Origin of the sequence: Pedobacter ginsenosidimutans, from assembly GCF_001442625.1 — a bacterium.
Taxonomy (GTDB): Bacteria; Bacteroidota; Bacteroidia; order Sphingobacteriales; family Sphingobacteriaceae; genus Pedobacter; species Pedobacter ginsenosidimutans.
The window spans coordinates 57,672-115,342 of the sequence record NZ_LMZQ01000020.1; the positions used below are offsets into that span (position 1 = coordinate 57,672).

Annotated in this window: 50 protein-coding genes and 1 tRNA gene (2 of these 51 cut by a window edge); 28 read left to right on the forward strand and 23 right to left on the reverse strand. The window is 37.4% G+C overall.

The features are described from left to right. A protein-coding gene (ppk1, locus tag ASU31_RS19980; RefSeq protein ID WP_057934038.1) for a polyphosphate kinase 1 crosses the window boundary here: on the reverse strand, nt 1–483 show its 5' end (the start). It extends 1,557 nt beyond the left edge of the window; 483 of the gene's 2,040 nt are visible here — the first part of the coding sequence; it begins with the start codon at nt 481–483; its stop codon lies beyond the left edge, outside the window. Continuing rightward, nucleotides 483–1,697, reverse strand: a complete 1,215-nt coding sequence (locus ASU31_RS19985) for a Pycsar system effector family protein (RefSeq protein ID WP_057934039.1) — start codon at nt 1,695–1,697, stop codon at nt 483–485. The genes ppk1 and ASU31_RS19985 overlap by 1 nt, the downstream gene beginning before the upstream one ends. Before the next feature lie 345 nt (nt 1,698–2,042). Here ASU31_RS19985 and ASU31_RS19990 point away from each other — a divergent pair, with 345 nt between their 5' ends. Beyond that, the gene (locus ASU31_RS19990) at nt 2,043–4,229 is read left to right on the forward strand and encodes an alpha-galactosidase (RefSeq protein ID WP_057934040.1); all 2,187 of its coding nucleotides are present in this window, start codon (nt 2,043–2,045) and stop codon (nt 4,227–4,229) included. Nucleotides 4,230–4,509: 280 nt separating this feature from the next. On the opposite strand, the gene ASU31_RS19995 is transcribed toward ASU31_RS19990, so the two are convergent. From ASU31_RS19995 to ASU31_RS20025, 7 genes are all read right to left on the reverse strand, one after another. Continuing rightward, nucleotides 4,510–5,451, reverse strand: coding sequence for an ROK family protein (locus ASU31_RS19995; RefSeq protein ID WP_057934098.1), 942 nt, complete (start codon nt 5,449–5,451; stop codon nt 4,510–4,512). 369 nt (nt 5,452–5,820) lie between these two features. Beyond that, nucleotides 5,821–6,723, reverse strand: a complete 903-nt coding sequence (locus ASU31_RS20000; protein WP_057934041.1) for an alkaline phosphatase family protein — start codon at nt 6,721–6,723, stop codon at nt 5,821–5,823. Nucleotides 6,724–6,889: 166 nt separating this feature from the next. Beyond that, entirely contained in the window at nt 6,890–7,816 is a 927-nt protein-coding gene (locus tag ASU31_RS20005) for a sugar phosphate isomerase/epimerase family protein (protein ID WP_057934042.1), read from the reverse strand. Between the two features lie 216 nt (nt 7,817–8,032). Next, the gene (locus ASU31_RS20010; protein ID WP_057934043.1) at nt 8,033–9,139 is read right to left on the reverse strand and encodes an AAA family ATPase; all 1,107 of its coding nucleotides are present in this window, start codon (nt 9,137–9,139) and stop codon (nt 8,033–8,035) included. Beyond that, nucleotides 9,123–9,833 carry an RNA ligase family protein gene (locus tag ASU31_RS20015; protein WP_057934044.1) on the reverse strand — a complete coding sequence of 237 codons (711 nt, stop codon included), beginning with the start codon at nt 9,831–9,833 and terminating at the stop codon, nt 9,123–9,125. The genes ASU31_RS20010 and ASU31_RS20015 overlap by 17 nt, the downstream gene beginning before the upstream one ends. A gap of 267 nt (nt 9,834–10,100) precedes the next feature. After that, entirely contained in the window at nt 10,101–10,664 is a 564-nt protein-coding gene (locus tag ASU31_RS20020) for a porin family protein (RefSeq protein ID WP_167346215.1), read from the reverse strand. Nucleotides 10,665–10,914: 250 nt separating this feature from the next. Then, nucleotides 10,915–11,883, reverse strand: a complete 969-nt coding sequence (locus tag ASU31_RS20025) for a GlxA family transcriptional regulator (RefSeq protein WP_057934046.1) — start codon at nt 11,881–11,883, stop codon at nt 10,915–10,917. A 188-nt stretch (nt 11,884–12,071) separates the two neighbouring features. Between ASU31_RS20025 and ASU31_RS20030 the strand changes: the two genes are divergently transcribed. Beyond that, nucleotides 12,072–12,461 carry a VOC family protein gene (locus ASU31_RS20030; RefSeq protein ID WP_057934047.1) on the forward strand — a complete coding sequence of 130 codons (390 nt, stop codon included), beginning with the start codon at nt 12,072–12,074 and terminating at the stop codon, nt 12,459–12,461. Nucleotides 12,462–12,665: 204 nt separating this feature from the next. On the opposite strand, the gene ASU31_RS20035 is transcribed toward ASU31_RS20030, so the two are convergent. After that, nucleotides 12,666–13,115 (reverse strand): SRPBCC family protein, encoded by a 450-nt coding sequence (locus ASU31_RS20035; protein ID WP_029276549.1) that lies wholly within the window; start codon nt 13,113–13,115, stop codon nt 12,666–12,668. Nucleotides 13,116–13,539: 424 nt separating this feature from the next. On the opposite strand from ASU31_RS20035, the gene ASU31_RS20040 reads away from it, so the two are divergent. The 9 genes from ASU31_RS20040 to ASU31_RS20080 all read left to right on the forward strand — a co-directional run bounded on the left by ASU31_RS20040 (nt 13,540) and on the right by ASU31_RS20080 (nt 25,925). Next, on the forward strand, nt 13,540–14,403 hold the full coding sequence (locus tag ASU31_RS20040; protein ID WP_057934048.1) for a chromate resistance protein ChrB domain-containing protein: 864 nt from the start codon (nt 13,540–13,542) through the stop codon (nt 14,401–14,403). 59 nt (nt 14,404–14,462) lie between these two features. Beyond that, nucleotides 14,463–15,644 (forward strand): chromate transporter, encoded by a 1,182-nt coding sequence (locus tag ASU31_RS20045; protein WP_057934049.1) that lies wholly within the window; start codon nt 14,463–14,465, stop codon nt 15,642–15,644. A gap of 9 nt (nt 15,645–15,653) precedes the next feature. Further along, nucleotides 15,654–16,193 carry a hypothetical protein gene (locus ASU31_RS20050; RefSeq protein ID WP_057934050.1) on the forward strand — a complete coding sequence of 180 codons (540 nt, stop codon included), beginning with the start codon at nt 15,654–15,656 and terminating at the stop codon, nt 16,191–16,193. Nucleotides 16,194–16,374: 181 nt separating this feature from the next. Beyond that, nucleotides 16,375–17,208, forward strand: coding sequence for a M57 family metalloprotease (locus tag ASU31_RS20055; RefSeq protein ID WP_057934051.1), 834 nt, complete (start codon nt 16,375–16,377; stop codon nt 17,206–17,208). Between the two features lie 429 nt (nt 17,209–17,637). Next, a complete protein-coding gene (locus tag ASU31_RS20060) occupies nt 17,638–20,625 on the forward strand; it encodes a SusC/RagA family TonB-linked outer membrane protein (protein ID WP_057934052.1) in 2,988 nt (995 codons plus the stop codon). 11 nt (nt 20,626–20,636) lie between these two features. Then, the gene (locus ASU31_RS20065; protein WP_057934053.1) at nt 20,637–22,226 is read left to right on the forward strand and encodes a RagB/SusD family nutrient uptake outer membrane protein; all 1,590 of its coding nucleotides are present in this window, start codon (nt 20,637–20,639) and stop codon (nt 22,224–22,226) included. A 16-nt stretch (nt 22,227–22,242) separates the two neighbouring features. Beyond that, entirely contained in the window at nt 22,243–23,307 is a 1,065-nt protein-coding gene (locus ASU31_RS20070) for a phosphatidylinositol-specific phospholipase C1-like protein (protein ID WP_057934054.1), read from the forward strand. Between the two features lie 7 nt (nt 23,308–23,314). Continuing rightward, entirely contained in the window at nt 23,315–24,718 is a 1,404-nt protein-coding gene (locus tag ASU31_RS20075; protein WP_057934055.1) for an alkaline phosphatase, read from the forward strand. A gap of 16 nt (nt 24,719–24,734) precedes the next feature. Then, the gene (locus ASU31_RS20080; protein WP_057934056.1) at nt 24,735–25,925 is read left to right on the forward strand and encodes a CehA/McbA family metallohydrolase; all 1,191 of its coding nucleotides are present in this window, start codon (nt 24,735–24,737) and stop codon (nt 25,923–25,925) included. Here the strand turns inward: ASU31_RS20080 and ASU31_RS20085 are convergent. The 4 genes from ASU31_RS20085 to ASU31_RS20100 all read right to left on the reverse strand — a co-directional run bounded on the left by ASU31_RS20085 (nt 25,887) and on the right by ASU31_RS20100 (nt 30,470). Continuing rightward, nucleotides 25,887–26,129, reverse strand: a complete 243-nt coding sequence (locus ASU31_RS20085; protein WP_057934057.1) for a hypothetical protein — start codon at nt 26,127–26,129, stop codon at nt 25,887–25,889. The two genes, ASU31_RS20080 and ASU31_RS20085, sit on opposite strands and share 39 nt — an antisense overlap. Nucleotides 26,130–26,992: 863 nt before the next feature. Beyond that, the gene (locus tag ASU31_RS20090) at nt 26,993–27,706 is read right to left on the reverse strand and encodes a hypothetical protein (RefSeq protein ID WP_157258147.1); all 714 of its coding nucleotides are present in this window, start codon (nt 27,704–27,706) and stop codon (nt 26,993–26,995) included. A gap of 981 nt (nt 27,707–28,687) precedes the next feature. Next, nucleotides 28,688–29,446 (reverse strand): SDR family NAD(P)-dependent oxidoreductase, encoded by a 759-nt coding sequence (locus ASU31_RS20095; RefSeq protein ID WP_057934059.1) that lies wholly within the window; start codon nt 29,444–29,446, stop codon nt 28,688–28,690. A gap of 82 nt (nt 29,447–29,528) precedes the next feature. Then, a complete protein-coding gene (locus tag ASU31_RS20100) occupies nt 29,529–30,470 on the reverse strand; it encodes a helix-turn-helix domain-containing protein (protein WP_057934099.1) in 942 nt (313 codons plus the stop codon). A gap of 545 nt (nt 30,471–31,015) precedes the next feature. Between ASU31_RS20100 and ASU31_RS20105 the strand changes: the two genes are divergently transcribed. From ASU31_RS20105 to ASU31_RS27270, 3 genes are all read left to right on the forward strand, one after another. Next, complete coding sequence (locus ASU31_RS20105) at nt 31,016–31,591, forward strand: Crp/Fnr family transcriptional regulator (protein ID WP_245224570.1); 576 nt, start codon at nt 31,016–31,018, stop codon at nt 31,589–31,591. 81 nt (nt 31,592–31,672) lie between these two features. Continuing rightward, nucleotides 31,673–32,062: a RidA family protein gene (locus ASU31_RS20110; protein WP_057934060.1), complete on the forward strand. Its 390-nt coding sequence runs from the start codon at nt 31,673–31,675 to the stop codon at nt 32,060–32,062. A 108-nt stretch (nt 32,063–32,170) separates the two neighbouring features. Further along, entirely contained in the window at nt 32,171–32,380 is a 210-nt protein-coding gene (locus ASU31_RS27270) for a JAB domain-containing protein (protein ID WP_157258151.1), read from the forward strand. Between the two features lie 59 nt (nt 32,381–32,439). On the opposite strand, the gene ASU31_RS20115 is transcribed toward ASU31_RS27270, so the two are convergent. Continuing rightward, nucleotides 32,440–32,513 (reverse strand) — tRNA-Ile (locus ASU31_RS20115). A gap of 226 nt (nt 32,514–32,739) precedes the next feature. On the opposite strand from ASU31_RS20115, the gene ASU31_RS20120 reads away from it, so the two are divergent. Continuing rightward, on the forward strand, nt 32,740–34,833 hold the full coding sequence (locus tag ASU31_RS20120; protein ID WP_057934061.1) for an HRDC domain-containing protein: 2,094 nt from the start codon (nt 32,740–32,742) through the stop codon (nt 34,831–34,833). A 5-nt stretch (nt 34,834–34,838) separates the two neighbouring features. On the opposite strand, the gene ASU31_RS20125 is transcribed toward ASU31_RS20120, so the two are convergent. Next, entirely contained in the window at nt 34,839–35,807 is a 969-nt protein-coding gene (locus ASU31_RS20125; protein WP_057934062.1) for a ligand-gated ion channel, read from the reverse strand. A gap of 156 nt (nt 35,808–35,963) precedes the next feature. On the opposite strand from ASU31_RS20125, the gene ASU31_RS20130 reads away from it, so the two are divergent. After that, complete coding sequence (locus ASU31_RS20130; RefSeq protein WP_057934063.1) at nt 35,964–37,232, forward strand: Hsp70 family protein; 1,269 nt, start codon at nt 35,964–35,966, stop codon at nt 37,230–37,232. 826 nt (nt 37,233–38,058) lie between these two features. On the opposite strand, the gene ASU31_RS20140 is transcribed toward ASU31_RS20130, so the two are convergent. The 6 genes from ASU31_RS20140 to ASU31_RS20170 form a co-directional block, all read right to left on the reverse strand. Next, nucleotides 38,059–39,492 (reverse strand): arylsulfatase, encoded by a 1,434-nt coding sequence (locus ASU31_RS20140; protein WP_083505451.1) that lies wholly within the window; start codon nt 39,490–39,492, stop codon nt 38,059–38,061. 353 nt (nt 39,493–39,845) lie between these two features. Continuing rightward, nucleotides 39,846–40,622 (reverse strand): AraC family transcriptional regulator, encoded by a 777-nt coding sequence (locus ASU31_RS20145; RefSeq protein ID WP_057934065.1) that lies wholly within the window; start codon nt 40,620–40,622, stop codon nt 39,846–39,848. Between the two features lie 122 nt (nt 40,623–40,744). Continuing rightward, nucleotides 40,745–40,954 (reverse strand): S1 domain-containing protein, encoded by a 210-nt coding sequence (locus ASU31_RS20150; protein WP_057934066.1) that lies wholly within the window; start codon nt 40,952–40,954, stop codon nt 40,745–40,747. A 104-nt stretch (nt 40,955–41,058) separates the two neighbouring features. After that, nucleotides 41,059–41,256, reverse strand: a complete 198-nt coding sequence (locus ASU31_RS20155; RefSeq protein ID WP_057934067.1) for a cold-shock protein — start codon at nt 41,254–41,256, stop codon at nt 41,059–41,061. A gap of 7 nt (nt 41,257–41,263) precedes the next feature. Continuing rightward, complete coding sequence (locus tag ASU31_RS20160) at nt 41,264–41,449, reverse strand: cold-shock protein (protein WP_057934068.1); 186 nt, start codon at nt 41,447–41,449, stop codon at nt 41,264–41,266. A gap of 960 nt (nt 41,450–42,409) precedes the next feature. Continuing rightward, nucleotides 42,410–42,634, reverse strand: coding sequence for a cold shock domain-containing protein (locus ASU31_RS20170; RefSeq protein WP_057934070.1), 225 nt, complete (start codon nt 42,632–42,634; stop codon nt 42,410–42,412). A gap of 277 nt (nt 42,635–42,911) precedes the next feature. Here ASU31_RS20170 and ASU31_RS20175 point away from each other — a divergent pair, with 277 nt between their 5' ends. The 3 genes from ASU31_RS20175 (at nt 42,912) to ASU31_RS20185 (ending at nt 47,020) form a co-directional block, all read left to right on the forward strand. Next, nucleotides 42,912–45,623 carry a PQQ-dependent sugar dehydrogenase gene (locus tag ASU31_RS20175; RefSeq protein ID WP_057934071.1) on the forward strand — a complete coding sequence of 904 codons (2,712 nt, stop codon included), beginning with the start codon at nt 42,912–42,914 and terminating at the stop codon, nt 45,621–45,623. A gap of 432 nt (nt 45,624–46,055) precedes the next feature. Further along, entirely contained in the window at nt 46,056–46,691 is a 636-nt protein-coding gene (locus ASU31_RS20180) for an HAD family hydrolase (RefSeq protein ID WP_057934072.1), read from the forward strand. 8 nt (nt 46,692–46,699) lie between these two features. Continuing rightward, nucleotides 46,700–47,020: an Mpo1-like protein gene (locus ASU31_RS20185; RefSeq protein ID WP_057934073.1), complete on the forward strand. Its 321-nt coding sequence runs from the start codon at nt 46,700–46,702 to the stop codon at nt 47,018–47,020. Between the two features lie 407 nt (nt 47,021–47,427). Here ASU31_RS20185 and ASU31_RS20190 read toward each other — a convergent pair whose 3' ends face one another. Then, entirely contained in the window at nt 47,428–48,612 is a 1,185-nt protein-coding gene (locus ASU31_RS20190; protein WP_057934074.1) for a proline dehydrogenase family protein, read from the reverse strand. Nucleotides 48,613–48,705: 93 nt separating this feature from the next. On the opposite strand from ASU31_RS20190, the gene ASU31_RS20195 reads away from it, so the two are divergent. From ASU31_RS20195 to ASU31_RS20235, 9 genes are all read left to right on the forward strand, one after another. After that, nucleotides 48,706–48,912 carry an RNA-binding S4 domain-containing protein gene (locus ASU31_RS20195; protein ID WP_029275915.1) on the forward strand — a complete coding sequence of 69 codons (207 nt, stop codon included), beginning with the start codon at nt 48,706–48,708 and terminating at the stop codon, nt 48,910–48,912. Continuing rightward, nucleotides 48,912–49,970, forward strand: a complete 1,059-nt coding sequence (aroB, locus tag ASU31_RS20200; protein WP_057934075.1) for a 3-dehydroquinate synthase — start codon at nt 48,912–48,914, stop codon at nt 49,968–49,970. Before ASU31_RS20195 ends, aroB begins: the two co-directional genes overlap by 1 nt. 1 nt (nt 49,971) lies before the next feature. Continuing rightward, nucleotides 49,972–50,934, forward strand: a complete 963-nt coding sequence (locus ASU31_RS20205; RefSeq protein WP_057934076.1) for a sterol desaturase family protein — start codon at nt 49,972–49,974, stop codon at nt 50,932–50,934. Nucleotides 50,935–51,618: 684 nt separating this feature from the next. Further along, the gene (locus ASU31_RS20210; protein ID WP_057934077.1) at nt 51,619–52,452 is read left to right on the forward strand and encodes a prephenate dehydratase; all 834 of its coding nucleotides are present in this window, start codon (nt 51,619–51,621) and stop codon (nt 52,450–52,452) included. Between the two features lie 127 nt (nt 52,453–52,579). Beyond that, a complete protein-coding gene (locus tag ASU31_RS20215; protein WP_057934078.1) occupies nt 52,580–53,719 on the forward strand; it encodes a chorismate mutase in 1,140 nt (379 codons plus the stop codon). A 231-nt stretch (nt 53,720–53,950) separates the two neighbouring features. After that, on the forward strand, nt 53,951–55,219 hold the full coding sequence (aroA, locus tag ASU31_RS20220; protein ID WP_057934079.1) for a 3-phosphoshikimate 1-carboxyvinyltransferase: 1,269 nt from the start codon (nt 53,951–53,953) through the stop codon (nt 55,217–55,219). 156 nt (nt 55,220–55,375) lie between these two features. Continuing rightward, a complete protein-coding gene (aroC, locus tag ASU31_RS20225; protein WP_057934080.1) occupies nt 55,376–56,473 on the forward strand; it encodes a chorismate synthase in 1,098 nt (365 codons plus the stop codon). Nucleotides 56,474–56,482: 9 nt separating this feature from the next. Continuing rightward, nucleotides 56,483–57,091, forward strand: coding sequence for a DUF1684 domain-containing protein (locus ASU31_RS20230; protein ID WP_057934081.1), 609 nt, complete (start codon nt 56,483–56,485; stop codon nt 57,089–57,091). 125 nt (nt 57,092–57,216) lie between these two features. Then, nucleotides 57,217–57,671, forward strand: the 5' portion of a protein-coding gene (locus ASU31_RS20235) for a LytR/AlgR family response regulator transcription factor (protein ID WP_057934082.1). It continues 301 nt past the right edge of the window; the window shows 455 of its 756 coding nt (coding positions 1–455); its start codon is at nt 57,217–57,219; the stop codon falls past the right edge of the window.

Below are 57,671 nucleotides of genomic sequence, written 5' to 3' on the forward strand. Positions count from 1 at the left end.
AATCAAAAAGTACAGTTCATTATTTGAAGGAAAGAAGTTAGTATCAGCATTAATGTAAACGGGCTGCAAAAAGGCCATTACCTGACTGAGAAAATACCTGGTTACACTTTTCTGAATCTCTTTAGGAAAGGGCTGACCATAGATTAAATTAATCTTATTTTCTTTAAGATGAGGAATAAGATCTGATTTGAGTACTTTTCCATAACGCTGTTGCTGTTCTGAAATAAGCTGATTGGCTGTATCCAGCAAATTATCGTCGATCTTGATATCGTTATCTTCTTTATTACTCAATTTCTCTAAAGCGAGTAACACTGGCATCCTTACACGATAAAACTCGTCGAGGTTGGAAGAGAATATCGACAAAAACTTAATGCGCTCTAAAAGTGGAACGGTACTTCGCTCGGCTTCCATTAAAATACGCTCGTTAAACTTTAACCAGCTTAAATCTCTATTAAAAAAAGAGGTTTCTACTATCTGCTCCATTAAAGTTTACCGTAAGCTGCGTAAGCAATTACAAATGCCATTACTGCTGCAATTAAACCAAACATGAAAATATTGTAAGCCAGGCGGATCAGTTTATATTTTCTGCCCAGAACTACGCCTTGCGAATATACATCGGTGATTAAGGTACCATATAAAAAGTCTTTATCGTTCATCACCTTAATCATACCGTCGGTATAACTGGGTAGGCTCATTTTATAAAAGTTACCAAAAAACAATAGATTTACCTTTTTCTTATCCATATCTTCCTGTGTAAACTCTCCCTTAGGGATAGATGGGCGGGTTGATAAAATAGAAACCACCACACAGGTTAAGCTCACTATTAACAAAATAAATGTGGGGATAATCAGGTTGCCATGGTCTTCCAACCGCCTTAACAACAAACTCACGATCAGGGAAAGCATGATCGAATTTACGGTGATCAGGATGTGCGCTTTATTATCTGCCATATCACTTAAGCGTTGGTTGTTGGCAGAAGTAATCCTAAACATTGTTTCTATCCCTTTATCTGGCCTATCGTCTTTATCCTTTTTCTTTTTGTCCTGTATCACGTTAGGTGCGAAGTTTTTAGCTTCATCCAGCTCGGTACTGATTTCCTCCTGCGATGTTAATTTACTTTTCAGTTTACTGATATTTTTTTGTTTCTGATCGCTCAGCAGTAAATTGGCATAATCGGTATGGTAGTGATGAGATTCCATAAACTGGATATCTTTCTTACGCCAATCTAATTTACTGATATCTTTTTTATAGATGAACTCATTCTCTTTGTGCATTAATTTACCTTTTGCGCGAAAATCGGCCAGGCCTAAATGGAACAGATCTGCATCGCAAAGGATTTTATCAATTTCATTTTTAGGTTTCTGGGGAATTTTAGTCGCCAGTATTGCACTTTTAACATGGTCACGGATTTCTTGATTAACCTGATGTTTCGCTAAAAAATCATCGGCCAGTTCTGCTCCCTTTGCTTCGTGGTTTAATGCATCTTCAAAATATCCCGTATCGTGAAAATACGCCGCAACAGTTACGGAGAAAAAATCTTGTTCATTAAGCTGGTAATGATTGGCGATTTGCTGTGCAGCATTTACCACTTCTTGCGTATGTTCGAGGTTATGATAAACCAGGCGAGGATCGTTATGGGTATGGAAGTAATCGCCAACGTGCTTTTCTACATCTTCCTGCAATTTTTTATAGTTCATGAGCGTATTAGGGGTTGCGATAATTTATTATAACGAAGGAAATGCATTTCTTGAAAATGTTTAAATATGAAAACTGTAATATTTTTTTTATGATTATAAAATTACGCTAATTTTTTAAAAACAACGCTGATCTCCCCTTAACAATAATAATGCCTTGTTTATTTTACAATTAGATTTAAAAATACAAGGGTTTAGCACTATAATCTCATGCAATTGCATTAATTCTTGTTAAAAAAAGATAATAATCTGGTATAAATGGCACATTCATTAGCTTCAGAAAAATCTAATTTGCAATATTTAGCTTATGGTTGATAATACCATCTAAACTTTTTACCCAAATAAATAATGAAAAGAAAAAACACACTTTTTTTTTTACTCTCAATGGCAATAGGTCTAAATAGCTTTGCGCAGAAAACCATAGAAATTGCTACAAAAAGCAATGTACTGATCTTAGAAACAGATCGTGATAACACTTTATTATCGACTTACCTTGGCAAAAAACTAGACAATGTGAGCGAATACCCGAGCATACAAGCGTTAGATAAATACAAACCCGGCTCTGATGATCTTTTAAATAAACGTGAGGCTTATATTGCTTCTGGTTCGCTTAATTTATTAGAACCTGCATTAACCGTAACACATGCCGATGGAAACAAATCTACCGTTTTAACATTTTCGGATGTAAAAACCGAACAGTTAGATCAGAACAGAAAATTAACGAGTATTATTCTTAAAGATTTAAAATACAACTTTCAGGTTACCTTAAAATACCTGGCCTATTTTAATGAAAATGTAATTGAGCAATGGGCCGAGATTGAACATAAAGAGAAAGGTGCAGTCGTGCTTAACAAATATGCTTCAGCAAATCTTACCCTGAGTGGAAAAAAATTCTTCCTTAAAAACCAATATAGCGGAGCTACACGCGAAATGCGATCGGAAGAGCAACAATTGTTGCATGGTATAAAAACCATCGATTCGAAACTAGGAACCAGAACAAACCTGCTTCATTCTTCTTCGTTTATGGTTTCGGTAGACCAGCCTGCCACTGAGGATATGGGCGAAGTAATTGCCGGATCGTTAGCGTGGACAGGAAACTTTAAATTAGATTTTGAAACTTTTGACGAGTACTACCTTCGGGTAACTGCCGGGATTAATAATTTTTCGTCGAACTATACTTTAAAGGCTGGCGAAAATTTCGTTACTCCCCGCTTTATTTATACTTATTCATCGGCAGGAAAGGGTTTAGCCAGCAGAAATTTACATGATTGGGCCAGAAACTATCAAATATTAGACGGAAAAGGCCAAAGATCTACCATACTAAACAATTGGGAAACCACTTATTTCGATTTTAATGATGAAAAATTAAATGAATTAACAAAGGATACCAAAAAATTAGGTGTTGATGTTTTTTTATTAGATGATGGCTGGTTTGGCAACAAATACCCACGTAACGGTTCTACCTCTGGCCTGGGAGATTGGCAGTATAACAAACAAAAATTAAAAAATGGAATCAGCTCGTTAGGTAAAGAGGCCACAGCAAGCGGTGTAAAATTTGGCATCTGGATAGAACCTGAAATGGTGAATCCTAAAAGTGAGCTATATGAAAACCATCCCGATTGGATTATCAGACAGCCTGAAAGAAAAGAATATTACATGCGTAACCAGCTGGTTTTGGACTTAACCAATCCTAAGGTTCAGGATTTTATTTACAAAACCGTAGATGATATTTTTAAGGAAGTGCCAGAAGTTGCTTTCATTAAATGGGATTGTAACTCCTTAATATACAACGCCAACTCTCCTACCTTAAAAAATCAGGATCATTTTTATCTTGAATATATCAGAGGATTAAATAGCGTATTGGATAGGATTAGAAAAAAATATCCTAAAACACCAATGATGCTGTGTGCTGGAGGAGGCTCAAGGGTAGACTATGCTGCGCTACAACATTTCACCGAATTTTGGCCCAGCGATAATACCAATCCATACGACCGCATCTTTATTCAATGGGAATATTCGTATTATTTTCCTTCTATTGCTGTGGATAACCACATTACCGATATGGGTAAACAACCCATTAAATTTAAAACAGATGTAGCCATGATGGGAAAATTGGGCTATGATGTACGTGTAAATGAGCTCAGTAAAAACGATTTGCTTTTTAGCCAAAATGCAGTTAAAACTTATAATGGTTTTAAAGATATTATCTGGCATGGCCAGCAATACCGCTTGCAGGATCCTTACGAAAATAAAATAGCCTCAATTGCTTATGTAAACGAAGCAAAAGATCAGGCTATTGTTTTTAACTATCATGTGGCCACCCTTTTTACCAATGGTGTAATATTACCGATTAAACTAAAAGGATTAGACCCGGCCAAAAGGTATAAAATAGAAGAAATTAATATGTACCCTGGTACTAAATCGCCAATTGACAGTACTAAAGTTTACTCTGGCGACTTTTTAATGAAGGTAGGCTTTAATCCAGAAGCCAATGCTTACAGAACCAGTGTGGTTTTAAAGATACAGGCGATATAAACTGTAAAACATAACCTCATCATATTAAGGGTGGCTTTCGTCTCCCTTTTTTTGATTAAAAATCGATTTCAACTCACATGCTGTCATGTTGAGCCTGTCGAAACACCTTCAAGCGTATTTAAACGGGTACTTCGACAGGCTCTCTGTAGGAGTCCTTTGGACAGGATGACAAATCTATATTTATGATGCAACCTCTTTTTTAAAATTAAATACTTTTTGTTTTTGTTTATTTACCGAAAGGGATGCAGATTCAAATTAGTACTATTATTTTTCTGGAAAATTACTTCGTTGCATAATCAAATGCCTTAAACTTTTGAAAAACATTTGCTGCACAGCCTAACAAACCAGCCTTGTTGCCCAGCTTGGCCGCAACTACCAATTCATTACCGGGTGCAATAGGGACCGCCAATGTTTTTATTCTTCTTTCTATCTCCCGGACATAGAAGGCGCCAGATTCGCTTATGCCTCCGCCAATTACAATTTTTTGCGGACTAAATACATTTATAAAACTAATAATGCCTGTAGCCAGGTAATCGAAATGCGATTCCATAGCTTTAACGGCATATTCTTCTCTGGCCAGGTATTTTTCGACCATATATTTACCATCAATCTCTTCTGGCGAATTAGGATGGATAGACTGATAATGGTTAAGCAGGGCAGATACTGACGCATAAGCTTCTAAACAACCACGACCTCCGCAGGCACAGGCAACCCCACGGTGTTGTACAACAATATGCCCTAACTCTGTACCTCTATTTCTAAATCCTCCGTAAAGTTTGTTATCAATCATCACAGCACCACCTATTCCAGTGCCTACGGTAAGGAAAACCACATCACTACAATCTTTGGCCGCCCCATAAGTCATTTCTCCAAGTCCCATTAAATTGGCATCATTATCCATTACAATATTATAACGTGTTACTTCTTGCAGGATTTCACCTAAAGCCAATTGTTTAAAGCCGGGTAAATTATCAGCACCGGCAATAATCTTATTGTTGTAAATAATCCCCGGAAAACCAATGCCCACCCCAAGAATGGGGTTCTTAATTTTTTTAGCACAGGTATTGATCGCTTCTACAATGAGTGCAATAATGGCACCCTGTGTTTTCGCATTTTTTAGCGATACAATAATGGAATATAAAATTTCGCCATTTTGGTTTACTACTCCACATTTGAGTGAAGATCCACCCACATCAATTCCGATAGCATACGATTGTTCCATATTGAAATTATTTAAAGTAATCATATACCGAACCTAATTTAAATCTCATTTGCATTGCTTTATTGGACATGTTTTTTCAATATCATTTATTATTCGAATCTAATATAGGCTAAAAATAGAATTCGATAAGCCTCTACCCGTTAAATTTCAACTCAAAAACCTTCAATATTGCTAAAAAAAGAAAATAAATATTTAACAGTAATCATTTTTAGGCAACGCAGCCATAAAAGTAATGCTTTTAAGCGTAAGGGATAGTAGCGCAAAGCCCACAGCGTTGGACTTGCTGCAAATAGCGCGCTCAAAAAAATCAACAATCAAATTTAACTATGAAGCAATAAACATTATAATACCTTAGTTGGTTAAAGAAAACTATTTAAATACATTTTTTGGTACTGTTCCTGTCCAAGATTCAGGTAGTTTCGTCAGCCCAAAAATTTTAGACACGACCAAACTCGTATTTTTATTGCTGTTAAAAGAGGTAATTAATCCTCCCCTTTTAATCTGTGGGCCAGTAATTGCCCAAGGCACCTGCATTTCTGCCATCGATACGCCACCATGCCCTTTATTTATACCTCCGTGATCGGTAATCAATAAGAAATGAGTGTCTTTATAAATGCCAGCAGTCTTTAATTTTTCCAGTAAAGCACCTATGGCAATATCAGCTTGTTCAATAGCCGTTATATATTCTGGAGTCATCCAACCAAAACCATGTCCTGCATGATCGGTGTGTACGCTGTACAAAAAGGTAAGTGTAGGGTTCTGTTTGTTCTTCAGCATAAAATCAAAAGCTTTCTGGTAGTTCTCTTTATACTCATCTTTTTCTTCAAAAGATACTTCATCCAGGTATTTCTGATTAATCGGGTTAATCAGTTCTTTCCAATTGTAGTAATAAGCCGTTTTAACAGTAGGAACCCCCTCTTTTAATACTTTAAATATAGATGGATAATAGCCGTCTGCATCTGTTTCTATTGGTTGTAAAGTGTGTTTCTGCAATGTCCAATCGTTGGCTGTAATCCCATGCTCCTCCGGGCCTGAACCCGTCATATGGCTTGTCCAGTTTGGTAAGGTAACCGATGGCATTACAGGCCGTGTGGTTAACGAGAGTACACCATCAGCAAACAGCTTATCCAGATTTGGATGTTTAGCCATTTTAAACCCTTCGGCACTAAAGCCATCAAGGCCAATAATTAATACGTGCGGAGCTTTACGCTGGGCCATTGCCGATAATGATAGTAGAGATAATACTACCATTTTAAAAAAAACTGTTCTCATAAAAACCTTTAATAATCTATTGTCATAATAGACGCATAATTACTAAACATTTGTTTAATAAAATTAAACAAACAGTAAAAAAGTTGTTATCAACACAGTATCGACCAATCAATTTGAACTTAAGGCAACTAATATTATAGCTTAAGAAATTTTGTTCTTGGAAAACCTACAAATATCTTTTTCTCCAAACCTGCATCATAAATACATTTATTTCCCATTGATCGGCAACTGGAAGGTTGGTAAATGGAATGGTTGGCATATAACTGGGTGGCCCAAATTCAGTTAACATGGTCAGAATTTTACCTTGTTGTTTCTTTATGGCAACAACTTTGTCCCACCAGGCAAAATGAGCGTCAACTGCCTGCTTCCATTCCGGAGCTCTTGGATCGCTTACTTGTGGCCCTTCTGCATGGCCAACCCTGGAGTGAACATGATCGGTACGTGAAATGGCAAGTGCCACAGTTTCTGGTTGATCTTCGAGTAAACTTTCGCTCACATTGCACCAATGAGAAATATCGAGCGTTAGCCTCAAATCAGGGTTTTTCTCTAAATATTGTAATGATGCCGGAGCTGAATAAAGCATACGCGACCGATGGGTTTCATGATAAATTGGAACTCCTGTTTCTTTAGCATACTGAACAGTAAAATCAATGAATTTTTTGTTGTCCTGGTATTCAAAAAAATCCTTTCCTGAGTGAACATTTATATACAAAGGCTTTTGATACCGATGTTCAATAGCTTCTTTAAGTACTTTTTTAAAAGTTGCAAAATGCGGTACCGGAAGGGCTTCATCTCCGCGGCAAAGGAAACCAACTTCTAATTGATATTTTTTTAACGCCTTAAATAATTCCCCCGCAATTTCTGCCGACCAAAGGATTTCTATTCCATCATAACCCGAATCTTTTGCTTTTTTGCAAAAATCGGTTACCGAGCCATTAAAGCCCCAATAGGGCGCCATGATTTTTAGGGCGAAACCATTTACCCATTTTTCAGATCCCGAAGAAGGTGTACTAAATGTTTCTATTGGTGTTAAAAATAAAGCAGATGTGAGGGCCATGCTCCCACCAATAAAATCGCGACGGTTATATTTCATATGATATACATTACGAATTCAAGTTACACATTTTTAGTTTTTAAAGAATTAGCTCCTATTAAAAGATGATTTCATTTATAAATTAATGGAATAAAAATCCAAAATACTGTCAGAGGCATAAAAAAGCCCTTCAGAATACGCTGAAGGGCTGATTAAATTGGATGTTTTCCAATGATTTTTAGCTTAGCTCGCTTAATTACGAACTTAAAACAGCTATTATCGAATCCGATAAACGACCTGATGTGCTTCCCATTGTGCAGGCACTTCGAGTTTGTGCGCTAATTTATTAAGTATTCCAGCAGGTACAATAGCAGATCTATTTTTATTCTGAACGTGCAAATGTTGGTAAGGCACTTCAATATAGACAATACTTACTTTTGCCTTGTAAATACTAAACAGATCAATTAACTGCGTGCGCATCTGGCTTGTTGTATTGGTAGCATTCCAAACAAACGATTGCTGTTTACGCAAATAAACCCTGGCTTGCTCTTTTGCTTCTTGTATTACCCTTCCATTACCTGCTTTATCCGTTGGAGATATCCCCCTTTCCTTACGGATACTGTCTAAAGAGACTATTGGCCAATCTGCGTAATGTGTTTTAATATAGGTGTCTTTTCCTGCACCGGGTAAACCACTCATCAAAACAACTTCTGTTACTGGTTCATCAAATGGGATGTAATCTAAATAAGCATCATCATGTTGCATAAAATACATTTGTGCAGCGTCTGATTTAAACCTATAAGGATTTTCCCAACATTTGTTTTCCCTGCAAAATTCTTCGAAACAAGCTATTCGATATAACATTTCTTCCTGATCATCACAAATACGACCAAGCATATCTGCTTTTGCCAATAAACATAACCATTGCAGATTAACTTCCATGCTTGCTTTAACTAAAACTTTCACAGGATCGGTTTTTTCGAACAACCAAATTGGCAAACCATGATGCCTCACCAAGCCTACAATTTGCTCACGGATGGCAAAAGGCGTTGGTTCATCCTGATATAGTAATTGTCTTGCAAATTGAGCTCCTTTACGCGCATGTCCTTTTGAGGTAATGCTTCCGTCTGCTTCAAAAACAGTAGTACTGTATTTTTCAACATCATGCAATAAAGCAGCTGCCCATAAAATTCCCTGATCTTGTTCAGATAAATCTTTAAAAGCAGCTTCATTTTGTAAAGCGGTTAACACCATTTGCGTATGTATGGCCACGTTACCTTCTGCATGATAGCGTGAGTCTTGTTGAACATCTGCCATACGTTTTACCCAATAAAAACGGGCTTCAAGATCCGACCACTGCTTGTTTTCACTTAACGTCCACATACTTACCTCCTTCATTTATCAATGATGCACGTTTCCAGCTTCTGGTCCAATGCTCATCAGTTTTAACATGCCCCTTGCGTACGTATTTGAACACATTTTGGGCGAAATTATCAACGGTGTACCCATCAGCATTCCTGCTAACAATTCCCTCCATGGTAACCTGGGTCTTATCGTAAACATCATAGGTATCAAATTTACCTGTACCCTTCACCAGCTCGAGTATTTCTTTTTCGAACTGTTGTTGATTTTCTGGTTTTTGTTCTATTTTAATTACAGGAACAGTTGGCAGATCTAACATATTTGCATAAAACTGTGTTTCTTCCCAACTGAGCCAATGGCCGCCTTCTCGGATACCGAATACGTAAAAATGATGTTCCAGGTTCCGATATTCAATAGAATGGATGGCATATAAATTTTCCAGGAAGATTTCTAAATCTCCCAAATCATGTTTTGCAAGTTGCCAAAAACGCCTAAGACTTTCGGTCCATGGTGATGTTGTTGGAGCCGCATGCGAGCGGGCAAACACGCCGTATTTAGACAGGCAATTATTCTCGCCATCGAGTTTTTCGGTGTGTATAAGTGTAGGAATTTTTTGTAAATATCCCCAATAGTCGTGCTGGATCCTGTCATCGCTGGTTGTCCCCGGCGAAAACGGATAGTGATAAGTACGACCATATTTTTGTGAAATAGCCATATTGTAATAAGTAAAGTAAAAAATAAATAGTAATTACTCCCTCCCCAGGTGGGAAAGGTCATTCAACATTTATATGCAAATGATATTACATGACACAAGACTTAAATAGTTCGTTTGGCAACAAAAGTAATAAAACTAATTTAGTTTCTTTTAACTAAAGAAATGTTATTTAAGAAGTTAACAAAAAAATCCATTTTTCTTTAGCGAAAAATGGATTTATGTTCTTCCTGTATTTAAACTTATGAAATAGAGAAATAAAGACGTGTCTTAAAACAATTTAAATCCTACAGATAGATTAAACAAACCTGTTTTTTCATTCAGGCCCTTATTAATTTTTGTAAGGCCCCTGCTGTATCTGGCATCAATACTGATATTGCCAATATCTACGCCAGCATTGATCACCCCACCGAAATTAAGCTTTTTATAATCGAAGCCAACTGGCCCTTTTGCTTCGTTAAGGGTATAATTAACATCAGGTCCCGCAGAAATCCTGAAATTTAAGGCTTCTGTATCGATCAGTTTGTAGCCCACCATAAGGGGTAAATTAAGTTGGTTAAATTTTGGTGTATAAGTGTTAGCTGCATAAACATATGAACTCTTAAAGCTAACATAGTTCAATTCTGGTTGAAAATATAGTGATTTACCAACCCGCGCAAATACCCCAAAATTATAACCTACCTTTCCTTTTTTATCTGTTATAGCTTTTAAACTTGTTGGCAATGTTCCATAGTTTACACCAGCTTTTACGCCAAATACCAGGTCAGAATCTTGTGCTTTTGCCGCCCCCGCTGTAATAACCATAACAGCAACTAATAAATAAAACTTGTTCATTTTCATACTTTTTGTTTTTTAAATAATTGAATATTTATTGTGTTTTTGAAAGTATGACAACAACATTTGGATTTACCCCTACGCCATTAAAAAATATGAATTGATTTTAGGAAGAATATCCCTTAAAACCGCCTATGTAACCCAAAACAATCAGGTTCTTGTAAGCCCTGGAAAACCGATATTCGACAAATGGACTCTTAATGTTGATTATGTTTTTTTGTTCTCCCCCTATATCTCACTAATTGATGATTTAGACCCTGGCATATTTCCGTTTGTATTCCATGGGCGATAGTCCCGTAATGCGCTTAAAGATTTTCCTGAATGCTTTCAAATCGTTGTAACCTGTATCTTCCATAATAAATGGCAGATCTTTATGGTTCATTTCGATGGCTTTTTTTGCTGATTCTATCCTTACCCTTTGTAGATATTCGAAAGGTGTATTACTGGTAGCGGCCTTAAACCGACGGATAAAATTACGCTTACCCATATTAACCTGACTGGATACCTCATCCATCGCGATTTCGTTCTGGTAGTTTTCTTCAATATACTGCTGGGCTTTCAAAATATCTTTATCATCATGCTGATGCTGGCCGGTAAATACCTTAAAATGCGCCTGACTGGTTCTGTCCATTTCAATGGCAAACATTTTACTGATCCACAGAGCAGCTTCGCGACCGCAAAATTTCTCAATTAGGTAGAGAATCAATTTAAGAGAAGAGAATGCCCCACCACTGGTATAAACCCCGTCCTGATCGGTGGTTACCAAATCGCTTTTCATTCTGATTTTGGGATAACGTTTTTGCATATCCGCTGCGACAGCCCAGTGCGAGGTTACTTCTTTACCATCAAGCAAACCCGCTTCGGCCAAAAAGTAGCTGCCTACGCATAAACTGGCCACTTCGGCCCGGCTGGCGTACATTTCTTTGATCCATTTAACAGCCGCCTGGTTTCGACCTAACACGCCCTCGTTACCCACACTGAATGAAGGGATAATAATCAGGTCAGCTTGTTGTATATCCTCATAATTTAACTGCTCGATATTGACGTTGTTAAAGTGAAAGGGGATTTCGTGGTCTTTCTCTGTAACCAAACTTAGCGCAAATACAGGCTTTTTACCAGCACGCTCCATATAACGGTTGGCACCACTCAACAAATCTACCACGCCGGCAACCGATGAAGGAACAGCCTCGTCGAAAATATAAAGGCAAACTTTTAACATGCTTAAATCGTTATTTTAATGCTAACTAAATTAAGTATTTTATTTGTCACTTTCATGCCCTTAAGTTGTCATTTATGCCACCTAAATGATATCAATAATCTATAGAAATTTGTAACAGATAAAACAACAGACGTGTTATTGAGTTACGAAGCACTATAATTAAGAATCAATTTCTAAATACTATAATTATGAAAGCAAAAATCTGGGCCAACTTAGGCGTTAAAAATGTAGAGAAAAGCAGAGCCTTTTACACCAAACTGGGTTTCGAAAAAAATGCAGGGCGCGAGAGTGATGAACTGGCCAGCTTTTTATTTGGCGAGGATAATTTTGTGATACACTTTTTTAAGGAAGATAGTTTAAAAAAGGGCATGAAAGGCGAATTAGCCGATTTGAGCAAGGGCAATGAAGTTATATTTACCATTTCTGCGGAAACAAAGGAAGAGGTAGATAACTGGGCTGTAAAAGTAAAAGATGCCGGCGGTTCTGTATTCTCGCCACCAGAGGAATTTCAAGGCATGTACGGCTGCGCCTTTGCCGACCCAGATGGGCATAAGTTTAATATATTAAAGTGGAAATAAGGATATACAAGCGGCCTCTAATGCAGGCCGCTTTTTAATTGATCTGCCATACCTATCGCCGCGCTTCTACCAATAGACTTAATCATTTGGCAAAATCGCTTAATATCAGATAAGTGCATAAAAAACCCCTCCAAAATTACTTTAGAGGGGTTTAAGCCATGAGGTCAGCCGGAGTTATGTATTTCAAAAATATAATTCCCTTAATTAAGCATCTGGTATTTCCGGTTCGACCAGCTTAGCTAACTTTTCAAGCGATTCCTGCCAACCCAGGTAACACATCTCTACAGGTATAGCTGAGGGAATTCCTTCCTGAGTAATTTTAATTTCTGTACCAACTAAGGTCTTTTTCAACCAAACTGAGGTAATCATTTCACCAGGCAGATTTGGATCATCAAACTGATCGGTATACTTTAAAAACTCATTTGGTGTTACTTCAAGGTATTTTCCGCCGAATGAATGACCATTAGAGGTAGAAAAATTATGAAACGACATTTTAAAAGAACCTCCTAAGGCTACTGTCATTTCGTGAACAGTACAAAGAAAACCATATGGAGGTAACCATGAAGCGATTGCCAGAGGTTCGGTAAATGCACGATATACTTTTTCTGGCGATGCTTTTAAAACTCTGTGCAATGAAACGGTGTTGTTTGACATAAAATTATTTTTTAATCTCCTACTCTTAAGGCTTTTCGGTTTCGCCCGTTTTTGATGTGGTAGCTGCTCCACCATCTTGTCAGTATTTTTAATATCAATTCCTGACTATACAAAGATGACATGTAAATTCGAGTTTGCCAGTGGTGATATGCGACAATGTACAAGGGGCTTTACGGCCTGGCTTGTGCAAAATACACCTTCTACGATCTACTTTAAAATACCACCAAAATACAGTTAAATGAAGGTTTTTTATTTTGCTATTGTTCCTGCACCACGCTATATCGTCACTTAAAAACTTAACAGTTTATGATAGGTGAACTAAACATTTTTTTGATGAAGTAAATAAAAGTTTCACTTCACCGAATTATTATTATTAAAATCAGGTATGATAGTTAACTTTGCATACTACTCTCCTATTTTATAAATGACAAAATGGATCACCCGTGAACATCCAAAAATTGACCGGATTGCCTGCCCTTGGCTAATCAGGCGTTTTATCGATCCCGATGCAGAAATTATTTATGTACCTTCAGATGAGGTAATGATTAAGGCCAGGGAATTAGGGGCGGTACCATTCGACATGCCAGATGTAGAATATACGCATTACAATGATCAATGCACTTTTGATTATTTCATTAAAAAACACCAGTTAAAAGACACTGCTCTTGACCGCATTGCTGCTATCGTTCGTGGGGCAGATACTGATCGCCATGACTTCGCACCACAGGCAGCAGGACTAGAAGCTGTATTTTCGGGCTTAGCCTACCACAGTTCAAATGATCAGGAGTTACTGGCTTTAGGTATGCAGATTTATGATGGCCTGTATAGCTGGGCAAAACACCTTTACCACAAAAAACATACACAGGCCGGACCAGTTGAACAAATGCTGCTCGACATATACACCAGGTACCTTCGGGAAAATAAAGGAAAGAAAGCACCGGCCTGGGCGAATGAATTACGGGAAATGATACAGGATCAGATGGATACGAATATGTCTTTGAGTCTCCAGCAGGCTTCAGATGAATTGGAAATTAATCCAGCCTATTTATCCCGCGAGTTTTCCAAGTATTTTGATGATCTGTCTTTTGGAGATTATATACGGAAGATGAGGATTGAAAAGGCTATGCTGTTGATAGAAACAACAGCTTACTCATTAACCGAGATTGCTTATCTTACCGGATTTTCAGATCAGAGCCATTTTAATAGAATCTTTAAGAAACAGACTGGAGAAAACCCATCATTTTACAGAAAAAAACACAAAAAAGGTAAAACGGATACAAATAGTTAAATCCGTACAATTATAGTGCCCTGCGAATAAGCAATATTGTAGTAAAATACAATTTGCTGATGAAAGAACAAACCGATAAAGCCAAACCGCGATACTCACTAGCAGAAATTACAACGTATTTCTTAAAATTGGGCACTTGGGGTTTTGGCGGTCCTGTTGCGCTGGTAGGTTATATGCAGCGTGATCTGGTTGAGCAGAAAGGCTGGCTGAGCGAAGAAGAATATAAAGAAGGGTTAGCGCTTGCACAACTGGCTCCCGGGCCTCTTGCCGCACAGTTGGGTATCTATATCGGCTTTGTACACTATGGCTTAATTGGCGCTACTTTAACAGGGTTAGCCTTTGTACTGCCATCTTTCATCATGGTGGTTTTGCTTGGTATGGCCTACCAACAATATGGTGGGCTGGCATGGATGCAAGCGGTATTTTACGGTGTAGGCGCTGCCGTAATCGGCATCATTACCATGAGTGCCTATAAACTAACCATTAAATCAATCAGCAAACTGGAACTTGCTGCCGTCAAATCCAAATGGCTTTTATGGGTGTTCTATATCATTGGAATCGCGATCACCGTTGTTACCGAAAAAGAGGAAATTTTACTTTTTTTAGCTTGTGGCATCCTATATATGCTCATTAAGGCCCCACCGCAATGGATTAAAAAGCCTTCAACGCTCCCGGCAGGAATATTGTTCAGTACTGGTTTTTGGCACTATGACAGCAAGACCTTACAAGACATTGGCTGGTTTTTCGTTAAGGCAGGAGCATTTGTATTTGGTAGCGGACTGGCCATTGTACCTTTCCTGCATGGTGGTGTAGTAAAGGAATTTGGTTGGTTAACGGAGGTTCAGTTTGTAGATTCGGTGGCAGTTGCCATGATCACGCCCGGGCCTGTAGTAATTACAGTAGGATTTATCGGTTATCTTGTCGCAGGGTTTCCTGGGGCTAGTATTGCGGCGCTAGCTACTTTTCTGCCCTGCTACATTTTTACAGTAGCCTTAGCACCCTCTTTCAAAAAGATTGCAAAAAATAATAGCGTTAAAACATTCGTTGAAGGAATTACCGCCGCTGTGATTGGCGCACTCGTCGGTTCAGTAATTGTGATCGGCATGCGTTCTATAAAAGACATTCCAACGGCATTAATCGCGGTAGCAGCTATACTTTCACTTATCTACATCAAAAAATTACAAGAGCCCTACATCATTGGTGTAGCGGCCGCGATAGGACTACTCATTAAATTCTTCTAACTTCTCATTATGTATAAAATCTCTACAAAATCGCCTGTTAAGCACAGTATACTTTTACTTGTTTTCATTACATTATCAGGTTTATCAACAAAAGCGCAACAAACAGGTCAAAACCATGCTTATCCAAAGGTAACCGGTTATTTTAGCTTGCTTCACCCAATCGGTTCCTGGGATAAAAATGGATTCCACGATAACTTTTCGGATGTATATACGCTTGTATTTCCATTTGGAATGAACATTTTAAAGAGTGATAAATTCGGGGTCAGTTTAGAGATTGCCCCGAGTATCCGTACCGAACATAATATTTCTAAAGTAAGTTCAGTATTATTTCATCCTGGGGCAATGTTCCGGTTCAAACACGGCTTTACTTTTATAGGTCGTGCAGCATTTGAAACCAATGGCCGTTATGGCTTTACGCCGGTTTTGAACCAGGTTGTAAAAAAAGGAAAAGATGTGAGCCTGTATCTTGCCTTGCCTTTCCCCGTGAGATTTGGCAATAATCTACCTGCATCGTTATCTACAGGTTTACAGGTGGGTGTTAGTTTTTAAAATAAATTACGGTACAAATGGCATTGGATATTAAGTGCAGTAATTTAAGGTTTAAAGCAATCCACTTTGTAGTAGCAAAACATAAATATTCCGAAAAAACATTGTAACTATTTGATTACATAGAATTTGTTTATATATTAGATCTGTCTGATCAACAACATTAACCTAAACTAACTTAAACATGAAAAACACAAAATTTCTATCATTAGCCATGCTATGCGCTTTATTTCTCTGCGTATCTTCATGCAAAAAGAACAATACTTCTGAACAAACTGATAATAAAGCCGAAATATCGGCAAGTACTTTACAACAAATAAAAAGCTTAGGATTTAGCGTCGAAAATGCGCGTAAAGTGGACAACGGTTACCTGGTAGAAGGCGATATCCTGCTAACAGATGCCAATTTAAATGAAAAGTCTTTAAGTCCTAATTTAAATATTGCTGAAACCGAGCAGTACCGCACAACAAATGTTGTTAAATCACTACCACGTGTGATTACAATTTCTGTTACAAATTTACCACAGGTATATAGTGATGCTGTTGACCTAATGATTTCAAGATACAACTCATTGGGCCTGCGTATGACTTTTCAAAGGGCAAATACAGGCACTACAGGTAACATTGATGTATTTGGATTTAACGAAGGGCCAAGTGGTGGCTACATCACTTTAGGTTCATCTGGTTTTCCTACTTCAAGCGGCGAACCATTTAATCAGGTTAAAATGAATACGAATGTTAATGCCTACGGAACTAATCCTAATTTATTGTATGTAGCTTCTGTTTTACAACATGAAGTTGGACATTGTATAGGATTCCGTCATACAGACTATATGAACAGAGCATATAGCTGTGGAGGAAAACGTTCTAATGAAGGAACAGCAGGAGTTGGCGCGATACAAATCCCAGGCACACCATCAAAAGCAGATGCAGAATCATTCATGCTGGCTTGCTCTAACGGGGGCGACCGTACATTTAATGCAAATGATGTAATTGCAATGAATTACCTTTATAAATAAACCAAATACAGATCAAATAAAAAAAATAGATCAGATAAAAAAGAGGGGGCTGAAAAAGCTCCCTCTTTTTTTTGAACCTGAAAAGGCTGGAAGAATATATTTTTTTTATGTTTTTAACAAAATAGCCTTTTAAAAAAACACAAACAACAGCGAACAATATAATTCAGAAAAAAAAATCACCATTTTTCAATCAATAATATGAGGTTCACTTCATCTTTACATCATTGTGTTAAATTTAATCCTTAATTCTGAACCAATAACTTGAAAATCCTTAACATTATTTTCAATTAACCTTACAATTCTTAATAATTTCTTAATTCTAATTAACAAAATCCATAATCGGGTTAAGGCATCTTTGTGAGAAATTCACAGAGCAAGGAACAATCGTTTGTTTCTGTGAATGATCCAAACAATCATAACTAATCATTCATGAAACAAAACTACAAAAAGACCTACTTGCCCTTGATTAGCAAATGGCAATATCTTGTTGCAATCCTGCTTTTCTTTTCATTAAATACCTATGCTCAGGGCAGTAAAACAATAACAGGTAAAGTTATTGATGAAACCAGTCAGCCATTACCAGGTGTAACAGTTAAAATAAAAGGCAGCAATTTAGGAACATCAACCGATGCAAATGGCGTTTATACCATTCAGGCAAAACCGTCTGACATACTTGCATTCTCTCTACTTGGAAGTATAACCAAGGAAATTCCGGTTAATGACCAGGCTAAAATAAATATAACCCTTGTTTCGGATAATCAAAACCTGAAAGATGTTGTGGTTATTGGTTATGGTACAGCTAATAAAAAAGATTTAACTGGTGCCGTAACTTCTGTAAAATCAGAAGAATTTAACCAAGGTGTTTTGGTTAACCCAGCCCAACTTTTACAAGGTAAAGTTGCAGGTCTGAATGTTACTAAAAGCGGCGATCCGAATGCTAAACCATCCACTATTTTACGTGGTCCATCTACTTTACGTGAAGGTGCTGCACAAGAGCCGTTTTACGTTATCGATGGTGTTCCCGGAGCTTCAATTGATTTATTAGCGCCGGCAGACATAGAGAATATCGACATTTTAAAAGATGCATCTTCGACTGCCATTTATGGTTCAAGAGCCGCAAACGGCGTAATCATCGTAACCACAAAACGTTCTAAAAGCGGTCAATCCCGCCTAAATTATAGCGGTTATGCTGCCGTAGAGAAAGTTTCTAAAAAGTATGATATGCTTTCAGCTCCTGAGCTGAGACAATACCTTGCAGATAATAAGCAAACTTTAAACGCAGTAGATGATGATGGTTCGGACACAAACTGGCAATCACTTTTAGAAAGAACAGGTTATTCTCAAAATCATAACCTTTCTTACGGTGGCGCTGGTCAAACATCAGATTATGGTGCAAGTGTGAATTACCTAGATAATAAAGGGATTCTTAAAAATACCTCGCTAAAAAGAACAATTGTTCGTGCTTTCCTTAACGAGAAGTTTTTTAATGATAGGCTTAAACTGGGTTTAACCATAACTAACAGTAATTCGAAAAGTTCTGATGTATATCAATCACAAGCACTTCCCAATATGCTTTTTTATTTACCAACAGTAAATCCTTTTAATACTGATGGTAGCTATAAAGAGAACTACAACCGCACCGGAAGCGGAACAAGAAATCCATTATCAATTGTTGATAATAACGTAATCGATAACCTGAATAATAAAACGTTGATTAATGGTATGGCTCAGGTAAATATCATTGATGGGCTGAGGTTTACAGCCAGCGTTTCATCTCAAAGAGACCAAAATAACTACAGTACTTATTTAAACAGTCAATCGGGATTAGCCAGAGGCGTAAACGGACAAGCACAAAAAATCGATGTTTTAAACAAAAGCCAGGTTTTAGAGGGTTACTTTAACTATGATAAAACTTTTGGAAAACATAGTTTAAAATTGCTTGGCGGTTATTCATGGCAAGAAGATAGAACGAATGATGGTTTTGGCGTAACTACACAAAATTTTTCAAATGATAATTTAGGTTATAACAACCTGTTTTTGTCTAATCCAAGTTTGCTTTCCCAAATCGCCTTTAACAATGCCCCTATATCAACTTTAAGGTTAATTTCATATTACGGCAGGGTTCAGTACAACTATAGTGAGAAATATTTATTTCAGGCATCTTTAAGAGATGATGGTTCTTCCGCATTTGGAAAAAATAATCGTTGGGGTTTATTCCCGGCTGTTTCTGCAGGCTGGAGAATTATTGGCGAAGATTTTATGCAGTCGGTTCCTGTTATTAGTGATTTAAAACTTCGTGCTGGTTATGGCGTATCGGGTAACAGTTTAGGTTTCGACGCCTTCTCTTCATTACTAATTTATGGAACACTCTCTGGAAGTAATAAATTTTTAAACAACGGTTCTATCAGTAATGCAATTGGTCCGGTTAGAAACGAAAATCCAGATTTAAAATGGGAAAGTACAGCAACAACCAATATTGGTTTAGATTTTGGCTTATTTAGAAACAGGATTACGGGATCGTTAGATTTTTACGTGAAACAAACATCAGATTTAATTTACGATCGTTATGAAGTATCTACAACACAGTTTTTCTTACCAACCATTACAGCCAACGTTGGTAAAATCAAAAATACAGGGGTAGAATTTTCATTAAACGCTACAGTTTTCCAAACAGATAGTTTCAGATGGACAACTTCACCAAATATTGCGCACAATAAAAACGTAGTAGAAACCTTATCTGATGATTTCTACAAAATCGCAGCCATTCAAACAGCTCAGCTCGGTGGCAAAGGTCAGTCGGGCAATTTCAGTCAGTTAGTTCAGCCAGGTTATGCATTGGGTACTTTTAACCTTTGGAATTATGCAGGTAAAAATGCAGCAGGTGTAAGTACTTACATTAATGCTGCCGGTCAAACTATTGCTACACAGCCTTTAACTACTGATGCAAAAATTGCCGGCAACGCCCAGCCTAAATTAATTTACGGATGGGGAAATAGTTTCAGCTATAAAAACTGGGATTTTAACTTTTTAGTTAGAGGCGTTTTAGGCAACAAGATTTTGAATGCGACAAAGGCATCTTTAAATAATCCTGCCGATGCAAAACTTCAAAACATCCCAACGTTTACCCTGGGCGAATCTTTCAATGATATTAATGCTTACCTGATTTCAGACCGTTTCCTTGAAAGCGGCTCATACTTGCGTTTGGATAACGCTACGCTTGGCTATACGTTAAAACCTAAAACACCAGCCATCAAAGCCATTAGATTATATGTTACGGCAAATAACCTCTTTGTAATCACTAAATACAGTGGTTTAGACCCAGAAATCAACATCGGTGGATTAACGCCAGGAATTGATAACAATAATTATTATCCAAAAACAAGAACCTTCAGCTTCGGTGCAAGTGCATCATTTTAAAAAAAATAAAGATGAAAAAGATTATAATCCTATTTAATATCCTTACTTGCCTGATGGTATTAGAATCATGCAGTAAGCTCGATGTCGATGTAGAATCGCAATACGTTAAAGATAATTTTCCTTTTACCAATTCAGATTACGCGGCACTTTTTGGCACCATGTATTCTAACCTTTCTTCTCAATACGGTGTTCCATACTGGAGAATGCAAGAGCTTTCTACAGATGCTGCAATTATTCCGGCACGCGATGGAAACTTTGATGATGGCGGTCAATATCGCCAGCTCCATTACCATACCTGGACAATTGACCACCCGAATGTGAGAGATATCTGGCAGTGGGGATTTGGCGGTATTAATAACTGCAACCGCTTAATCAACCTGACCAATGAATCTTCAGTTTCAGCTGCACAAAAAAGTAGCAGTTTAGCCGAAGTAAAAGCAATGAGGGCCTTATACTATTACTTTATGATGGATTTATATGGTAATGTACCCATTATAGATACCTTTCCGGTAAGCTCGCTTCCTGGAAACCAAACCAGAGATAAAGTATTTGAATTTATTGAGAAAGAACTTTTAGCCGTAATACCGCAATTACCAATAAAAGATAATAACAACCGTGTATTGGTTTATGGCCGACCAACCCAGGCAATGGCCTATGCTTTATTAGAAAAAATGTACCTCAATTCGGAGGTCTATACTGGCAAACCGAGATATGCAGATGCTGTAATTATGGCCGATAATATTCTGAAAAACACCAACTACGCTTTGGATAACAAATATTCAGATATTTTTGATGTAAATAATGGTCCTCAGATTAATGAAACCATATTTGCTATTCCCTACGATCAGCAGATTCCGGGTAACCAGATTACAAGATTTGGTTTTTATCCTGCATTAGCAGCAGCTTATGGGATTAATGTAGGTTTCAGTATTGCAATGAGTACAACGCCAGAATATTATAACCGTTTTAATTTAAACAATGATATCCGTAACAGTTTCTGGTTAATTGGTAAACAATATGCGCCAGATGCTAATCGTAAACCTGATTTAACTAAACCTGTTTTTGTGGCAGGAACAACTACACAAATAGAAATTACACCTGATTTAATTCTGAAACCAGGCAAACCAATGGATTTAGGTAATACCGTTGCAGATCAGGCTAAAGGTGTTCGATCGGTGAAGTACTGGCCGGATGTAAACGCAATTCAGGCGACACGTTTAAATGGCAACGATATGCCCCTGCTCCGTTTGGCAGATGTAATGCTCATGAAAGCAGAAGCAATTTTAAGGGGTGCAGCCGCTACAACTGTTAATAGCGAATTACAAACACCGCTGGTACTTGTAAATAAAATAAGAGCGCGTGCTGGTGCTAGTTTAGCCAGTTCGATAGATTTGAGCACTTTACTTGATGAAAGAGCCCGTGAATTTAGCTGGGAAGCCTGGAGAAGAAATGATCTAATCCGTTTCGGACAGTTCGAAATAGAATATCCGCTACCAAATGATGTATTGACAATGAATAAGGATGTAACCAGAAGAATTTATCCTATTCCGGCAAATGAATTAAAGCTTAATACAAACCTGAAACAAAACCCCGGGTATTAACAATCAAAAAAGGCATATGAGAATCATCAGTTGCATTAGCCTATTGCTGGTATTGCCAGCAATAGCGTTTATTACCGTTAATGAAGACCCAACCATCAATCAGATTCAGGTAATTGGTTCGCACAACAGTTATAAGCAAGCCATCGATCCGGCATTATTTACCATGTTTAAGAAAAAGGATTCAGTATCTGCCAGTAAGATCGATTATGAGCACATTTCTATGCCCGAACAATTAAATATGGGATTAAGAAACCTGGAGATTGATGTTTATGCTGATTCTGCTGGTGGTCGTTATGCGCATCCAAAAGGTTTAGATTGGGCGAAAGATCAACCTGCTTTTGATGCTTCCGGAGAAATGAAAAAACCTGGTTTTAAGGTTTTACACATCCCCGACCTCGATTTTAGAAGCTCTGTACCAACTTTTGTAAGGGCTTTAAAAGTGTTGCGTACCTGGTCGGAAGCTCATGCAGATCATACCCCGGTTTTTATTACGCTTGAGGCTAAAGATGATTCGATAAAAAAACCAGGATTTACATCACCAGAATTATTTACGCCAAAGGTTTTTGATGAACTGGATAAAGTGATATTAGAGAATTTAGGTAAAGAACATATCATTCTTCCTGATGAAGTAAGAGGTAAATACAGTTCTCTTGAAGATGCAGTACTTCATCAGCATTGGCCAAAATTGAGCCAGGCGAAAGGCAAATTTATTTTTGTACTGGATGCTAGCGGCAAAAAAAGAGCGACTTATATTCTAAATCATCCATCACTAAAAGGTCGTGTAATGTTTGCGAATTCAGATCCCGGCACACCCGAGGCTGCTTTTATGATTAGAAATAACCCGCAGGATAAACAGATTCCTGAACTGGTAAAAAAAGGTTACATCATTAGAACACGGGCCGATAACGATACGCAACAGGCCCGTAAAAACGATATGGCTGATTTCAATGCGGCTTGTAATTCTGGCGCACAGGTTATCACAACAGATTATTATTTAAAAAGTACACATTTTAATTCCGATTACGCTGTCAGCTTTGCTGGTGGCAAATACTACAGAGCTAATCCCTTATTTAAAAAGTAAATAGAATATGAATAGAAGGTCATTATTAAAAGGTGGATTGTTAGCAGGTTTAACTATTCCATTTACAGGTGTAAGTGATGTTATCGCTAAACCTATTGGCGGTTCAAAGAAAGCTAAAAACATCATTATGATGGTAAGTGATGGCATGAGTATAGGAACGCTGAATATGGCTGATTTATATTCGAACAGAATACTGGGGGTTAGTAGTAAATGGTTAGGCTTGTACCGCGATAACAAGGCTGTTAGAGCATTAATGGATACGGCTTCTGCAAGCGCTATGGTTACCGATTCTGCAGCTGCAAGTTCATCCTGGGGTGGTGGTATGCGGGTTCGAAACGGTTCGCTTAATGTAGGAATGAAAGGCGAAAAACCACAACCTATCCTTCAGAAATTTAAAGAAAAAGGTAAAAAGGTAGGTTGTGTAACTACTGTTCCCATAACGCACGCAACACCTGCTGGTTTTTGCATAAACATAGATAACCGTGGGGGGCAGGATATTATTGCAGAGCTATACCTGGGCCTAAAGTTTGATGTGATGATGGGTGGCGGACATAAGTATTTTGGAGAAAAACGTGCCGGAGGAAACCTGATTCCGAAATATTTAACCCAAGGTTATAAAGTAGTTGAAAATAGAGATGAAATGCTGGCTTTGAATAATAATAAGCCCGTTTTAGGTTTATTTGCCGAAGATGGACTGCCTTATGAAGTAGATAGAAAGCACGATAAAAACCTAATGAAATCGACACCATCGTTAGCAGAAATGACGATGAAGGCTATCGATTTGATGAAAGATAATAAAGACGGGTTTGCTTTGCAGGTAGAAGGCGGAAAAGTAGATTGGGCAGCGCATTCAAATGATGTAAGTGGATTAATATTTGACCAGCTTGCTTTTGATGAAGCGGTTGGTAAGGTCATTGAATTTGCAGAAAAAGATGGAGAAACGCTGGTTATCATCACTACTGATCACGGGAATTCAAATCCTGGTTTATTTTATGCTGATGAAGCTGATAAAAAATTCGATAGTTTACAGAATTTTAAGCATAGCAACACCTGGTTGTTGGCGCAATTGAACCAATCCTTTAGCGAACAGAAAATTATCGATCTGATTAAAGAGAATCAAGGTTTTGAAATAAAACCAGATGAAGTTAAATCACTTTTAAATCATTTCAAAGATATTTCTCCCAACCAGTTATACAACGAGTCAAATCTTCCGTTTTACGAATACGGAAAAATATTGGGCAAATATACCGATGTGCAATGGGCTGGTATGAACCATACCGGAGATTATGTTGAGCTTACCATGTTTGGCCCAGGTTCAGAAAACTTAAAGCCTTTCATTAAAAATTTTGAACTGCATAATTTTATGTTAAAGGCGGCCGAAATGCCAGCGTCATTTTTAGTTAAGGCATAAATAATTTCAAACCGCAATGCAGGTAATTTTTAAAAAAATAAAAGTAAAGTGTAAAACAAGAATTCCGATTATATGTATCGCTATACTTTTGAATGTAAGTATTGTAAAAGCTCAACAAAATACAACTAAACCTGTTTTACTTTCAAAAGGATTTTGGTTAAAAGGCGACTTACATGTGCATTCACGGCATAGTACAGAATCATCGAATAATTCGATTCAAAAGATCATTAATTTTTCTAAATCTGTTAAAATGGATTATGTGTGTATTACAGATCACGATAATCATGTAGATGGCGATGTGGAACACCATACCTGGGCAGATCCAGAATTTAAATCAGACTCGCTTCTATTGCTATACGGTGCAGAATGGACGACAACCAGAGGTCATGGAAATGTATTTTCTGATAAACCCTATCATCATAAACGCTTATTTGATGTTCGTGATGAACGTGATGTTAATATTGGTAAAGTGAAGAAGTCTCTTAATATTCACTTATCAGCAAACCATCCAAGCGGAAAAGACAATTTTGGTTTTTCTTATGATTTGGTTCAATCGATTGAAGTTTGGAATTCGTCAGTTTGGCCAAAAAATGCAAATGCGATTATGATTTGGGATGATATGCTTTCATCAGGAAGAATGATGACGGGAAGAGGAGGAAGCGATGCACATCATGGTGTACCTACAGGAGCTGAAAAACCAGGTGCAAATACTTATCAGGCCGAATATAATTATGTTGGTACACCAACAACCTGGGTTTTTGCAAAGGAAAAAAATTTAACGGCAATTGTTGATGCGCTAACTCATGGAAAGGTTTCGGTGAGTTCAAATCCTTTCGCGCCGAGAGTAGAATTTTATGCTGATGCAAATGAAGACGGTAAATTTGAGCTGATGATGGGAGATAATGCCATTTCTAAAGGTAAACCTGTAAAATTTTTGGTTCAGTTAATTGGTAATACTTTACCAGATGCAGATTACACCATTACCATCATTAAAAATGGAAAGAAATTGAATACTTACCATGCTAAAGGCGAAATACCAACGGTTCAATTTGAAGATACACCAGAAACAAGAGGGAGAAGCTATTATCGTGTGACTGTCGAAGGTGTAAATACACCTTATCCACAAGTGCCAAAATCTATGGCTTTAAGTGAAAATATGGTTGCTTTATCAAATCCGATTTATTTTAACTTCGACCCAAAATTTTAGATTTTCTTTAAAATCATTTAAAAACGAAATATAAAGTCTGTCAAAAGAAGCTGTATCATAAGTTGTGATTCCATTCGAACTTGCCACGTTGATCTTGTCTAAACGCTTTGCACTGCTTTCAGGTAATCTATGTTGCGCCAGTTGTGGCCCACTGCCTACTTTGCCCGGGAATGCACCATTTGCGCCTTTTGAATACGTTGCCATAATTTTTGTTTTTTTAGGTAAAAAAATGTTTGTTCAAAAAAGGATTGCTGTTTATACCGCTATGTTTAAATCCATGCCCAAACCTAGCGGCTTAAAAGCATTGGCGCCTCATTTTGAGCTAAAATGAGCTAAATTGAGCCAAATTAACACCGATTATGAGCTAAAATGAGCCGTTACGGTTGGCCCGTGTTGCCACAGCCAGGCCACTTGTGGCAGCCTGCTTAAGGGCAGCATAACCGTAAGCGGTGTTGCCATTCTGCGAAAGCAAGCGTTGGCTTTACCTTTTAGGTAGAGAAAAGGTAACGCCGGGGTAAGCCTGGGGTAACGTTGGGGTTAACCTGGTAGCAACAAAGGGTAAACAACAAGTAAAGCAGGGGTAATTAAATACGGCCCTTTTGCTGGCTCTCCAGGTAGGCAGCCAGTAAATCTTTCAGGCAAAAACGATCGCAGCCAAGTAGTTTTATAGGCTTTAATGGCCAACAGATGTTCCGCAATCCTGTCTTTTCATGCAGAACAATAATCAAAAATATCTACAGGGAGGCTGCCGTCATCAAAACAGCCTTTAAATAACCTGTAGCATAGTTTCCCGAGCAACAAAAAACCCCTCAAAGTCTTCCTTAAAGGGGTTTAAAGCAGTGGGCCCACCTGGGCGCTTCTTGAACCATTTTCTGCCTGATTTGCATTTAATCGAAGATTTGACAAAAAACATAACATAGCATTCAATACTTATTGATTGCTCTATTTCTGCTTAATGATTTGCTGTATAGTTTCAAAATACTATAAAGTATTGTTTGATCAGGTTTGTGTGTTACTTAAATGCAAAAAGAAAGCGGCTTAGGAGATTTTCCGAGCCGCTTTCTTTGTTATTTGAATTGGGATGGTTTACTGCTAATGGTATTTCTTTCGGTAATCATAGCAGTTTTGCTATTAAAATCTGTAGGTCCAGAAGTATAATCGCCATCAAAGGCAACTCTGCCTTGTCCCTCTGCAATGGTATTAGGTCCGGTGTGAGAATCATCGATGTTTATGATACCTGCAATTCCGTTTTTAATATTATTACCATCTTTTTCTCCAGACATTAAAAAAGCGTAAAAATTATAACCACCGTTTCTGTACGCTTTTACCTTTCCGTAAACGGTAAATTTATTTCCGCTTCCACTAATAGCGGTTACAACACTGGTATCTGCTGCACCAATAAAGTTTTTGCCCAACATTTTTATGCTGAAATCGCTGGTACTTTGCTCATAAAGTTTAACTACGCCGTCAATAAGCACATAACCTGGCTGATAGCTATCGTATGGTATATTACTGCTTTTTATGGTGAAAGGCTTAAATAAATAAGAACCATCGATATTTGGGGGCGTAGTACCCTTATTTATAGTAAAACCCAGTTTGGTCAAGCTATCCACATACTGTTGCGGAATAATATCTTCTATTTTCTTACTTAAGATTTCTTCATCGCTCGGATTAATATCTTTGTTTTTAGAGCAAGCCGCAAATTGCAGCACGGCACCTACTATTAAAGCAAATGCACATCCTTTGACTAGCATAGTAAAGTTTGTTGTTGTTTTTTTCATTATGCAATTTTTAATTATAAGTTTTAAAATACCCAATTGCAACTGCAGTGCCAATATCCAATAATTTGGCTCAAATAGATTAAAAACAACTATAAACCACTATATAAATCTACCTAAAACCAGGTATTTCCATTAATTTTTAAACAAAACTGCTGTCCTTTTTTCTTACGGTCTTTTTGTAGTTGCTTATTTTTTTGAAAAGCAGACTTTATTGATTTTGATAAGTTCTGAAAATGTTATCCAAGTGGATATGGGAGGGAATATATAAGTGAGGTGCTATTAAATTTTATCGGCTGCATACAGATGGATCAATTATCTATAGAGATAAAATTATTCCTGTAAGAAGTGAAAAAGAGCAGGCTGATTATGTGGAAACACAAAGTGAAACTGTTAAGCGATAGTGATACAGACAGCGTTTTTGTATTCGTTTTTGCTTTTCCAGTTATGCTATACAGCGAAGAAAGATAAAGATAGGATTGCATTTTCTTTGGTCAAATCATTTTCCAAGGATGATCCTCGTTCGAAAAAAATTCCAAACTGGGAAGCGAAAGAGGCGTTTCATCGATTAGAAAAAGTTTATGATAAATTGTCAAATCAATAAATCTATTATGATAATAATTAGTAAACAGTCCGCCATCACTTTACAAGACAGACTGTTTTGTAATTTTATTGACCTAAAAAAAATGTTCAGGTCAAACTTATTAGTTAATAAATGAATTCCAAAACATTAGGCAAGAGATTTTGAGAAATCAATTGGTCTAATATTTTTTAGGTTTCTAAAAAATAAGTATTTTTATGTAAATCAAATTTATTGACATAATTAATTTCATGCTTCAACTCCTAACCGTATCTCTATTATAAAACTAGATCTTGTCAAAGACCCTGAAAGATGATTCAAGATATCTTTTAAATATTATCTATCAAATCCAAAAATCCCATTCAATAAATATTGGATGGGATTACTAGATTATAAATATATCCTTAAAGATTAAAACCTCCGGTAACTTCAACTCTTTGACCGTTGATCCATTTTGATTCATTCGAACACAAGAAAGCAACCACGCTTCCAATGTCATCCGGCAAACCCACTCTTCCTAAAGCTGTTTGGGAAGCCAACTGTTGATTAAATTCTGCAACATCACGAAGAACTCCACCTCCAAAATCTGTTTCAATCGCACCCGGAGCAACAGAATTCACTCTGATTTTTCTAACTCCCAATTCCAAAGCCATATATCTTGACAAAGAGTCCACTGCCGCTTTCATCGGCCCATAAGCAGAATAGCCTCCGTATGACCATCTTGCCAAACCTGAGGAAGTGTTCACGATAGAACTTCCGTCATTCAGTAATGGTAATAATTTTTGGGATAAGAAATAAGGTCCTTTGAAGTGCATATTTGTCATCGCATCCAACGTTTCTTCAGTGGTTGTTTCAAAACTTTCGTTGATTCCGATCCCTGCATTGTTTACCAATGCATCCAATTTTGCTGAACCAAGTTGTGAATCCAAGATTTCTTTCACTTCGCTCGTAAATTGGTCAAAACCTAAAGTCGTAGAAATATCCAAAGACAAAGCAAATGCCTTCTGTCCGATTGATTCAATATCTTTTACTACTTCATCCGCAAATTCCTTTTTTGTTTGATAAGTCAAGATAATATCAAATCCTTTTTTTGCCAATTGTAAAGCTGAATCTTTACCTAATCCACGACTTGCTCCAGTCACCAATGCTATTTTACTTGCCATTTTTCTTTTATTTAATTATGGTACAAAGTTCAAGAAATATCCATCAACCAGCTTGTATAAATCAAATCAAAGTTTGTACAAATCAAACAGTTTGTAGTTCACGGAAATGTTGAGGCGATTGCTGACTGTATTTCTTGAAAAACTTGGAAAAATGGGCGAGTTCCTCAAAACCTAAAGTAAAAGCGATCTCCGAAATATTCCATTGTGTTTGAGATAGCAGTATTTTTGATTCCTGATAAATCCGGCTTCCTATGATCTCGCCAGTCGTCCTTCCCGTTGTTTCCTTCAAGACTCTGTTGAGATGATTCACATGCACCCCTAATATTCCAGCAAAATCTGCCGGGGTTTTCAATTGTAGTAACTGCCTGATATTTTCAATAGGAAATTGTCTTTCCAGAAGTTCGATGAATAATGTAGTAGTTCTGGATGAAGCGCTTTTCTTATTTTCAAGAGGCAGAACTGGTTTTAATTTCTGACCAAAATGAATTAGTTCCATCAGATAATTTCTAAGTAAATCATATTTATAAATGTAATCAGAATTAATTTCTTCGTGCATTTTTTGAAATATAGCCTCAAATTGATGAAACTGTTCTGTTGTGATTTGAAAAATAAAATCACTATTGACCGAGAAAACCGAAAGATTATCAAGCTCTAGCCCAATCTTGGTAACTGGTAAAAAATCTTTTGTAAAAACACAAAAATGCCCAGCTTGCTCGGTGCGAAGATTCGTGTAACAGTGATTGGTTTTCGGGGAAGCAAACAAAATTGCGCAATCTTCGATGTCAATGGTTTTGCCATCATATTCAACCTTGTTCTTACCATCAATTAAACTTATTTTATAGTAAGTTTGCCTATTACAAGGCATTTTGGTTTTCAATTTGAAAGCTCTGTAGATTTTAGGAATATTAAAGACATTAAAATGACCAATGTCATTATGGATATTTTCAGCCAAAAATTGACTGATAACGGGACAAGAATCTCCCAAAATCTCCTGATAAAACTTTTTGATGGTAATTGAACTCATTAGCTTGTAAAAATCAAATATAATGATTTTAATTTTCGCAGCCGGAAAATTCGGCGGCCCCATAGCATACCTTTCCCACTACACGCTAAACATCATTCTTTTCTATTCTAATACATCTCTATTGCTTAGAATTTAATGATGCAAAAAAGGATTGGAGACCGTTTTTCTTATTCGTCTTTTTAAAAACCATGATTGATGCCTCACTCCTCGCACGGGTTGGCATTTTATTAACCTCCCCTATCTACTACAAACAACTTTCAGCGTCCTGTTTTTCATGGATTTATCCTGCTTCTATTTCATGTTCAATCAAGTGTTTAAGTCATGAAAATAGCGGGTTTATATATAAGGATTAGTACCGAAAAGAGAGATTATTGGTTCGATCTTTCCAGAAAAATTGAGTTTTGATGGAGAGCATGCCAAAAACCTAGAAGAATACGTTTAAATCAACATACGCCCGCTACGAAAATTTTGCAGCAGCCATTGTTGTATAACATGGTATTGGGTCTGTATCTTTATGCAAATAAGTACTACTAGTTTGCATAGGTTTGATCGATAATTCAAAGAAAATATTAAGGGACCATATTGAAAAAGTGGTGAAACTTACAGACAACGAATTTGATTTCGTCATAGGTCATTTTGCATTACAATCTTTTAAGAGAACCCAATTCATAATTCAGGCTGGAGACCACGTTAAAGATGTCTTTTTTATTTTATCAGGACTTGTAAAGCTCTTTTACATGGACGAATCTGCAAAACAGCACATTGTATCGTTTGCCATGGAAGATTGGTGGGAGACTGATTTTAATGCCTATTATGCTCAACGTAGGGCCGTTTTCTCTTTGGCGTGTCTTGAAAATACCGAGACTTACTCGCTATCATTGGAAAACTTCAACAGGCTTTGTAGTGGTCTGCAAAAAATGGAGCACTTTTTTCTTATGAAGTCTATCGCTGGCCACATTGGATCACAGGAACGCATACTGTCTTTTCTCACTTCTGATGCACGAGCGCGATATGAAAACTTGATCAATAAGAGCCCAAGTTTACTGCAACGTGTACCAAAAGCAACGTTGGCTTTATATCTCGGTGTCTCCCGGGAGACTTTAAGTCGGCTTGGTTCTTAATATTTAAAATCTGTGATGTTTGTCACGCCTACTTCCAAGTGGATATGTAGACTTTTGCATTAAATAAGCAAAAATACATATATGGAAAAGCGAGAAATTAACCCATGGACCTGGCAGGATGCCAGATCATATAGCCAGGCTGTTGAAGTAAAGAATGTAGAAAGCACATTGTATATTTCCGGACAAACCGCCATAAACGATGACGGCATTTCGAGTGATGCAGATATCAGAAGCCAGTTGGTTCAGACTATCGAAAACCTGGAGAAAGTGATTCATTGTGCTGGGTACGAGATGAAGAACATTGTTCGCCTCAATATATATACAACTGAATCTACAGCACTTTTTGAAAATTTTGATATACTGCAAGCCTGGATAATTAAAAATAAAATAAAACAGGCTAGTACGGTGTTTGAAGTTAAAAGTCTTTTTGAAACGTTGAAGGTAGAATTAGAAGCAACCGTAGTTAAGTAAATAATATTTATACAGGGAAAGTAATTCTACTTATCAGCTGTCTTCTAAGCCTGATAAAAATTAAGGCCGATTAATATTCATCTACAAAAACAAAACCCTCTTTACAGACTGTACCATCCAAGTGAGGCAGATATCAAGTTAACGAAACGGTTGGTAGAATGTGGTAAACTACTTGATATAAATGTCAGGGATCACATCATTTTGAGCACGCCAAAACGAAACAGTAAACAACGAAGTTTTGAACGCCAACTAGAATTGGCTAGATTTGAAACAGTAGCAGTTCTACTATTACAGAAACAGCCTTTAAATAACCTGTAGCATAGTTTCCCGAGCAACAAAAAACCCCTTCAAGTTATCCTTAAAGGGGTTTAAAGCAGTGGGCCCACCTGGGCTCGAACCAGGGACCAAAAGATTATGAGTCTTCTACTCTAACCAGCTGAGCTATAGGCCCGGAAAAAAGGTTATCCTTTTTTGCGAGTGCAATGTTACAAATTTGAATTCAATTTTCGAAAATGTTTTCGGCATTTTTTCATAAAAAGAAAGAATATAAACTCATTTTCAAGTGCTTAATTTTAATTTTCATTTTGTTGATCCTCGTTTCTGATTAAAAATTGTGGATAAAACGCCGATTAATCTATCCTCAAATCAATTTCGAATAGGTTAATTTTGTAATTGATATGAATACGCCCGATCCGGACAACCAACTTCTTTTAGATTTTTTAGCCACCACCAACCAGCCTGTTTTTTTAACGGGTAAAGCCGGAACGGGTAAAACTACCCTCCTGCGCAAAATTAGAGATACCACCAAAAAGAATTTTGCTATTGTTGCACCTACCGCTGTTGCGGCAATAAATGCCGGAGGCGTAACGCTTCACTCCTTTTTTCAGATTCCCTTTGGCCCTTTGGTTCCGGTTGTTGATGAAAATGCGGAAACTAATTTTAAATACTCAGATGAAAAAACAAGGTTATTACGCTGCCTCGATTTATTGATTATTGATGAGATTAGTATGGTAAGGGTAGATCTGATTGATTTTATCGACCGTACTTTAAAGCGTGTTAAAGGCTCTAACCGTCCCTTTGGTGGGGTTCAGGTATTAATGATTGGCGATCTCTACCAGCTCTCTCCTATTTTTCATGATGCCTGGCATATCCTGGGCAGCTACTATTCCAGCCCTTACTTTTTCGATAGCCTGATTTTCAGGTCTACGCCAATGCTTACGTTTACCTTAGATAAAGTTTACCGCCAATCGGACCCCATATTTCTGGATATTTTGAACGGCATGCGCGAAAACAGTCTTGATGCTGGCTTACTAGCGAAACTGAATGAGCGTTACGATCCATCTTTAGATCAGGAATGGAAAGATGATTACATTACTTTAACAACGCACAACCAGCTGGTTAACGAAATCAACCAGGGCTGTTTAGAAAAATTACCAGGAGAAATTTTCGAATTTAATGCGGAGGTAAGTGGCGATTTCCCGAAGGATGCCTATCCTACCGATGAAAAACTCCAGTTAAAACTAGGCGCGCAGGTCATCTTTATCAAAAATGATTCTTCGGGCAAAAGACAATTTTATAATGGAAAAGCGGCAAAAATAACGGCTATTAGTCAGGATTCGATAAAAGTAACCTTTACCAATGGTGGCAGGGAAATTGAAGTAGAAAAAGAAATCTGGCAAAATGTTAAATATAGCCTGAGTGCAGAAGAAAATAAAATCGACGAAACCAGTACCGGATCATTCTCACAATACCCTTTTAAACTGGCATGGGCCATTACTGTACATAAAAGCCAGGGATTAACCTTCGACCAGGCGATAGTTGATGTAAGCACCGCATTTACCCACGGCCAGGCTTATGTAGCACTCAGTCGCTGCAGAAGCTTAGAAGGACTTATTCTAAAATCGCCTGTGGTTGCCGAAAACATCATTACCGATGCCAAAGTAATCAGTTTCACAAAAGCCTCTCACCAGGATAAACCTACCACTGAACTGCTGGCACGTTACACACAACAATATGCCTGGGGATTGATCCATGAATTGCTGGATTTCTCGCTGGTTGCGAAAGACTGGGAAAAACTCGGTCGGTCTAAACTCATCGACAAAGATGAAAAGAATGCCTTTTTGTCCATTTATGAGCAAGGAAATCAGATCCTTCAGCACGAAATTTTTAAAGTGGCCAGGAATTTTATCGCCAAGGAATTTTCGAAGATAAGCACCGACGAAAATCCGGCAAATGAAAGTGCTTTTATGGAACGTTTGCAGAAGGCATCTGATTATTTCGTACCAAAACTGGAGCAGCTTATTACCTTAATGGCAAGAATTGTGGCCATCAACTTTTATAATGATACCCACTCCGATAAACTGCTTACGGTATTAAACGACTGCAAAGATGCACTCCAGATAAAACTCGCTTTATTTAAAATTTCGTGGAATCCCTTTTCGATCAAAGATTATATCCATACGTTGCACGCAGCGGGCAATAAACAACCGGAGAAAAAACCAGTTAAATCGAGCATCAAGCCAAAAGAAATTTCCAATCCACAGGTTTATAAAAACCTGGTCGAATGGCGCAAAACAATCGCACTGCAACGTGGCACCCAAGATTATGCTGTACTTTCTGACCTAGCACTACTTTCAATTGCCGAAAAAATGCCCAGAACTACCGACCAACTGGCAGCGCTTAAAAGCGTAGGGATTGGCAATGCAAAAGAACTTGGCCAGCAAATTACCCGCATTGTAAACGCTCATTTGGGTACGAGCGAGTTATTTTAAATAACCTAAGCATTTATAGCTTTTACGATAAAGAAAATATTTAAAAGAAGATAAACGGTTAAAAGCGAGATGGAGAAAAACCGATCAAACCTTTCAGCTTTTTTCTCATCCCCTCTTTTGATCATTTTTAAAGAAAAGGCTGTTAATATAATCACGATTAAAATAAACACCAAAGTAATTCCGTGCAAAGTATCTACCAGGGTAAAAGTAGTCGACTCGGGGAGCGAACCATCAATAATGTATTTATTACCGATTACGGCAAAAAGAGAGCCTACACTTAATCCAAAGCGCGAATCGATGCTATCGGCATGGATATAAAAGCACATATAAGCAATAAAAAAAGCAACATACATACCTAAAAACATTTTCCAGAACAGGCCAAAAGCATCTCTGCTAATCCCTATCCTCACCTTGTAGCTACTATATTCTGTTCTTGGCACTTTTATACCCGGATCGCCAAAAGCCGTTTCATAAATTTTATTGGCTACAGAAGTTTTTAAACTGTCGATATTCCATCCACGAAGGGTAAACCGCGGATCAAACTGCTTACCTAAAGTATCAGGAACAAATACCAAGGCTGCTGAATCAAATTGTGAATTTTCTACAGAAAGCCTTAGCAACTGATGGTCGAATGGAAAATTATTGATCGACCACGAATCTTTCATTACACATTGCAACTTCATTAACATGTATACCTCATTACCAATGCTGTCTATAGTTGAAAATGATTTGCTCACCGTTTTGGCCTGCGGTATCTCCAGGTTATCGGCAAAATTAAATTCCTTGTTTTTATATTTTAGCCATAGCCAGAAATTAATGGTGTATTCTTTGTCTTTAAAATCTATATCGTGGATGCTCGTTACATAAATTCCTGTCTTTACAGTATCAGGTATATTTTTTTGAGCAAAAGAAACAGTATTGATGCAAAAAAGCTGGAAAATTAAGCCCAGTAAAAAGAGTATAGTAGTTTTCAACTGTGATTTAATTTAAAGCGTGAATGTTTTTTAAATATAGTGAATAAGGTTTTATATACAAGGTATATTTTAAGCTTAAAAAGCTTTCAGGCCTCACTTTTTTTTAATACTTTCGCAACCCCATTTTAGTAGCCAAACACATCAGCATATCAAGCCATGAGTAAGTTTTTATACGGAATCGATTTTGGAACAACCAATTCGGCACTTTCTATTTATGATGAAGAAAAGAAAGAAATTGTAGATACGATTTCTATCCCCTCGTTAATCTATTTTACAGAAGTAAAAAGCATTATTGATGGTGAAAGTCATATTGTTGGCGAAAAAGCAATCGATGCTTACCTGAGCGATGGCATGAAAGGCCGTTTTATCAAATCCATTAAACAGATTCTTTCTAGAACTACTTTTACTGAAACCCGTATTCACAATAAACGATATACAGCCTCCGATCTGGTTACGCTCATTCTTAAAGACCTGAAAGAAAAAGCCGACCAGATTACAGGCGAAGATTGCCACAAAGCCATTATCGGCCGGCCGGTTTTCTTTGATGATGATAATACGATGAAAGATACCCTGGCGCAAACCAGATTAAAAAAAGCTGCTGAAAGCGCGGGTTTTACTGATGTGCGCTTTCAGTTTGAACCCATTGGTGCTGCTTTTGCATACGAAAAAACCATTACAAGGAAAGAACGCGTTTTAGTAGCCGATTTGGGTGGGGGAACAACAGATTTCACCTACCTGATCCTCGATCCGGATAAAGTTGGCAGCAAAGACCGTAAAAACGATATGATTGCCTCCGGTGGTATCTACATTGGTGGCGATAGTCTCGATTCTGCTTTTATGTGGGATAAAGGCACACCGTATTTCGGAAAAAACACGATGTATGAGGCTACACCGGGCAAAGTTTTAAATGTACCGAAATCTCTTTTTGCCAATATCTGCACCTGGGATAAAATGAACTTTTTTAACGGTTTAAAAATCCAGAAAGAGATTGAGGAATATTATTATTATTCAGGGAACGATCCGAAATTTAAAAACCTGATCACATTGATCGAAAACAACCTCGGTTATTCCTTGTTCAGGTCGATTGAGAAAACAAAAATTGAACTTTCAGATCAACCTGTTTCTACATTTGCCTATAACAATATGGAAATCGAGATTGATGAAAATATTTCGCTCGAACAGTACAATTCGATCATTGAAAAAGACATCAACAAAATTGATGTTTACCTGGATCAATTTATGGAAACGTATAAAATCAATTCCGAAGACATCGACTGTTTGTTTTTAACTGGAGGAACATCAATGGTTTCATCTGTACAAAATCTGTTTAAAAACAAATTCCCGCACATCCCATTAAACTCTGGAGATAACTTTAAAAGTGTAGCCAAAGGATTAGCTTATAGCGGTTATCTGTTTGAGGATTAAAGATAAATCTGCAACATACCAGCACTGTCTGCGTACGTCATAGTCCGAGGAGAAGGAAAACAAAAAAATATTGTCATCCTGAACCTGTCGAAGGACAAATGTTTTTTGTTTTCGACTAGTAAAGGTCTTCGACAGGCTCAGACTGACAGTACATATGCTTAACTTAATGACATTGGGGTAACGCTTCAACCGGGGCTAATGGGCCAAAACAGTATTTCATTTTTGGGGTTGCTCCGGCGCACCTATACCATAGTCTGTGTCCCCACAGACCATTCAATTCTAGATCTTGAACCACATAAGAAATATAAGTTCATTGAAGCTAATATGTTCTTAAATGTCTCATATGGTTAAAATTATATGTTCAGTAGCCAAATAATCACAAAAAATCATCAACATAATTCATGGTTGGTATCTTCACAAACCATTTAATTTTAGATTTCGGCATGTGAGGACACAGGCCGAGGAGAAGAAATTATCATCCTGTACAAAGGACTCCTACGGAGAGCCTGTTGAAGGACCTGCTTAAATGCCTAGAAAAGCGTTTCGGCACATGAGGACATAACATGAAAAAAAAGTCTTCGACTACGCTCAGACTGACAAAACGGGGAGGTACTGACCTTTGTTACAATGATTTTTTAACCTGTTTATCGCCAAATGGGTGAACATTACCAGTCGCTTTTATGCCAAACCTTGATGGCAGATTAGAAGAACAACAAACAGCAGGCTTATATTTCACTTTCACTTGAGTATTCTGCTTCAACGCATCATTTTTACAGGCAAAAAGCAAAGTGCAGCTTAAAACTAGAATTAGCCTGATCACTTTCATCTATTTTTCAATTTCAGACCAATCAAAACGTGGATTTTCTGCTGGCGTTTTAGCCTGTTTCATTAAAGCATAAAGTGTTTTTACCATATCAGGGTTTTTAGAAGCAACATCATTCTTTTCACCGATATCTGCTTTTAAGTTATACAACTCTAACTTTTCGGCAGTTCCTTTGGCTTTAAAACGGATCAACTTCCAATCGCCTTTGGTTACAGCTTCTTTTAGGCCATCTTCGTTAAACTGCCAGTAAAAATATTCATGTTCTTTAGCTGCTTTTTTACCGCTTAACAAGGGAGAAAAAGATAATCCATCAATATTTTTTGGTGATGCTGTTCCTGTTAGCTCTCCAAGCGTTGGCAATACATCCCAAAATGCCCATGGCGTTGGATTAACCTGACCCGCAGCGATTTTGCCCGGCGCCCTTACAATTAACGGTACACGGATTCCACCTTCGTACAGATCTCTTTTTACACCCCTAAACTCACCACTGCTGTTAAAAAACACGGGGTCGGCACCACCTTCTTTGTGCGGGCCGTTATCACTGGTAAAGAAAATATAGGTATCGTTATCCAAACCTAATTTTTTGATCAACGCTACAATAGTGCCCACATCAGTATCAAGTTTATTTACCATTGCGGCAAAAGCAGCATGTGGCTGCGCCTGGCTATCATAGTTCCCTTTTTTCTCAAAAGGTGTTTCAGGCGGGAATTTACTCGAACCATCTGCATTCTGAAACTTCTTCAACAGTTCTGCCGGTACTTTCAACTCGGCATGTGGAACCGTTAAAGGCAGATACAAAAAGAAAGGCTGATCTTTATTGGCGTTAATAAAATCAACCGCTTTATTTACAATCAGGTCTTCAGTGTATTTTGTGGTATCAACAGGCACTTCTACTGTTTTACCGCCAACAATTTCGTACAAACGATTGGTATAATAATCGTGTGCATGCGATTGATCCAGATATCCATAAAAACTATCAAAACCTTTTAAATGTGGAGCACCTTTACTGTCTTCATCTCCTAAACCCCATTTACCAAACATGCCTGTTTTATATCCGTTTCCTTTTAAACGTTCGGCCAAGGTGGTATCCTGCGCACGTAAAGCGGCAAGACCATCCTTTGCTTTTGCATTGCCTCTTACCCAGGCATGGCCCATGGTATAACCAGTCATTAAAGCACATCTTGAAGGTGCGCAAACGGTATTTCCAGAATAGAAACGGGTAAACTTAATTCCTTCTTCAGTTAACTTATCCAGATTCGGAGTTGGAATTTTAGAATTTGGGTTAAAACTGTGCACATTACCATAGCCGAGATCATCAGCCAGGATAAAAATAATATTGGGTTTCTTTTTGCTTTGGGCTTGTACAGAAGCAAAACTGGCCATAAGCGTAGAAAAAGCTATAAATTTTAAAACATTTAGTAAGGGAAAAGATTTCATAAACTCTTGTTTCACAATGATTATATTTTGGCAAATATAATTTTTTGCAAATAATCTACAAACTTACTAGACTTTTATTTTACCTGCTCGAGATTAGCGCAGACGCGTATTTGTAAATACTAAAATACAACTTCGTAACATTATTAGGAATATTTTTTTTCTTTAAGCTAAGATTTTATAATTTAGCCGATGCAAAATTGGTGCGGCTGATAAAATAGATGCAGTAAGCAAAACTTTACGCGTTAGGCGTGAAAGCAATTAATGTGGTGAGGTCTGGAAAACCTGTTCTCTAGAAGAGATGAAATCGAAGTGACGAACATTTCTTTGGCAGACGCACCAATTTTTCATTCAATTTAAGTTAGGCGGCTAAATTGAAGTACCGATATGCCTTTATGCCGTTTAAAACTCGTGCTAAAATTGGTGGTTTGTTCAAAACCCAATAGTTCGGCTATTTCATCAACCGTATAATCGCTATGAAGCAACAATTCTTCTGCTTCGCGCATAATCCGATCTTTTATAAGCACTGTTAAGCTTTTTCCAAGTACACGGTCTAAAAATTTATTTAATCTGCCACTGCTCATCCCCATGCCTTCCGCATAAAACTGAATAGACCTTTCTTGCTTATAAAATTGCTCCAAAATGGCCCTAAACCTTAATACCTGCTGTAAATCATCCAAGGTTAAAGCAGCAAGATAGCCATCTAAACCAGCCGTAAAACCCAGAAATAATGATAAGTACTGCGCTAAAAAGGGCATATCTTTTTTAATATTGATTTCTTTTTTTAGCTGATCGAGCAAACTATAAGTTTTAATTGATTCTTGCGAATCGAGATCCCTGAAAGACAAATTTAAGAAGAGATTCTTAGCCTGGGGATCTAAGTGCTGAAGTAAAAATTCGGCATACAATAAACTGCTAAAACTGAGCCAATAACCTGAGGTAATTTCTCCTTCGAGCCTAACCAGGCCTTCTTCAGGAATAAAAAATATCCTACCTTTTAACAAGGGGTAATCGCCAGAATTCATGCATAAAAAGCCATTCCCCTCACGTACAATCAACATACGCATAGGGTATGCTGCCTGCAACGCACGTTCTCTTTTAAAAAAACCGTTAATTGGCTCTAGCTGTATCATAACTTAAGGATAAACAACAGTAAGACCAAATTTATCAGATTTGGTTACAAGTTGCTAAAATAATCTATCATAATGATTAAATTCTATAATACAGGCTATAAGAATCAAAACATTAATAATCATTAATCCTTCGGATCAACAATTAGTACATTTATTGCAATTGATAATGTTTGATGCAATTCGAAAGAAACCTTTAAACCCTTTTTTAGATTAAATCCATTTATTGGGCCACTTTGATAAAACAGAACTTCTTCTCCAATATCGTTCCTGATTTTCCCAAAGCCTTCAGTTTCATTATAATAATCTATTGTTCCCATTTCTTTTGTCACCATTTCGATCCTTTTGCGTTAACTAATATATAGCTAACCCAAAAAACTGTGCCAAATAATAAATAGAACGGTAGTATGATACAAAAAGAATCTTCTGTAAGGCCTACCTACGCAGATAGCACCATCACTTTAATGGCCTCGATGCCACTTTTCGTAAATTCAATATCAAACTGAACAATATTATTAGGTTTTATCGGATCGATTACACCGCGGGCAAAAACACTCACTTCGCTCCCACCATTTGATGGTGTAATGCTGCCAACACCTTCTTTAGTATTATAAAACTTTACTGTACCTAATCTCATTGCACCATTAAATCAGTTTTACATTAACCGCATTGGGACCTTTTTTCCCTTGTGCGATTTCGAACTCTACCCGATCATTCTGGCTTATTTTATCAGTCAAGCCTGTAACATGAACAAAAACTTCTTCGCCGTCTTCTGTTATAATGAAGCCAAAACCTTTAGATTCATTATAAAATTTTACTGTCCCTTGCATTTAATTTAGATTTAATACAACAAACATACAAAAACTCAAAAAGATTTAACAATTAAATAGATTTCTATATGAAATCTATAGATCAAGCGATAATTAATGATGATTTTGATATTTGGACAAACAAAGCCCACATAAACAAAAGAAGCCGCAGACTGAATCAGCAAATTCCTATTTTATTGCGTTACACTAAGTATCAACAAAGCACATTTGAATCAAAAGTCGACGAAAACAAGCATTCTTTACCAGCATCGATATCACGATTGTTATAATATAAGGCAATAGAAGTCCTTAATGGTAGAAATTTTATAAAAACTACTCCCTATTAATAAGCACTCAGCTTATATTTACTATTGCACATTCTAAACAACCCTAAATATTACAAGGCTGTTTTGAATATCAGAAAATGAATTCTTTTTTATCCGGATACCGAATTTTGCCGCATTATCAAAATAAACCATTCGAAGAGAAAAATTTCTCTTGAAAAAAGTATTTGAAATTGAACTAACCCTTTTTTCCACTAAAAATCACAAAGAAAACACTAAAACCACCTAAAAGGAAAACTATTCCAAGAATCAAATTTACTTTATCGCCCATTCTGTAAGTTACAGATTAAAATCAGAATGACAATAGGCTGACACAAAATAATTCAAAAAACAACTTGAAGTTGTATGATTTTTAATTTTTATAGCCTTTTTACACTGATTCCGATGAGGCCGGTTGGTGATGAGATAAGCTGATAACTGACCCGATCGCCAATTTCAAGTCCTTCAGGCCTAAGAACCAGAACCCGCTTTTTTAGCTGATCGTCTTCTAAAAAACAGATAGGCTTATCCTTATGAAATGCGACTATGGTTCCCGTTGCCATGCGTGTGAAATCAATTATATTATCATAACTGATTTTAAATAGCCTAAACGGGACGCTCAAAGAAGAGATTAAGCAGAATTTTAAAATCGAAATCTTTATACTAAAGTTTTGGGTCTCACCTTAAGTTTAACTATACCCATTATGTTTTTAGCAACTACTCCTCTTTTAGTAATAGCCGTATCAAATTCGACTGTACTTCCAACATACAAACCTTTTGCTTTGCAATCTACTATATCAAAATAGATGCTTTCTAAAACCAAATATTGAGAGATTAAACCGAAACCTCTTTCTTTATTGTAAGCTGTTATTACTCCAGTCATCGTATTATTTTTCAGAGTGTATACTATATAAAATTAACATTATCAATACAATACCTATTGAACAGTAGAGATTCTCAAAGAAAAAATAGATAACCATAATAAATTTGTTGATGTATGAATTTTGACCGAAAACGTTTTATAATTTCATTTTGAATCTAAATTCAGTCATCCTATAAATAAGTTATTCTGTTTTGACATTATTCGCATAAATTTTGATACAATACCTCAGGCTATAAAACTATATCCTATATTTATTCAAAATACCTTAATCAAATAAATGAAAACAACCTTTACCCTACTGTTATCTGCCATTGCATTTGTATTAATATCGGCAACAACACTAAACAAAAACATTTACGAAAGCAGGGCTTTCGAATTTTTCCCCAAATATAAAATAGACACACCAGATCAAGACCGTTTTATAAAAGTGACGCTTGCGCAAGGAGAATTTACAGAGCCTACCGAAATGACCATCCTCCCTAACCTGGATATTTTGGTAGCACAGCGCAGAGGTGAAGTATTGATTTATAAAAACCAGACAAAAAAAATTAAAGAAGCTGTTAAACTTGATGTTTATTTTAAAACTAATACCCCTAATGTTAATGCAGAAGAAGGTTTATTGGGCATGGCTGCCGACCCAAAATTTGCCATAAACAATTATGTTTATCTTTTTTATAGCCCTTTTGATAAATCTGTAAACCGATTATCCAGGTTTAAGCTGGTAAACGATCAGATTGTAAAAGAATCAGAAAAGATCGTTTTAGAGTTCTATTCTCAGCGCGAAATCTGCTGCCATACCGGAGGATCTATTGCTTTTGGTTCAGACAATTTACTTTATGTATCTACTGGAGATAACTCTACCCCTTTTGATGCCCCAAAACAGCAATACGTAAATAAAGGCTATGCGCCGCTTGATAACAGAAAAGGTTTTGAACAATACGATGCCAGAAGATCTGCCGGAAACACCAACGATTTGAGAGGTAAAATTTTAAGGATCAAGGTAAATGAAGATGGCACTTACAGCATCCCGGAGGGTAACCTTTTCCCGAAAAATGATCCAAAATCCAAACCCGAAATTTATGTAATGGGTGATAGAAATCCTTATCGGATTTCAGTAGATCAAAAAACTAACTTTTTATATTGGGGGGAAGTTGGTCCTGATGCTTCTAATGATGACGCTTTAAGAGGCCCCAGGGGATATGATGAAGTAAACCAGGCAAGAAAGGCTGGTAACTTTGGCTGGCCGTTATTTATAGGCAATAACTACCCATATAAAGCTTACGATTATACCAATGGAGCCAATGGCAATGCTTTTGATCCTGAAAAGCCAATTAACAATTCGCCAAACAATACAGGTTTAGAACAACTTCCACCTGCGCAACCTGCTTATATCTGGTATCCGTATGGCGAATCGAAAGAATTTCCACAGGTAGGCTCAGGTGGCCGCACCGCAATGGCTGGGCCAGTTTATTATGCAACTGCAAACTCACCCTACCCCGCTTACTATAACGGAAAACTGATTATTTACGAATGGGTACGTGGATGGGTTAAAGCCGTAACCATGAATGCACAGGGTGATTATGTAAGCATGGAACCTTTTATGTCTAATGTTTCTTTAGCTGCTCCTATTGACATGGAATTGGGTCCCGATGGGAAATTATATATTCTGGAGTATGGTAAAGGTTGGTTTACCAAAAACCCTGACGCAGCAATTACGAGGATTGATTATTTAAAAGGAAATCGACCTCCATCAGTTGAAAGTTTAAATATTGCTAAAACAAGTGGATTACTTCCTTACAAATTAACCGCAACTGTTACGGCTAAAGATCCAGACGGAGATGCTTTGACTTACGTTTGGAACCTCGGAAAAGGAATTACTAAAACTACTAACACACCAAGTTTACAATATACCTTTACTAAAGCAGGCGAATATCCGGTAAGTGTTACTGTAATTGATAAAAGTAAAGCTTCTGTAAAAAGCCAGGTTGTACCAGTTTATGCAGGGAACGAGCATCCAACTGTAGCTATTGACTTAGCTGGAAACAAAAGCTTTTATTTCCCGAATAAACCAGTTGATTACAAGGTTTTAGTAAGCGATAAAGGTGCTAAAGTGAATAACAGCCGCATTTATATTTCCAACACCTATACCGAAGGAACGGATTTAGCAGGAGCAGAATTGGGCCACCAACAAGCAGCACAAACCCTTGTGGGTAAAACGCTAATGTTAAAATCTGATTGTAGCACTTGCCACAAAGAGGCTGCTGTTTCCATCGGTCCTGCATTTAATAAAATTGCAGCAAAATATAAAAACGATAGTAAAGCGGTTGATTATCTGGCTTCGAAGGTAATTGGCGGCAGTCAAGGTGTTTGGGGAGAAGTACCCATGCCTGCACACACTGCGATGAAAGAAGCTGAAGTGAAAAAAATTACGGAGTGGATTATGACTTTAGGCAATAAAGAAGCGGCTAAAGCATCCCTTCCAACTGCAGGCAAAATCATTCCACCAGCTGCCGCAGATAAGAAGAAATCAGTTTTAACTTTAAAGGCAACTTATACAGATGCAGGAGGTACAGCATTAAAAAAACCGTTAACCACGACAGAAGTGATCAACCTGAAAAGTAATGTAATTGATGCGGATGATATCAAAGATTTTGGCGGTTTTCAACGAAAAGATGTGTTTGGTGGAGAAAAACTTGTTTTAACTAAAGATAATGGCTGGTTAGCCATTAAAAATGTCGACTTAACTGGCATTTCGGGCTTTGGTTTTTCATTTTTAAATCTTGATCCTGGATCAGATGGCGAAATCGAGATCAGATTAGATGATAGCAAAGGTATTATGATAGGCAAATCTACCTTTAGAAAAAGTATTCCGATCAACATGCTTTCAGATGGAAAATTCCATTCCATTTATTTTGTGTTCAAAGAACTAAAAACAGGCGACAAAAAGAACAGACCGATTATTCAATCAATAACAGTAGAACCTAAATAGTCGGTGTTGTCGTCATTCCCGTAAAGGCGAAAATGCAATATCATGGAGTTAAGCACAGTTGTTGTCAGCCTGAGCTTGTCGAAGACCTTTTAGTAACGAAAACAAAAAAACATTTGTCCTTCGACAGGCTCTCCATAGGAGTCCTTTGGACAGGATGACAATGTTTTTTGTTTTCTCCTTAATTTAATGACATTGGGCTGGAATCTTAATGCAAATAGAAAATACCGCTAAAGCATTAAGATTATCTTCGATGAGCAATCGTGGTTCCCAATCACCCCGATACCTATCGGGGTGGGAATGGCCGCATCGTAAGATATTGTGCCCGAAACTTACTTACAATAGGTTTCGGGTTTTTTATTGTAAAAAAACACCGTTTATTACCCGCTATTAAATCAGCAATAATATCTTTGCAGCAAATGTTAAAGGATTTCCATGCAAAACATTAAAAACATTATTTTCGATTACGGAAACGTAATATTTGATATCGATTTCAGAATCGCTCAGGCATCTTTCCAAAAATTAGGTATTACCGATATAGAAAATTTCTTCGCTCACAAAGCACACAATCAACTATTTGATGATTTTGAAACCGGAGCAATTTCTCCTGCCGAATTCAGAGCAGGAATTAGAAAGGCAGCAGGCAAACCAGAATTAACCGATAAACAGATTGATGATGCCTGGAACAGCTTATTGATCGGTACCATTCAGGAAAACCACGATTTACTGCTTCGGGTAAAAGAAAAATACCGCACTTTTTTATTAAGCAACAATAACGAAATCCATTACGATTGGATTATCAATTACCTGAAAACCACTTTCGAAATCAATAATTACGATGCTTATTTTGAGAAAGCCTATTTTTCTCAGCACATGAAACTGCGCAAACCCAACACCAATATTTTCGAACAGGTATTAAAAGACAATAATTTAGACCCCACCGAAACCTTATTTATAGACGATAGTCCACAACACATTGAAGGGGCTAAAAAAGTTGGATTAAATGCATTATTAATGACCGAAAAACCAGCACAATTAGGCGCCTTTTTAAAAGAGAACGGAATTTTGTAAATTAGTATATGTCAGAAAAAAAGTTTAAGTCGCTAAAAGAGTTCTACCCTTTTTACTTGTCAGAACATACCAATACTACATCGCGTATCTTACATTTTGTCGGTACCGGACTGGTTTGCCTTGCTTTTTTCACAGGCTTTCTTTTCCACAACTGGCATTTCTTTTTGGCTATTCCTGTACTTGGATACGGCTTTGCATGGGTTGGGCATTTCTTTTTCGAAAAAAATAAACCCGCAACTTTTCAATATCCGGGTTATAGCTTGGTAAGCGATTTTATTTTGTTCTACGACCTCTTAACCGGGAAACAATCTTTTGTGGTAAAGAAATAATTCTGTGTGATTAAAAACAACCGCTCAACCTAAACTCGATCCGATAGCTATCTGATGAAGCGGCATCCTTTTTAGCTATAACCCTGAGCGAAGTCGAAGGGCAGCCAAAAAGATATATCGCAAAGCGAGGCTGCATGTCCAGAAGCACTACTGCATGCTCATTTTCAAAAAAATAATGGATTAATAAGATGCTGAAATAAATTTACTTCGTAGCTTTCCACTTCGTTACAGGTCAGCATGACGATACGAGAAGAAAAATCGTCATCTCGATCCGATAGCTATCGGATGAAGCGCAGTCCCGAACTTTCGGGAGAGAGATCTATCTGATTAGATTTCACGACTGCGTTGCACCCGATAGCTATCGGGTCCGCTCGAAATGACAATTCTAAGATTAGCCGAAAACTGAACTACAGTTTCCTTCTTTTCAATTCTCTTCCAATCAAACCCAACTCACGGCCTGTTTGCCCGGCAACTGAAGTATTTTCCTGTGCTCTTCTGAACAGATAAGGCATTACTGCTTTTATCGGCCCGTAAGGAACATATTTTGCTACATTATAATTCGAATCGGCAAGGTTAAAGCTCAAGTTATCACTCATCCCTAACAACTGGGCAAAATATACATGAGGGTGATTGTGCCTAATATTCTTTTCCTCTAAAAGGTAAGTCAATAATCTGCTGCTATCTTCATTGTGCGTTCCTGCAACTATGGCAATTTCTTCAATATGATCTACACAATATCGTAAAGATTCGTTATAATCACGGTCTGATGCTGCCTTATCCGGTTGAATTGGAGAAGGGTAACCCATTTCTGTAGCGCGTTTACGTTCTTTTTCCATATAAGCACCACGAACCATTTTCACACCCAAAATAAAGCCATCAGCTTTGGCAATTAAATGGTCGGCTTTCATATCGGCCAGTTTATCATGGCGGTACATTTGGTAGGTATTGTAAACAATAATACGTTCGCGGTTAAATTTACGCATCATATCCAAAGCCAGTTCATCAATGGTATCCTGGATCCAGGTTTCTTCTGCATCGATCATAATCGGCACACCTTTATCGAAAGCAGTTTTACAGATCATTTCGCAACGCAGTTTTACTTTTTCGTATTCTGCCTTTTCTGCATCATTTAAGGTTTCTTTAGCATCCAGTTTCTGCAATAAGGCAAAACGACCAATTCCGGTAATTTTGAAAACTGTGATCGGAATTTTGCTATCACCATCAGCACGAACAATCGTACGGATAATCTCTGCACAGGTTTCATCAAAAACCTGCTCCTCTTCTTCGCCTTCAACCGAATAATCTAAAATGGTACCCACCCCGCCTTTATCCAATTGTGCAATGGCTTTATCACACTCTGCAATGGTTTCTCCACCACAAAACTGCTGAAATATAGTGGCTTTTATTGCCCCTTGGATTGGTAAACCGATATTTAAAAAGAAATTGGTAATGGCAGGACCAACTTTAGTAAGGAAATTACTCCCAATCATTTTAAAAAGCCAATATGCTTTTTTTAGTTCGTTGTTAGATTTTTGACGGAAAGCAATTTCCGTATTGTCGAAATTTGGTTGTTTGTTGGGGGATAAATCCATTTTTATCTATTAATAAGTCAGATTGGTGCAAAATTATAAAAAGCATTGGTTGTTAAAACTAAAAAACTCCAAATAATCGTATTTTTGCACAAAATGATACAATTCAAATTAGAAGGCGAATTTATTCCATTAATCCAACTGTTAAAAGCGAGCGGGTTGGTTGGAAGTGGCGGTGATGCCCAAACCGTGGTAGAAGATGGTTTAGTAAAAACTAACGGCGAGGTCGAATTCCGCAAACGTTATAAGGTTAGGGTTGGCGATATTATTACTTTTGGCGAAAACAAAATAGAAGTTATTTAATGGAACCACTAACCAGTGCAGGTCACACCCTATATTTCGAAAGTAATTTAGCAGCGCTAAAAACACTTTTGGAAAGTAACAAATACAGCAAAGTTTTTGTACTTGCTGATGAACATACCAGCGAGATCTGCTTGCCCCTATTTCAATCGTTTTTAGATGATTATGCTGAATTTGACCTGATCGAAACTTCGGCAGGTGAAGAAAACAAAAACATCGATTTTTGTATCGGAATCTGGAAGACACTTTTGGATTTTGAAGCAGACCGCAAAAGTTTGATGATTAATTTAGGTGGCGGTGTAATTACCGATATGGGCGGATTTATTGCCTCTACCTATAAAAGAGGAATCGATTTCATTAATGTACCTACTACCCTTTTATCGCAGGTTGATGCTTCGGTAGGTGGCAAAACAGGGATCGATATCGACAATGTAAAAAACATGGTAGGTACCTTTACCTTACCGCAGATGGTTTTTATCGAAACGGCATTCTTAAAAACATTACCAGAGCGCGAGCTTTTATCGGGCTTTGCCGAAATGATTAAACATGGCTTGATTTATGATAAGCCATATTACGAAAAATTAAAAGAAAGCAATTATCTAACCCCTTCGGCACAAGATATTTACCGATCAGTAGAAATTAAAAACGAGGTGGTTACTATCGATCCGCACGAAAAAAACCTGCGGAAGATTTTAAACTTTGGGCACACCATTGGACATGCTGTAGAGGGTTATTCTTTGGCAAATGACGAAAATCCGTTAACACATGGTGAAGCCATTGCCATTGGTTTTGTTTGTGAGGCTGCATTATCGATCAAAAACAGTACGTTAACTCAGGAGGAACTGAAAGATATTAGTAAATATATTTTGTCTTTATATCCTAAATATCATATTAAAAAAGAAAGTTTCGATACACTTTTAGAACTGATGCAAAGTGATAAAAAAAATGAAGATGGAAACATTCTCTTTTCACTTTTAGAAACAACAGGTAAATGCACGTTTAACTGCCGTGTAAGTACCGCCGATATTTTGGGCAGTTTAGATTATTACAATAGTTTATAAAATGAATTTTACCGGAAGTGATATTTCTGTTGTAGGCCTATTTGGTTTTGTAATCGTTTTAACCTTGGTTGAAATGTATTTCAGCTATGCGCACGACAGAAAATTATATACCAAACGCGATACGTGGACCAATATCTACCTGATGACAGCTGCTATTGTGATTAATTTAGCAACAAAAACAGGTACTTTTTTTCTACTGCAGTACTGTTATCAATTCCGTTTGTTCCAAATACCCAATATTTGGCTGTATTGGTTTGTTTTAATTTTAGCACAAGATTTCCTGTATTGGTTTTTGCATACAGTTGGCCATTACGTACGCTTTTTCTGGGCGATGCACGTTACGCATCACTCATCTGAACATTTTAACTTAACTACTGGTTTCCGCTCAACCGTTTTCGAGCCACTCTATCGTGTTTTCTTTTATTTGCCCTTGGCATTTATGGGTTTCACCGCTGTTGATATCCTTTTTGCTTACCTGGTAACTCAAATTTACGGCAACCTGGTGCACACACAGTACAACATTAAGCTTCCAAAGTGGTACGGGTATATTTTCGTAACACCATCACACCACCGCGTACACCATGCCAGCAATGTACGTTACCTAGACAAAAATATGGGTATGGTTTTAATTCTTTGGGATAGATGGTTTGGCACTTTTCAGGAGGAGTTACCGGAAGATGTGGTGAAATACGGTTTAACCACTCAACCTGAAGATACTGGTGCGGTTAACATTATTTTCCATGAGTTTATTGCATTGAGTGCTGATGTTAAAAAAGCACCAACTTTCATAGATAAAGTGAAATACATTTTTAACCCGCCGGGATGGAGCCATGATGGCAGCACCAAAATTGCTAAAATTATGCAACAGGAATTACGTGAGGAGGAACAGAGAAGATACGAGGCATTGCAACAGGACAAAGTAAAAGGGCTTAACGATCGCGGAGAGTTAAGTTCTACAGGATAAAAAATATTAATTTGTTTAATCTAAAGGTCTGTGTCTCCACAGACCTTTTTTTGTTAACATTTCATATACTTTTTTAACCACAGATGCACACAGATAAACACTGATGAAGTTTTCATATTCTAGTATCGTCATTGCGAGAAGGCTTTTTCAGCCGACGAAGCAATCTTTAGCGCAAGGATCACTGGCATGAAAGATTGCTTCGTCGTTCCTCCTCGCAATGACGACTTTTCTTTTGGAATCTTCATACCCAATCATTTTTTGGTGACTCACCAAACAATATTTTTAATCAAGATATAATCTGCCCTTCAAAATGAAATTTATTTAAAATGAGAGATTAATCATCGAATGCTACATAAACTACCTGACACAAAAACCATGTTACAACAATCTTTTCTACTAGCTTTATCTAACCGACTCAAACATTACATACTCACTTCAAAAACAGTCCAAACCAAACAAAATTAAATTTTATTAAAAATATTTTCAATTTCCTATTGACAAATTAAATTTTGTTACTACATTTGGCTCAACAAAAAAACATGAAAAATTTCAACACATATTACTTTGGTTACTTTTACTATTTTAGTGAGAGCCGGGGCTAATATGCAAAAAGATATATAACAATATTAAAATGTATAAAAAAGTCCCGGCAAACAGCCGGGACTTTTTTGTTTTAACGCAAAAATGGAAACGACAAAACGAGTAGCAATTCAGGGTATTAAAGCATCTTTCCACGAGGAGGCCGCCTACAAATTCTTTGGTAAAGACATTGAAACTGTTGAGTGTAATTCTTTTAAAGAAACCTGCGACAAGCTAGAGAAAAACGATGCCGATTTCGTAGTAATGGCTATCGAAAACTCTATTGCAGGCAGCTTATTACCAAACTACACACTGATCAGAGATTTTGGTTTCTCGGTTGTAGGCGAGGTTTACTTACCTATCCAACTGCACTTGATGGCCCTACCAGGCGTAAAATTTGAAGATATTAAAGTGGTTACTTCACACCCTATCGCCATCCGCCAGTGTATCGATTTCTTTTACGATTATCCACACATTAAAATCGTGGAGAGTAACGACACCGCTGCTTGCGCAAAACGTATCCAGGAAGAGCAATTAACGGATACCATGGCCATTGCAAACAGTTTAGCTGCTGAACTTTACGGCTTAAATATTTTAGAACGCCGTGTAGAATCGAACAAAAAAAACTATACCCGTTTTCTGATCCTTAAAAAAGATAAAACAGACGAAGGAAAGAAAATAAACAAAGCATCAATCTGTTTTCAGGTTGGACACAAGGCAGGCTCATTGGCAACTGTGTTAAATATTTTCGCCGAACAGGATGTAAGCTTAACAAAAATACAATCTATGCCGGTTTTAGGTAAAAGAAATGAGTATTATTTTTACGTCGACTTAGAATGGCCAATTACAGAAAAATATGATAAGGCCATTAGAAAGGCATTAAAATATACATCGAACTTTAATATCCTGGGAGAGTACCAGAAGAACGATAAAGTATAAAGATCGGGAGTCCAAAGGCAGGAGTCCGAAGGCAAATAACAGAACATTCAACTAATAATATAAAATAATTAAAATATAACTCCGGACTTCCGACTAAGGACTACGGATTTTAAACACCCCCATCATCATGAAACTTAATTTAAACATCCAACCATTAAACACCTGGTTAAACGTAAACAACGAACCATTAATCATTTCTGGTCCTTGTAGCGCAGAAACTGAAGAACAATTATTAACTACAGCACACTTATTGGCTGCTACCGGCAAAGTATCGGTATTGAGAGCTGGTATCTGGAAACCACGTACCCGTCCGGGAGAATTTGAAGGTATCGGAAGTATTGGTTTAGAGTGGTTAAAACGTGCCAAAGCAGAAACTGGTTTACCAACGGCTGTAGAGGTTGCGAATGCAAAACACGTTGAAGAGGCTTTAGCAGCTGGTGTAGATATCCTTTGGATTGGTGCACGTTCTACTGTAAATCCATTCACTGTTCAGGAAATTGCTGATGCTTTAAAAGGCCATGATGTTCCGGTATTGATCAAAAATCCGGTTAACCCAGATTTACAGCTATGGATCGGTGCAATTGAGCGTATCAATGGCGCAGGAATTACTAAAATCGGTGCTATTCACCGCGGTTTCTCATCATTCGAGAAAAGTTCTTTCCGTAACGAACCAATGTGGGAACTTGCTATCCAATTAAAAACACTTTGTCCTGAATTACCGATCATCAACGATCCAAGTCATATTTGCGGTAACCGTGAGTTGATCCCTTACATTTCTCAAAAAGCATTAGATTTAGATATGCAAGGCTTGATGATCGAATCTCACGTAGATCCTTCAGTTGCCTGGACAGATGCTAAACAACAAGTTACTCCTGCTGCTTTAGCTGAATTGGTTGACCGTTTAACTGTTCGTGAACCAGAAGCACCAAATGAGGCTTTCGCAGATAAATTAGCCGACCTACGTAAATCAATCGATAAAATTGATGATATCTTATTACAGAAATTAGGTGAGCGTATGGCTATTGTAGAGAAAATTGGTGAGTTTAAACGCGATAACCAGGTAACTATTCTACAGGTTAACCGTTGGGATGCCATCATTAAAAAAGGTCATGCTTTTGCAAAAGCTTTAAAATTAGACTTAAACTTTACTGAGAAATTCTTAGAATTGATGCACGGTGAATCAATCCGTAAGCAAACTGAAATCATGAACGCTGGCAAAGCTGAACAAGGCATTGCTGCTGAGCAACATACTGAGGTTAAAGCATAATAAAGATGGAGGGTTTAAAGGTTTAGGGTGGAGGGTAAAACCGAAACGCTTAATCAAGCTTAACACTGAAAAGAGTAAAGCTTAATGCAACCTCTAATAGCGATGTCATCCTGAGCCTGTCGAAGGACTTACGATAGTTTTCGACTAACTCAATATGATATAAAAACAAATATAATGTGGTGTCAGGTGTTTACATCTGACACTTACATTTAAGAATAAAAACAGAATAAAATGTCGAAAAACGCCTTAGTTTCTTTTAAAGGAGCCAAGAATATTAATACGGAAATCCAATTAACAGGCTCGAAAAGCGAATGCAACAGGGCTTTAATTATTAGCGCTTTAAGCAAAAAACTGGTTAAAGTTGAAAACCTTTCCAATGCTGCCGATACGGTAACCTTAAATGGCATCCTTAATAATCTTGAAGAAGAATTAGAAGTAGAAATCCAGGAATCAAAAACAGTTGACGTTGGCCCTGCAGGAACCGCTATGCGTTTCTTATCGGCTTATCTTTCGGCTAAAAACGGCAATTTCTTACTTACCGGAACCGAACGGATGAAACAGCGCCCCATTGGTATCTTGGCAGAGGCTTTAAAAACCATCGGCGCTGATATTTCTTATGCAGAAGCAGAAGGTTTCCCTCCATTGAATATTGTTGGCCCTTTAAATCAAAAAACTGCTGAAGTTAAAATAAAAGGTGATATCAGCAGTCAATATATTTCGGCATTACTGATGATTGCCCCTATCCTACCTCAGGGTTTAACTTTAGAAATTGAAGGCGAGCTTACCTCTAAACCATATGTAGATATGACTTTAGATATGTTGGCTGAAGTTGGCATTGCACATTCCTGGAACGGAAATTCAATTTCCATCAAACCACAGGTATTTAAACCTGGTACTTTGGTAGTAGAGCCCGACTGGAGCGCAGCATCGTATTGGTATAGCATTGCAGCCTTAGCTGATGATGCAGAAATTAGCTTACCTGCTTTAAAAGACAAAAGTTTACAGGGCGATAGCCAGATCAAAAATATCATGAAGATTTTTGGCATTGCTACCAGTAAAACCAATAATGGGATTGCCATTAGCAACTTAGGGCTTTCTTTAGATACAAAAGAAGTTCTAGACTTAAAAACCTGTCCGGATTTAGCACAAACCATTGTAGTTATTGCAGCTGCACTAGGCAAAAACATGGCCTTTACAGGCTTAGAGACTTTAAAAATCAAAGAAACAGACCGTATTGCAGCTCTTCAGAACGAATTGGCTAAAATAGGCGTTACTTTTACAGAAGATAATCTGGTTTATACTTTAAATACAGACAACCTTCATTTTCCGGAAAAAGTTACTTTTGCAACTTACGAGGACCACCGTATGGCAATGGCTTTTGCTCCTCTTGCGCTGTTGATCAACGAAGTTGAAATTGAAGAAATGCAGGTAGTAGAAAAATCTTATCCGCATTATTGGGAAGATTTGAAAAAAGCGGGATTTGAGGTGAGAGAGATATGAGACACGAGATTTGAGATATGAGATTTGAGGCACTAGCAGTGAGACTCAAGAAATAAAACAACAATAATAATCTAACATCTAAAAACAATGAAGTTCAGATATGATAAACAGAATACTACTCAAATCTCATATCTAGCTTCTCACATCTAAACAAATATGGCAGGCAACTCATTCGGACAACTATTTCGCATCACAACCTTTGGCGAATCTCATGGCGTAGCCATTGGGGTAATTATTGATGGCTGTCCGGCGCAATTGGATATCGATATGGACTTTATCCAATCAGAACTTGATAAACGTAAACCGGGTCAATCCAAAATCACTACTCAAAGAAAAGAAAGCGATACCGTTCAGATTTTATCGGGTGTATTTGAAGGAAAAAGTACAGGTACGCCAATTGCACTTTTAATCCCGAACGAAGATCAACGTTCAAAAGATTACGGTCATAATGTTGATGTTTACCGTCCCAGCCATGCCGATTATGTTTATGATGCAAAATATGGTATCCGCGATCACCGCGGCGGAGGTCGCTCTTCTGCCCGAGAAACTGCTGCCCGTGTAGCAGCTGGTGCAATTGCCAAGCTGTTTTTAAAGCAACAGGGTATTGAAATTTTTGCACATGTAACTTCAGTAGGTACAATAGAAGCCCCTAATTTGGAAAGCAATGATTTATCAGCTTTATTGCAAATTAGAGAAGAGAATATTGTGCGTTGCGCTGATCCTGCAACTGCACACGAAATGGTTGAGTTTATCGATGCCGTTCGTAAAGATGGCGATACCGTTGGGGGAAAAATAGGTTGCGTAGTAAGAGGCTGTCCCGCGGGCTTAGGTGAGCCTGTTTTTGATAAATTACATGCCGATTTAGGTAAAGCTATGCTCAGTATTAATGCTGTTCATGGTTTCGAATATGGTTCTGGTTTTGCCGGAAGTGAATTAAGAGGATCGCAACACAACGATATTCCACAGCCAAAAGCAGCCGATTCGAAAGTTTTTAAAACCACAACCAATTATGCCGGTGGTATTTTGGGCGGCATTTCTAACGGGATGGATATTACCTTCAAAGTAGCTTTTAAGCCTGTTGCAACCATTATGCATAACCAGCAAACCATCAATGCTGCTGGAGAAGTTTCAGAGATTAAAGGTAAGGGCCGTCATGATCCTTGTGTAGTACCCAGAGCAGTAGTAATTGTTGAGGCCATGGCTGCACTGGTTTTAGCCGATCAGTTTTTAAGAAACAAAGCAAGTATTATTTAATTTCCGTTAATGAGAATCATCACCTTCTTATTTCTATTGATCAGCATGAATAGCTTTGCACAAAGTTATGCTGATCAGATCGCAAAACATCGTGAAACCTATAAACAGGATTTCATTAAAGATGAACGCTCACCACTCAAGAAAAACGACCTGCAAAACCTTCATTTTTATGAGGCAGACAGTGCTTATAAAATTTTGGCTGATGTAGAAATACTGAAGAATGAAAAAGTTTTCAAAATGCCTACTTTTAATGGCTCTAGCAGCGATTACTATAAATATGCTCATGTAAACTTCGTTCTTAATGGCAAAAAAATCCAAATGACTTTATATAGAAGTGTTTCTTTATCAACCAACCCGGTTTATAAAGATCATCTCTTTCTGCCCTTTACTGATGAAACTAACAATAAGGAAACTTATGGCGGTGGCAGGTACATTGACCTGGATGCAAAAGAAATTGTAGCTAATCACATCGAAATTGATTTTAACAAAGCCTACAATCCTTACTGTGCCTATAGCGACGGATACCGTTGCCCAGTCCCTCCAGAAGAAAACGACCTGCAATTGTCTATAAAAGTTGGCGAGAAATTATATACCGGAGAGAAGAAACACCAGAAATAAAAGTTAATGTTACGTTTATCTACAAAATGATACCTGGATTGTATTATAATCCACATTTTAACGTAAATTACAAACATTAAGTAAAAATACGTGTTCTCTAACTAAATTACATAACCCATTCCTAAATGACGTACAGCTGTTTAATTGTTGATGATAATGAAATTGAAAGAGATGCCATAGAAATGCATCTAAAAAAAATCCCATCATTAAATATTATCGCTGTCTGTAGTAACGGTATAGAAGCTTCACAAATTTTATCAGCCACTTCAGTGGATATTGTTTATTCCGATATTGATATGCCAGAGCTTTCCGGTGTGGATTTATTAAAGAGCCTTAAAAAACAACCGTTATTTATATTTATTACTTCATTTAGTGAATATGCAGCAGAAAGCTTTAATCTCGATGCTCTGGATTTCATTGTTAAGCCCGCAACATTCGAACGCATATTAAAAGCCACCAATAAAGCCATCGAGTATATTGAGTTAAGGAAACAAGTAAATAAACTTCCTGTCGAAAACTTAAACAACGACGATAAAAAAGACGACGATTATTTCTTTTTTAGGGAGACTAAAGGCATAAC

What these genes read in the sequence shown, in the direction of transcription:
- ASU31_RS19985 (WP_057934039.1), bottom strand. Translation starts at nt 1,697, where the DNA reads ATGAACTATAAAAAATTGCAGGAAGATGTAGAAAAGCACGTTGGCGAT.
- ASU31_RS19990 (WP_057934040.1), top strand. Translation starts at nt 2,043, where the DNA reads ATGAAAAGAAAAAACACACTTTTTTTTTTACTCTCAATGGCAATAGGT.
- ASU31_RS19995 (WP_057934098.1), bottom strand. Translation starts at nt 5,451, where the DNA reads ATGGAACAATCGTATGCTATCGGAATTGATGTGGGTGGATCTTCACTC.
- ASU31_RS20000 (WP_057934041.1), bottom strand. Translation starts at nt 6,723, where the DNA reads ATGAGAACAGTTTTTTTTAAAATGGTAGTATTATCTCTACTATCATTA.
- ASU31_RS20005 (WP_057934042.1), bottom strand. Translation starts at nt 7,816, where the DNA reads ATGAAATATAACCGTCGCGATTTTATTGGTGGGAGCATGGCCCTCACA.
- ASU31_RS20010 (WP_057934043.1), bottom strand. Translation starts at nt 9,139, where the DNA reads ATGTGGACGTTAAGTGAAAACAAGCAGTGGTCGGATCTTGAAGCCCGT.
- ASU31_RS20015 (WP_057934044.1), bottom strand. Translation starts at nt 9,833, where the DNA reads ATGGCTATTTCACAAAAATATGGTCGTACTTATCACTATCCGTTTTCG.
- ASU31_RS20020 (WP_167346215.1), bottom strand. Translation starts at nt 10,664, where the DNA reads ATGAACAAGTTTTATTTATTAGTTGCTGTTATGGTTATTACAGCGGGG.
- ASU31_RS20025 (WP_057934046.1), bottom strand. Translation starts at nt 11,883, where the DNA reads ATGTTAAAAGTTTGCCTTTATATTTTCGACGAGGCTGTTCCTTCATCG.
- ASU31_RS20030 (WP_057934047.1), top strand. Translation starts at nt 12,072, where the DNA reads ATGAAAGCAAAAATCTGGGCCAACTTAGGCGTTAAAAATGTAGAGAAA.
- ASU31_RS20035 (WP_029276549.1), bottom strand. Translation starts at nt 13,115, where the DNA reads ATGTCAAACAACACCGTTTCATTGCACAGAGTTTTAAAAGCATCGCCA.
- ASU31_RS20040 (WP_057934048.1), top strand. Translation starts at nt 13,540, where the DNA reads ATGACAAAATGGATCACCCGTGAACATCCAAAAATTGACCGGATTGCC.
- ASU31_RS20045 (WP_057934049.1), top strand. Translation starts at nt 14,463, where the DNA reads ATGAAAGAACAAACCGATAAAGCCAAACCGCGATACTCACTAGCAGAA.
- ASU31_RS20050 (WP_057934050.1), top strand. Translation starts at nt 15,654, where the DNA reads ATGTATAAAATCTCTACAAAATCGCCTGTTAAGCACAGTATACTTTTA.
- ASU31_RS20055 (WP_057934051.1), top strand. Translation starts at nt 16,375, where the DNA reads ATGAAAAACACAAAATTTCTATCATTAGCCATGCTATGCGCTTTATTT.
- ASU31_RS20060 (WP_057934052.1), top strand. Translation starts at nt 17,638, where the DNA reads ATGAAACAAAACTACAAAAAGACCTACTTGCCCTTGATTAGCAAATGG.
- ASU31_RS20065 (WP_057934053.1), top strand. Translation starts at nt 20,637, where the DNA reads ATGAAAAAGATTATAATCCTATTTAATATCCTTACTTGCCTGATGGTA.
- ASU31_RS20070 (WP_057934054.1), top strand. Translation starts at nt 22,243, where the DNA reads ATGAGAATCATCAGTTGCATTAGCCTATTGCTGGTATTGCCAGCAATA.
- ASU31_RS20075 (WP_057934055.1), top strand. Translation starts at nt 23,315, where the DNA reads ATGAATAGAAGGTCATTATTAAAAGGTGGATTGTTAGCAGGTTTAACT.
- ASU31_RS20080 (WP_057934056.1), top strand. Translation starts at nt 24,735, where the DNA reads ATGCAGGTAATTTTTAAAAAAATAAAAGTAAAGTGTAAAACAAGAATT.
- ASU31_RS20085 (WP_057934057.1), bottom strand. Translation starts at nt 26,129, where the DNA reads ATGGCAACGTATTCAAAAGGCGCAAATGGTGCATTCCCGGGCAAAGTA.
- ASU31_RS20090 (WP_157258147.1), bottom strand. Translation starts at nt 27,706, where the DNA reads ATGAAAAAAACAACAACAAACTTTACTATGCTAGTCAAAGGATGTGCA.
- ASU31_RS20095 (WP_057934059.1), bottom strand. Translation starts at nt 29,446, where the DNA reads ATGGCAAGTAAAATAGCATTGGTGACTGGAGCAAGTCGTGGATTAGGT.
- ASU31_RS20100 (WP_057934099.1), bottom strand. Translation starts at nt 30,470, where the DNA reads ATGAGTTCAATTACCATCAAAAAGTTTTATCAGGAGATTTTGGGAGAT.
- ASU31_RS20110 (WP_057934060.1), top strand. Translation starts at nt 31,673, where the DNA reads ATGGAAAAGCGAGAAATTAACCCATGGACCTGGCAGGATGCCAGATCA.
- ASU31_RS20120 (WP_057934061.1), top strand. Translation starts at nt 32,740, where the DNA reads ATGAATACGCCCGATCCGGACAACCAACTTCTTTTAGATTTTTTAGCC.
- ASU31_RS20130 (WP_057934063.1), top strand. Translation starts at nt 35,964, where the DNA reads ATGAGTAAGTTTTTATACGGAATCGATTTTGGAACAACCAATTCGGCA.
- ASU31_RS20140 (WP_083505451.1), bottom strand. Translation starts at nt 39,492, where the DNA reads ATGAAATCTTTTCCCTTACTAAATGTTTTAAAATTTATAGCTTTTTCT.
- ASU31_RS20145 (WP_057934065.1), bottom strand. Translation starts at nt 40,622, where the DNA reads ATGATACAGCTAGAGCCAATTAACGGTTTTTTTAAAAGAGAACGTGCG.
- ASU31_RS20150 (WP_057934066.1), bottom strand. Translation starts at nt 40,954, where the DNA reads ATGGTGACAAAAGAAATGGGAACAATAGATTATTATAATGAAACTGAA.
- ASU31_RS20155 (WP_057934067.1), bottom strand. Translation starts at nt 41,256, where the DNA reads ATGAGATTAGGTACAGTAAAGTTTTATAATACTAAAGAAGGTGTTGGC.
- ASU31_RS20160 (WP_057934068.1), bottom strand. Translation starts at nt 41,449, where the DNA reads ATGCAAGGGACAGTAAAATTTTATAATGAATCTAAAGGTTTTGGCTTC.
- ASU31_RS20170 (WP_057934070.1), bottom strand. Translation starts at nt 42,634, where the DNA reads ATGACTGGAGTAATAACAGCTTACAATAAAGAAAGAGGTTTCGGTTTA.
- ASU31_RS20175 (WP_057934071.1), top strand. Translation starts at nt 42,912, where the DNA reads ATGAAAACAACCTTTACCCTACTGTTATCTGCCATTGCATTTGTATTA.
- ASU31_RS20180 (WP_057934072.1), top strand. Translation starts at nt 46,056, where the DNA reads ATGCAAAACATTAAAAACATTATTTTCGATTACGGAAACGTAATATTT.
- ASU31_RS20185 (WP_057934073.1), top strand. Translation starts at nt 46,700, where the DNA reads ATGTCAGAAAAAAAGTTTAAGTCGCTAAAAGAGTTCTACCCTTTTTAC.
- ASU31_RS20190 (WP_057934074.1), bottom strand. Translation starts at nt 48,612, where the DNA reads ATGGATTTATCCCCCAACAAACAACCAAATTTCGACAATACGGAAATT.
- ASU31_RS20195 (WP_029275915.1), top strand. Translation starts at nt 48,706, where the DNA reads ATGATACAATTCAAATTAGAAGGCGAATTTATTCCATTAATCCAACTG.
- aroB (WP_057934075.1), top strand. Translation starts at nt 48,912, where the DNA reads ATGGAACCACTAACCAGTGCAGGTCACACCCTATATTTCGAAAGTAAT.
- ASU31_RS20205 (WP_057934076.1), top strand. Translation starts at nt 49,972, where the DNA reads ATGAATTTTACCGGAAGTGATATTTCTGTTGTAGGCCTATTTGGTTTT.
- ASU31_RS20210 (WP_057934077.1), top strand. Translation starts at nt 51,619, where the DNA reads ATGGAAACGACAAAACGAGTAGCAATTCAGGGTATTAAAGCATCTTTC.
- ASU31_RS20215 (WP_057934078.1), top strand. Translation starts at nt 52,580, where the DNA reads ATGAAACTTAATTTAAACATCCAACCATTAAACACCTGGTTAAACGTA.
- aroA (WP_057934079.1), top strand. Translation starts at nt 53,951, where the DNA reads ATGTCGAAAAACGCCTTAGTTTCTTTTAAAGGAGCCAAGAATATTAAT.
- aroC (WP_057934080.1), top strand. Translation starts at nt 55,376, where the DNA reads ATGGCAGGCAACTCATTCGGACAACTATTTCGCATCACAACCTTTGGC.
- ASU31_RS20230 (WP_057934081.1), top strand. Translation starts at nt 56,483, where the DNA reads ATGAGAATCATCACCTTCTTATTTCTATTGATCAGCATGAATAGCTTT.